Source organism: Streptosporangium brasiliense (assembly GCF_030811595.1).
In the GTDB taxonomy this organism is placed as follows: domain Bacteria; phylum Actinomycetota; class Actinomycetes; order Streptosporangiales; family Streptosporangiaceae; genus Streptosporangium; species Streptosporangium brasiliense.
In genome coordinates this window covers 7,059,485-7,114,298 of record NZ_JAUSRB010000002.1, presented here as the reverse complement: position 1 = coordinate 7,114,298, position 54,814 = coordinate 7,059,485, and the positions used below count along the sequence as shown (strand labels likewise).

Annotated in this window: 60 protein-coding genes and 6 pseudogenes (1 of these 66 only partly in view); 35 read left to right on the top strand and 31 right to left on the bottom strand. The window is 68.3% G+C overall.

What is annotated here, in order from left to right; translation table 11 throughout:
- Positions 1-499 precede the first annotated feature (499 nt).
- The 3 genes from J2S55_RS41370 to J2S55_RS41360 all read right to left on the bottom strand — a co-directional run bounded on the left by J2S55_RS41370 (position 500) and on the right by J2S55_RS41360 (position 4,065).
- Positions 500-1,696: a TolB-like translocation protein gene (locus J2S55_RS41370; RefSeq protein ID WP_306872571.1), complete on the bottom strand. Its 1,197-nt coding sequence runs from the start codon at positions 1,694-1,696 to the stop codon at positions 500-502.
- A complete protein-coding gene (locus J2S55_RS41365; protein ID WP_306872570.1) occupies positions 1,693-2,214 on the bottom strand; it encodes a SigE family RNA polymerase sigma factor in 522 nt (173 codons plus the stop codon). Before J2S55_RS41365 ends, J2S55_RS41370 begins: the two co-directional genes overlap by 4 nt.
- A gap of 696 nt (positions 2,215-2,910) precedes the next feature.
- Positions 2,911-4,065, bottom strand: coding sequence for an MFS transporter (locus J2S55_RS41360; protein ID WP_306872567.1), 1,155 nt, complete (start codon positions 4,063-4,065; stop codon positions 2,911-2,913).
- Between the two features lie 638 nt (positions 4,066-4,703).
- On the opposite strand from J2S55_RS41360, the gene J2S55_RS41355 reads away from it, so the two are divergent.
- The 5 genes from J2S55_RS41355 to J2S55_RS41335 all read left to right on the top strand — a co-directional run bounded on the left by J2S55_RS41355 (position 4,704) and on the right by J2S55_RS41335 (position 8,898).
- Entirely contained in the window at positions 4,704-5,804 is a 1,101-nt protein-coding gene (locus tag J2S55_RS41355) for an acyl-CoA dehydrogenase family protein (RefSeq protein ID WP_306872566.1), read from the top strand.
- A gap of 745 nt (positions 5,805-6,549) precedes the next feature.
- Positions 6,550-6,861, top strand: a complete 312-nt coding sequence (locus J2S55_RS41350; protein WP_306872564.1) for a hypothetical protein — start codon at positions 6,550-6,552, stop codon at positions 6,859-6,861.
- A gap of 721 nt (positions 6,862-7,582) precedes the next feature.
- Entirely contained in the window at positions 7,583-8,179 is a 597-nt protein-coding gene (locus J2S55_RS41345; protein WP_306872562.1) for an HD domain-containing protein, read from the top strand.
- A 295-nt stretch (positions 8,180-8,474) separates the two neighbouring features.
- Positions 8,475-8,744 carry a hypothetical protein gene (locus tag J2S55_RS41340; protein WP_306872558.1) on the top strand — a complete coding sequence of 90 codons (270 nt, stop codon included), beginning with the start codon at positions 8,475-8,477 and terminating at the stop codon, positions 8,742-8,744.
- Positions 8,725-8,898 (top strand): hypothetical protein, encoded by a 174-nt coding sequence (locus J2S55_RS41335; RefSeq protein WP_306872555.1) that lies wholly within the window; start codon positions 8,725-8,727, stop codon positions 8,896-8,898. Before J2S55_RS41340 ends, J2S55_RS41335 begins: the two co-directional genes overlap by 20 nt.
- 17 nt (positions 8,899-8,915) lie before the next feature.
- Here the strand turns inward: J2S55_RS41335 and J2S55_RS41330 are convergent, their stop codons facing one another.
- Positions 8,916-9,539, bottom strand: coding sequence for a response regulator transcription factor (locus J2S55_RS41330; protein ID WP_306872552.1), 624 nt, complete (start codon positions 9,537-9,539; stop codon positions 8,916-8,918).
- Positions 9,536-10,639 carry a sensor histidine kinase gene (locus tag J2S55_RS41325; RefSeq protein WP_306872551.1) on the bottom strand — a complete coding sequence of 368 codons (1,104 nt, stop codon included), beginning with the start codon at positions 10,637-10,639 and terminating at the stop codon, positions 9,536-9,538. The genes J2S55_RS41330 and J2S55_RS41325 overlap by 4 nt, the downstream gene beginning before the upstream one ends.
- A gap of 88 nt (positions 10,640-10,727) precedes the next feature.
- Between J2S55_RS41325 and J2S55_RS41320 the strand changes: the two genes are divergently transcribed.
- The gene (locus J2S55_RS41320) at positions 10,728-11,432 is read left to right on the top strand and encodes an ABC transporter ATP-binding protein (RefSeq protein WP_370879756.1); all 705 of its coding nucleotides are present in this window, start codon (positions 10,728-10,730) and stop codon (positions 11,430-11,432) included.
- On the top strand, positions 11,429-12,172 hold the full coding sequence (locus J2S55_RS41315; protein ID WP_306872548.1) for an ABC transporter permease: 744 nt from the start codon (positions 11,429-11,431) through the stop codon (positions 12,170-12,172). The genes J2S55_RS41320 and J2S55_RS41315 overlap by 4 nt, the downstream gene beginning before the upstream one ends.
- Before the next feature lie 118 nt (positions 12,173-12,290).
- On the opposite strand, the gene J2S55_RS41310 is transcribed toward J2S55_RS41315, so the two are convergent.
- Complete coding sequence (locus J2S55_RS41310) at positions 12,291-12,728, bottom strand: site-specific integrase (RefSeq protein ID WP_306872545.1); 438 nt, start codon at positions 12,726-12,728, stop codon at positions 12,291-12,293.
- Between the two features lie 383 nt (positions 12,729-13,111).
- Between J2S55_RS41310 and J2S55_RS41305 the strand changes: the two genes are divergently transcribed.
- The 12 genes and pseudogenes from J2S55_RS41305 to J2S55_RS41250 all read left to right on the top strand — a co-directional run bounded on the left by J2S55_RS41305 (position 13,112) and on the right by J2S55_RS41250 (position 22,202).
- Positions 13,112-13,918 (top strand): class I SAM-dependent methyltransferase, encoded by an 807-nt coding sequence (locus J2S55_RS41305; RefSeq protein WP_306872543.1) that lies wholly within the window; start codon positions 13,112-13,114, stop codon positions 13,916-13,918.
- A gap of 631 nt (positions 13,919-14,549) precedes the next feature.
- On the top strand, positions 14,550-15,446 hold the full coding sequence (locus J2S55_RS41300; protein ID WP_306872541.1) for an SDR family NAD(P)-dependent oxidoreductase: 897 nt from the start codon (positions 14,550-14,552) through the stop codon (positions 15,444-15,446).
- A 320-nt stretch (positions 15,447-15,766) separates the two neighbouring features.
- Positions 15,767-16,348, top strand: a complete 582-nt coding sequence (locus J2S55_RS41295) for a TetR/AcrR family transcriptional regulator (protein WP_306872538.1) — start codon at positions 15,767-15,769, stop codon at positions 16,346-16,348.
- 60 nt (positions 16,349-16,408) lie between these two features.
- The gene (locus tag J2S55_RS41290; protein ID WP_306872536.1) at positions 16,409-16,780 is read left to right on the top strand and encodes a hypothetical protein; all 372 of its coding nucleotides are present in this window, start codon (positions 16,409-16,411) and stop codon (positions 16,778-16,780) included.
- Positions 16,781-16,854: 74 nt separating this feature from the next.
- Positions 16,855-16,995, top strand: a complete 141-nt coding sequence (locus J2S55_RS41285) for a hypothetical protein (protein ID WP_306872535.1) — start codon at positions 16,855-16,857, stop codon at positions 16,993-16,995.
- Positions 16,980-17,588 (top strand): transposase family protein, encoded by a 609-nt coding sequence (locus J2S55_RS41280; protein ID WP_370879755.1) that lies wholly within the window; start codon positions 16,980-16,982, stop codon positions 17,586-17,588. Before J2S55_RS41285 ends, J2S55_RS41280 begins: the two co-directional genes overlap by 16 nt.
- Before the next feature lie 720 nt (positions 17,589-18,308).
- Positions 18,309-18,794, top strand: a complete 486-nt coding sequence (locus tag J2S55_RS41275) for a hypothetical protein (RefSeq protein WP_306872532.1) — start codon at positions 18,309-18,311, stop codon at positions 18,792-18,794.
- An 8-nt stretch (positions 18,795-18,802) separates the two neighbouring features.
- Positions 18,803-18,942 (top strand): annotated as a pseudogene (locus tag J2S55_RS41270) (IS5/IS1182 family transposase); the annotation flags it as partial.
- Between the two features lie 317 nt (positions 18,943-19,259).
- Positions 19,260-19,565, top strand: a complete 306-nt coding sequence (locus tag J2S55_RS41265; RefSeq protein WP_306872530.1) for a transposase — start codon at positions 19,260-19,262, stop codon at positions 19,563-19,565.
- Between the two features lie 101 nt (positions 19,566-19,666).
- The gene (locus J2S55_RS41260) at positions 19,667-20,230 is read left to right on the top strand and encodes a hypothetical protein (RefSeq protein WP_306872528.1); all 564 of its coding nucleotides are present in this window, start codon (positions 19,667-19,669) and stop codon (positions 20,228-20,230) included.
- Between the two features lie 70 nt (positions 20,231-20,300).
- Positions 20,301-21,848 (top strand): ISKra4 family transposase, encoded by a 1,548-nt coding sequence (locus J2S55_RS41255; protein WP_306872525.1) that lies wholly within the window; start codon positions 20,301-20,303, stop codon positions 21,846-21,848.
- Positions 21,849-22,079: 231 nt separating this feature from the next.
- A complete protein-coding gene (locus J2S55_RS41250) occupies positions 22,080-22,202 on the top strand; it encodes a hypothetical protein (RefSeq protein WP_306872522.1) in 123 nt (40 codons plus the stop codon).
- Positions 22,203-22,258: 56 nt separating this feature from the next.
- Here the strand turns inward: J2S55_RS41250 and J2S55_RS41245 are convergent, their stop codons facing one another.
- From J2S55_RS41245 to J2S55_RS41235, 3 genes and pseudogenes are all read right to left on the bottom strand, one after another.
- Positions 22,259-22,657 (bottom strand): hypothetical protein, encoded by a 399-nt coding sequence (locus J2S55_RS41245; protein ID WP_306872520.1) that lies wholly within the window; start codon positions 22,655-22,657, stop codon positions 22,259-22,261.
- 58 nt (positions 22,658-22,715) lie between these two features.
- Positions 22,716-23,617 (bottom strand): annotated as a pseudogene (locus tag J2S55_RS41240) (IS701 family transposase); the annotation flags it as partial.
- Positions 23,618-23,714: 97 nt separating this feature from the next.
- On the bottom strand, positions 23,715-24,284 hold the full coding sequence (locus J2S55_RS41235) for a DUF4240 domain-containing protein (RefSeq protein ID WP_306875827.1): 570 nt from the start codon (positions 24,282-24,284) through the stop codon (positions 23,715-23,717).
- A 653-nt stretch (positions 24,285-24,937) separates the two neighbouring features.
- Here J2S55_RS41235 and J2S55_RS41230 point away from each other — a divergent pair.
- The gene (locus tag J2S55_RS41230; RefSeq protein ID WP_306872518.1) at positions 24,938-25,192 is read left to right on the top strand and encodes a hypothetical protein; all 255 of its coding nucleotides are present in this window, start codon (positions 24,938-24,940) and stop codon (positions 25,190-25,192) included.
- Between the two features lie 377 nt (positions 25,193-25,569).
- Here J2S55_RS41230 and J2S55_RS41225 read toward each other — a convergent pair whose 3' ends face one another.
- The gene (locus tag J2S55_RS41225) at positions 25,570-26,088 is read right to left on the bottom strand and encodes a hypothetical protein (RefSeq protein WP_306872516.1); all 519 of its coding nucleotides are present in this window, start codon (positions 26,086-26,088) and stop codon (positions 25,570-25,572) included.
- Between the two features lie 328 nt (positions 26,089-26,416).
- On the opposite strand from J2S55_RS41225, the gene J2S55_RS41220 reads away from it, so the two are divergent.
- Positions 26,417-26,971 (top strand): DoxX family membrane protein, encoded by a 555-nt coding sequence (locus J2S55_RS41220; RefSeq protein ID WP_306872513.1) that lies wholly within the window; start codon positions 26,417-26,419, stop codon positions 26,969-26,971.
- Between the two features lie 150 nt (positions 26,972-27,121).
- Positions 27,122-27,277 carry a hypothetical protein gene (locus J2S55_RS41215; RefSeq protein ID WP_306872510.1) on the top strand — a complete coding sequence of 52 codons (156 nt, stop codon included), beginning with the start codon at positions 27,122-27,124 and terminating at the stop codon, positions 27,275-27,277.
- Positions 27,278-27,595: 318 nt separating this feature from the next.
- On the opposite strand, the gene J2S55_RS41210 is transcribed toward J2S55_RS41215, so the two are convergent.
- The 5 genes and pseudogenes from J2S55_RS41210 to J2S55_RS41190 all read right to left on the bottom strand — a co-directional run bounded on the left by J2S55_RS41210 (position 27,596) and on the right by J2S55_RS41190 (position 29,598).
- Positions 27,596-27,871, bottom strand: coding sequence for a hypothetical protein (locus J2S55_RS41210; RefSeq protein WP_306872508.1), 276 nt, complete (start codon positions 27,869-27,871; stop codon positions 27,596-27,598).
- A 27-nt stretch (positions 27,872-27,898) separates the two neighbouring features.
- Entirely contained in the window at positions 27,899-28,249 is a 351-nt protein-coding gene (locus tag J2S55_RS41205; protein ID WP_306875825.1) for an RNaseH domain-containing protein, read from the bottom strand.
- 20 nt (positions 28,250-28,269) lie between these two features.
- Positions 28,270-28,479, bottom strand: a pseudogene (locus J2S55_RS48740) (NAD(P)-dependent oxidoreductase); the annotation flags it as partial.
- Between the two features lie 13 nt (positions 28,480-28,492).
- Positions 28,493-28,723 (bottom strand): hypothetical protein, encoded by a 231-nt coding sequence (locus tag J2S55_RS41195; protein ID WP_306872505.1) that lies wholly within the window; start codon positions 28,721-28,723, stop codon positions 28,493-28,495.
- Between the two features lie 401 nt (positions 28,724-29,124).
- Positions 29,125-29,598, bottom strand: a complete 474-nt coding sequence (locus J2S55_RS41190; protein ID WP_306872502.1) for a GNAT family N-acetyltransferase — start codon at positions 29,596-29,598, stop codon at positions 29,125-29,127.
- Between the two features lie 167 nt (positions 29,599-29,765).
- Here J2S55_RS41190 and J2S55_RS41185 point away from each other — a divergent pair.
- Positions 29,766-30,680: pseudogene (locus J2S55_RS41185) on the top strand (IS982 family transposase).
- A gap of 131 nt (positions 30,681-30,811) precedes the next feature.
- Here the strand turns inward: J2S55_RS41185 and J2S55_RS41180 are convergent.
- A complete protein-coding gene (locus J2S55_RS41180; RefSeq protein WP_306872499.1) occupies positions 30,812-31,297 on the bottom strand; it encodes a hypothetical protein in 486 nt (161 codons plus the stop codon).
- Between the two features lie 58 nt (positions 31,298-31,355).
- Here J2S55_RS41180 and J2S55_RS41175 point away from each other — a divergent pair, with 58 nt between their 5' ends.
- Positions 31,356-32,537, top strand: a complete 1,182-nt coding sequence (locus J2S55_RS41175; RefSeq protein ID WP_306872497.1) for a saccharopine dehydrogenase family protein — start codon at positions 31,356-31,358, stop codon at positions 32,535-32,537.
- Between the two features lie 154 nt (positions 32,538-32,691).
- Here J2S55_RS41175 and J2S55_RS41170 read toward each other — a convergent pair whose 3' ends face one another.
- Positions 32,692-33,585: a PaaX family transcriptional regulator C-terminal domain-containing protein gene (locus J2S55_RS41170; RefSeq protein WP_306872495.1), complete on the bottom strand. Its 894-nt coding sequence runs from the start codon at positions 33,583-33,585 to the stop codon at positions 32,692-32,694.
- Between the two features lie 183 nt (positions 33,586-33,768).
- Between J2S55_RS41170 and J2S55_RS41165 the strand changes: the two genes are divergently transcribed.
- On the top strand, positions 33,769-34,818 hold the full coding sequence (locus J2S55_RS41165; RefSeq protein ID WP_306872494.1) for an alpha/beta hydrolase family protein: 1,050 nt from the start codon (positions 33,769-33,771) through the stop codon (positions 34,816-34,818).
- Between the two features lie 165 nt (positions 34,819-34,983).
- On the opposite strand, the gene J2S55_RS41160 is transcribed toward J2S55_RS41165, so the two are convergent.
- A complete protein-coding gene (locus J2S55_RS41160) occupies positions 34,984-35,931 on the bottom strand; it encodes an alpha/beta fold hydrolase (protein WP_306872492.1) in 948 nt (315 codons plus the stop codon).
- Positions 35,928-37,175, bottom strand: coding sequence for a saccharopine dehydrogenase family protein (locus J2S55_RS41155; RefSeq protein ID WP_306872491.1), 1,248 nt, complete (start codon positions 37,173-37,175; stop codon positions 35,928-35,930). The genes J2S55_RS41160 and J2S55_RS41155 overlap by 4 nt, the downstream gene beginning before the upstream one ends.
- A gap of 287 nt (positions 37,176-37,462) precedes the next feature.
- Between J2S55_RS41155 and J2S55_RS48680 the strand changes: the two are divergent.
- Positions 37,463-38,880, top strand: a pseudogene (locus J2S55_RS48680) (IS1182 family transposase).
- On the top strand, positions 38,780-38,983 hold the full coding sequence (locus J2S55_RS41145) for a hypothetical protein (protein ID WP_306875933.1): 204 nt from the start codon (positions 38,780-38,782) through the stop codon (positions 38,981-38,983). Before J2S55_RS48680 ends, J2S55_RS41145 begins: the two are co-directional and overlap by 101 nt.
- A gap of 121 nt (positions 38,984-39,104) precedes the next feature.
- On the opposite strand, the gene J2S55_RS41140 is transcribed toward J2S55_RS41145, so the two are convergent.
- Positions 39,105-40,160, bottom strand: coding sequence for an alpha/beta hydrolase (locus tag J2S55_RS41140; protein ID WP_306872489.1), 1,056 nt, complete (start codon positions 40,158-40,160; stop codon positions 39,105-39,107).
- A 125-nt stretch (positions 40,161-40,285) separates the two neighbouring features.
- Here J2S55_RS41140 and J2S55_RS41135 point away from each other — a divergent pair, with 125 nt between their 5' ends.
- Positions 40,286-40,897 carry a TetR/AcrR family transcriptional regulator gene (locus J2S55_RS41135; RefSeq protein WP_306872487.1) on the top strand — a complete coding sequence of 204 codons (612 nt, stop codon included), beginning with the start codon at positions 40,286-40,288 and terminating at the stop codon, positions 40,895-40,897.
- A gap of 261 nt (positions 40,898-41,158) precedes the next feature.
- Here J2S55_RS41135 and J2S55_RS41130 read toward each other — a convergent pair whose 3' ends face one another.
- The 4 genes and pseudogenes from J2S55_RS41130 to J2S55_RS41115 form a co-directional block, all read right to left on the bottom strand.
- Positions 41,159-41,329, bottom strand: a complete 171-nt coding sequence (locus J2S55_RS41130) for a hypothetical protein (protein WP_306872485.1) — start codon at positions 41,327-41,329, stop codon at positions 41,159-41,161.
- Positions 41,330-41,699: 370 nt separating this feature from the next.
- Complete coding sequence (locus J2S55_RS41125; RefSeq protein WP_306872482.1) at positions 41,700-43,133, bottom strand: flavin-containing monooxygenase; 1,434 nt, start codon at positions 43,131-43,133, stop codon at positions 41,700-41,702.
- A 53-nt stretch (positions 43,134-43,186) separates the two neighbouring features.
- A complete protein-coding gene (locus J2S55_RS41120; RefSeq protein ID WP_306875823.1) occupies positions 43,187-43,729 on the bottom strand; it encodes a transposase in 543 nt (180 codons plus the stop codon).
- 225 nt (positions 43,730-43,954) lie between these two features.
- Positions 43,955-44,638: pseudogene (locus J2S55_RS41115) on the bottom strand (helix-turn-helix domain-containing protein); the annotation flags it as partial.
- Positions 44,639-44,890: 252 nt separating this feature from the next.
- Here J2S55_RS41115 and J2S55_RS41110 point away from each other — a divergent pair.
- The 5 genes from J2S55_RS41110 to J2S55_RS41095 all read left to right on the top strand — a co-directional run bounded on the left by J2S55_RS41110 (position 44,891) and on the right by J2S55_RS41095 (position 48,764).
- Positions 44,891-45,094: a hypothetical protein gene (locus tag J2S55_RS41110; protein ID WP_306872480.1), complete on the top strand. Its 204-nt coding sequence runs from the start codon at positions 44,891-44,893 to the stop codon at positions 45,092-45,094.
- A gap of 713 nt (positions 45,095-45,807) precedes the next feature.
- Positions 45,808-46,356 carry a hypothetical protein gene (locus tag J2S55_RS41105; RefSeq protein WP_306872478.1) on the top strand — a complete coding sequence of 183 codons (549 nt, stop codon included), beginning with the start codon at positions 45,808-45,810 and terminating at the stop codon, positions 46,354-46,356.
- A gap of 352 nt (positions 46,357-46,708) precedes the next feature.
- Positions 46,709-47,362: a hypothetical protein gene (locus tag J2S55_RS41100; RefSeq protein WP_306872475.1), complete on the top strand. Its 654-nt coding sequence runs from the start codon at positions 46,709-46,711 to the stop codon at positions 47,360-47,362.
- 495 nt (positions 47,363-47,857) lie between these two features.
- Positions 47,858-48,442, top strand: coding sequence for a helix-turn-helix domain-containing protein (locus J2S55_RS48515; RefSeq protein WP_442480494.1), 585 nt, complete (start codon positions 47,858-47,860; stop codon positions 48,440-48,442).
- Complete coding sequence (locus J2S55_RS41095) at positions 48,378-48,764, top strand: hypothetical protein (RefSeq protein WP_306872473.1); 387 nt, start codon at positions 48,378-48,380, stop codon at positions 48,762-48,764. The genes J2S55_RS48515 and J2S55_RS41095 overlap by 65 nt, the downstream gene beginning before the upstream one ends.
- Here J2S55_RS41095 and J2S55_RS41090 read toward each other — a convergent pair.
- Both J2S55_RS41090 and J2S55_RS41085 read right to left on the bottom strand, forming a co-directional pair.
- Entirely contained in the window at positions 48,761-49,267 is a 507-nt protein-coding gene (locus tag J2S55_RS41090) for a tetratricopeptide repeat protein (protein ID WP_306875821.1), read from the bottom strand. The genes J2S55_RS41095 and J2S55_RS41090 overlap by 4 nt on opposite strands.
- Positions 49,268-49,377: 110 nt before the next feature.
- The gene (locus J2S55_RS41085) at positions 49,378-49,992 is read right to left on the bottom strand and encodes a TetR/AcrR family transcriptional regulator C-terminal domain-containing protein (RefSeq protein ID WP_306872471.1); all 615 of its coding nucleotides are present in this window, start codon (positions 49,990-49,992) and stop codon (positions 49,378-49,380) included.
- A gap of 57 nt (positions 49,993-50,049) precedes the next feature.
- On the opposite strand from J2S55_RS41085, the gene J2S55_RS41080 reads away from it, so the two are divergent.
- On the top strand, positions 50,050-50,820 hold the full coding sequence (locus tag J2S55_RS41080; RefSeq protein WP_306872468.1) for an alpha/beta fold hydrolase: 771 nt from the start codon (positions 50,050-50,052) through the stop codon (positions 50,818-50,820).
- Positions 50,821-50,998: 178 nt separating this feature from the next.
- On the opposite strand, the gene J2S55_RS41075 is transcribed toward J2S55_RS41080, so the two are convergent.
- The 4 genes from J2S55_RS41075 to J2S55_RS41060 form a co-directional block, all read right to left on the bottom strand.
- The gene (locus J2S55_RS41075; RefSeq protein WP_306872465.1) at positions 50,999-51,166 is read right to left on the bottom strand and encodes a hypothetical protein; all 168 of its coding nucleotides are present in this window, start codon (positions 51,164-51,166) and stop codon (positions 50,999-51,001) included.
- Positions 51,167-51,448: 282 nt separating this feature from the next.
- Entirely contained in the window at positions 51,449-51,583 is a 135-nt protein-coding gene (locus tag J2S55_RS41070; RefSeq protein ID WP_306872462.1) for a hypothetical protein, read from the bottom strand.
- 9 nt (positions 51,584-51,592) lie between these two features.
- Entirely contained in the window at positions 51,593-51,943 is a 351-nt protein-coding gene (locus J2S55_RS41065) for a phosphotransferase (protein ID WP_306872460.1), read from the bottom strand.
- A gap of 70 nt (positions 51,944-52,013) precedes the next feature.
- A complete protein-coding gene (locus tag J2S55_RS41060) occupies positions 52,014-53,198 on the bottom strand; it encodes an alpha/beta hydrolase family protein (protein WP_306872458.1) in 1,185 nt (394 codons plus the stop codon).
- Between the two features lie 165 nt (positions 53,199-53,363).
- Between J2S55_RS41060 and J2S55_RS41055 the strand changes: the two genes are divergently transcribed.
- Positions 53,364-53,549 carry a transcriptional regulator gene (locus tag J2S55_RS41055; protein ID WP_370879753.1) on the top strand — a complete coding sequence of 62 codons (186 nt, stop codon included), beginning with the start codon at positions 53,364-53,366 and terminating at the stop codon, positions 53,547-53,549.
- A 258-nt stretch (positions 53,550-53,807) separates the two neighbouring features.
- Here J2S55_RS41055 and J2S55_RS41050 read toward each other — a convergent pair whose 3' ends face one another.
- Positions 53,808-54,814: the 3' portion of an NAD(P)/FAD-dependent oxidoreductase gene (locus J2S55_RS41050; protein WP_306872455.1), read on the bottom strand. It continues 160 nt past the right edge of the window; 1,007 of the gene's 1,167 nt are visible here — the last part of the coding sequence; its start codon lies off the right edge, out of view; the stop codon is at positions 53,808-53,810.

Genomic DNA, 54,814 nt, shown 5'->3' with positions numbered 1-54,814 from the left:
GCATCTGGGCTGGGTCGTTGTCTGCCTCCTCTCGGATCAGGCGGTCCGTCCCCTCCGGCATCACCTTCACGCGCCACCCGTCCGGCCATGAATGAGGCTTCGCGGGGTTGGCCACCATAGCCCCGCCGGACCCGGCGCCCCCGGTGAAGGTCAGCCTTGCTGGAGACGGCCTCGGTGACATGGCCGCCGGTCCCGAAAAGGCGTGACCGGCCGCCGCGATGTACCGATGCATCTTGATGAACTGGCGAGCCCAGCCCCTCTAGACCTAGAAGGGCTGGGCTCTGGACCTAGAGGGCACCCTAGAGGTCCATCGGCCTTCTGAGCTGGGATCTAGTGCCTAGAGGGCAGTTGACCAACGTTGTCCAGTCCCATGAGATGCCTGGCGGTTCTGTCACACGCCCTAAGCGACAGGCGATCTCAGCGGTGACGTGGGCGTTCGGGGCCGGCTAGCGTTCGGGGCCGGCTAGGGCGAATGCTTGCCGCAGGCTGAGACCTGAGGTCACAGCGCCCCGGGGGGCCCAGGCAGAACGATCTGGAAGAAGTCCTGCGCTCTGTACGTAGCGATCTTCCTGGCCTTACCGGTCCTGACGTTCACCGCGTAGGCGGTCATGGTCCGATACGGTGGGTCGATCACCGCGGGCTCGTCGTCCGGCACCTTGGACGCCGGCCTGCACTGCACGGACATGGTAAGAGCCGTGACCTCCTCGGCGCTGAGCCAGGTGCGCAGCGAGATCTGGGAGACCTCCGGGGACAGGCCGCTGAAAGCCGTCGCCTTCCGCCGCTTGCCGGTGAGCGTGTCCATGAGGGCGAGGTCGCCATAACGGCATGGCTTCTCGGCGGTGCTGAGGTCCTCGATCACCGCGACGGTCTTCCCGTCGGGAGCGAGCGGGCTGAAGCGGTAGTGCTTCGGCAGGATGACCGATGTGGAGTTGCCCGCCGAGGAGGACGGCCACAGGTTCGAAATCGTTCGCAGCTGCGAATTGGGCGAGTATTCCGCGAGCGTGATGGTGGCGCCGTCCTGGGACAGGCCGATCGGGACCCAGCGGTTCGGCAACTGGCGGACGACCCTGTCGCGCATGTCGATGAGCAGCGCGGGGTCCTTGAGGTCCGGGACCTTGCTGAAGGCCACGAACCGGCCGTCGTCCGACAGCATCAGGCGCGAGATGCTGCCCAGCCAGCCCTGCGGCACCTTGTCGGCTGCCGTTGTCTTCTGACCCGAGGCCAGGTCGCGGACCTGGAAGGTCCCTTCCTTGGCGCTGTAGTAGGCGATCTTCCGGCCGTCCCGACTGATCGCCAGTGGGCTGTCCCGCAGTCCGCTACGCCCGGGACTGAGGCTGGGCAGCGCCTCGGTGACGTAGTAGGCCTTCCCGCTCCGCGTGACCACCCGCCAGCCTCCGTCCCGGCAGTCCTTCGGCGCCTTCCCCTTGTCCGGCTTGCAAAAGGTCTTGTACGCGTGGCTCAGCGGCCCCACCCCGCGTGCCGGCAGGTCGCCTCGGGAAGCGGCCTCCTGCGGCCCGTCCGGCAGCAGCCGGACGGTGGCCGTCAAGCCGAAAGCGATGACCACGACCATGCCCGCCGCGAGGAGCGAGAGCACGGTACGCCGCCTGCGGTCATGCGTCGCAATTGTGCGTTCGGCCAGGTCCACCTGTGGAGATTCGTCGGCCAGGTCGACGAGCACGTTCCTCAGCCAGGTCATCGGTAGGCCTCCTCGGTTTCCATGCCGGCGAGCTTGGGCGCCAGCTCGGGTGCCAGTTCGCGTAAACGGGCCAGCGCGTAGTGGGCCTGGCTCTTCACCGTGCCGATCGAGCAGTTCAGCAGCTCAGCTGTCTCACGTTCGGTCCGGTCCTCGTAGTAGCGCAGCACGATCACCGCCCGCTGCCGGGGTGGCAGCCGCATGAGAGCCCGGCGCATGACGAGTCGCACGATGGTGGAGTCCTCGCTCGAGTACGGCCGGTCGGGCGGGTCCGCGGTCGGGAGCTCGGTCCTGACCCGGCGCCGCCGCCACGAGATGTACTGATTCAGCAGCGCCTTGCGCGCGTACGCCTCGGGGCGTTCGACGCGCGACAGCCTCGACCAGCGTCCGAGCACCTTGAGTAGGACGCTCTGCAGCAGGTCCTCGGCCTGGTGGGCGTCTCCCGTGAGCAAGTACGCGGTGCGCATCAGCGCCTGCTGATGGCCGGCGACGAACTCGCGGAAGCTGTCATTGCGGTCCAAGACGACTCCTCTCGACCGTTACCGACTCCGGTGACCTGTCGAAAGGTTCGGTCCGCCCGAGCTGAAACTTCCGGTTACGTCCTTGCACCCCGTCGGCAGCACCGCCGGCACAGCCCGATACCGCTGCTCGACAACGGACATGTCAACCAGGGCCGATCCCGGCCTCCGGACGCGGACGCCCGCGAAAGACGCACGGAAGATCGGCCTACAACGGCACCCGTCAAACATGTCCCTGGGACAGAGGTGTCAAGCATCTCCCGGGACAGCGCGGAGCATCAGCCGAAGTAGGACACAGTTGGCCAACGTGGCGGATGAGACCTTTCTCTACGTCTTCAGGCGGTCCGCCCCTGACGGGCCGTCGGCGTTCACGGGCCGGGCTGCGGCTCTCCGGCTGGTCCCGGCGTCCTCCTTCCAAACGTGGCCCCAGCCCCGAAGTGAGCTGATCAGTGCGGGTCACCGAAGTTCCAAGAAGACCGTGTTCCCGGAAGCGGAGACGCTACCGACTTCCGGGAACACCGGTGATTCCGACGTGAAATCCCAGCTCAGCGCTTCCGAGAACAGGACCTCACCGCTACATGGCGGCTGAGATCACGTCCGGGAGAAGAACGCCGGGGAGATCCGCCCAGCCGCAGATCATCTTGTCCGTTCACAGCCTCCACGATCATGCCGATTCTCCTGTGGAGATCGCAGCGCGCGTCAGGAGACCGGCTTGATCACCCGGTCCAGACTCCGGCCCGAGACCGCCACCGCCAGTGTCGTCAGCGCAAGGACACCCGCGCCACCCGCCAGCGAGAGCCCGGCCGTCGAGTGCTGGATGACCAGGCCCGCCAGCATGGCGCCGAAGGAGACACCGAGGTTGGCGGCCGTGGTCACCCAGGCGTTGGCCTCCAGGCGGGCTGTCTCCGGTGCCAGCTCGTCTGCGGCCAGCCAGGCCACGACCAGCGCGGGAGCGCTGGCCAGGCCCAAGGCAGCCAGCACCACACCGAGCGCGGGCAGGGAGGGCACGAAGGAGGCGACCGCGACGCTGGTGGTCAGCGCGGTCAAGAGCAGGGCCAAGATGACCGAGGTGCGGCGGCCGTGCTTGACCCGTCCCCACACCAGCCCGCCGATCGCGCTGCCCACCGCCATCGCCGCCAGCAGGTAACCCACGGCGGCGGGCTGGCCCGCGACCTCGGCCTTGGCGGCCACGGCCACCTCGACCGGCCCGCAGCCCAGACCGACGGCGAACTCAACCGCGACCAGGACACGGAAGCCACGCCCACGCAGTGGTCCGGCCCAGTGCGAATCTCGCTTGACGGTAACGGGCTTGGGGACCGCCGACGAGGTGACCAGGGTCCCGGTGCCCACGACCATCAACCCTGCGCAGAGGACCAGAGCGGTGTCGGGCGTGGCCCACAGCACGATCGCGCCTACCAGCAGCGGCCCGGCGGCGAAGAGGACCTCTTCGACCACCGCGTCGAGGCTGTAGGCGCGCTGCCGGTCGGCCGGGTCCGGCAGCAGCTGCGCCCAGATCGCGCGCATGGTGGAACCGAGTGGCGGAGCCGTGAGTCCCGCAACGGCCGCGGCGGGCACGTGCAGCCCGTCGAAATAGCAGGCCAGCAGGAGCGCCGCAGCGTAGCCCGCGGCGAGCAGCGGCAGCATGCGCCTGACTCCCAGGCGGTCGACGAGACGGGCCTTGACCGGCGCGGCGACGCTCGCCACGCCGAACACCCCGAGGGCCAGGCCCGCTACGGCGAAGGAGCCAGTGGCCTGCTCGGTGGCGAGCAGCAGGGCAAGGCCGATGGTGGAAAAGGACAGGCGGCCGACACTGGCCGCGACGAAAGCGTGCAGAACGGCACGATTGTTGAACATGGAAGCTCCACAGAAAGCCCGACCGGCGGCCGGTCGGGAGATGAGTCAGGACACCGAGAGCGGTGGCACCGACTAATCCGGGAGCTTGCACATAGGAGAAACATAACTGTCCGCACGACGTGGCAGGGAGTGCCGTCACCGGATCGGAACAAAGATCAACTCTCTGACGTCCATGGTGACGTGGTCCTCAGGGTGGCGCATCCTCGCCGGGGTGAACGCGCCGGCGGGTGGGGCGGTGGCCTCACTGGAGAACGGGCACCCGGTCGCCCGATGCTGAACACGCCGCCCAGCGCTGCCGCGCCGCCGGGCTGCGACTCTTCGGCCGGTCCTGACCCACGACGCTCTGGCCCTCCCGGGCGATTGCCGAAGAACAGATCCGGTCCGTCGAGGAGGAGCAGGAGCAGGCCGAGGGGCGGCCCGACGCCGTTGCCGAAAGCATCCGGCGTGAGTTCCGTCGCGAGGGTGACGCCGAATTGTTCTTATAGGGGTCAAGTGGGCGCCGCACGCGGTGCTGCCCGAGTAGCCTGCCTTCCAGGGGCGGCCCGGCCCCGGGGCGGTGTGGCTGCGCGCCACCCGGGCGCTGTGAGTCGGCCTGGGCCACCGGCCGGGTGGTCGTCCCAGGGGAAGTGGGAGAGGACATGCGTTTTCTGGAGCGGGAACGCGCCACTGTGGCGAAGCTGCTGCCGGGGCTGGACGAGAGCCTGCGGGCGATACCCCTCATGGAGCTGGAGGGCCCGAGCGACCTCGGCATCAGGCTCTTCCGCGACAGCGGCGGCCCCGGGCTGCTGGCGCCGACCGCCTACCAGGGGCGGGGAGCCACCGCCCTGGACGCCCTGCGGGTGCAGCGCGCACTGGGCAGCAGGGCACCGTCGCTGGCCGTGGCCACCACCCTGCACCACTTCTCGATAGCCACCCTGGCCGGTCTGATCACCGATGAGGGCCTGAAGTCGATGCTTGTCGAGGGGGTGGCCTCCACCAACCGCCTCGTGGCGTCCGGCTTCGCCGAGGACCGCCCCGGCGCGGGAGTCCTCTCCCCTTCGATGACCGCCACGGAGGGGCCCGACGGAGTGCGGATCAGCGGAGCGACGCGCCCGCGCGGTCTGGCCCGGTCGATGGACCTGCTCCTCGCCGGTGTCATGGTCCCCCGCTCGGACGGCCCGGGCGAGGAGGCGGCGGTGGCGCTGGTGACCGTGGAAAGCGAGGGTGTGAGCGTCGGCGGGGCGGAGAGCGAGCAGGTCACCCTCGACGACGTACTGTTGCCACCGGAGCTGCTGGTGCGCGCCTCGGCCCTCGACGGGCAACTGGACGTACTGCTGAGCGCGGGCTTCGCCTGGTACCAGCTGCTGATGACCGGCAGCCACCTCGGGGCCGCCAGTGCGCTCGTCGAGCGGGTGCTGCTCGACGAGCGGCTGCCCGAGTCCGAGCGGGTCCCGCTGCTGGTGGAGACCGAGGGCGCGATGTCGGCCGCGGAGGGCCTCGCCCGCCGGATCGACGACGGCGGCCCGGACGGGTCGACGCTCGCCGACTCGCTCTACGTCCGGTACTACGTGCAGGACACCCTCTCCCGGGTGGTCCCGCGCGCGGTCGAACTGCTCGGCAACCTCGACTCCACGGCCCCCGACGAGGTCGGCCATCTCGCCACCTGCGCCAACGGGCTGGCCCTGCAGCCGCCGGCACGGTTCCGGATGACCGGTCCGTTGGCGGCGCACCTGGTCGACGGGCCGCTCACCGTCACCTGATCCCGGGCGTCCTCGCCCCGGACCACGACCCGCCGTCCTGTTCCCGGAGCAGGGGCTGGTAGGCCCCGGCACGCTCCGATCGCCCGGGCCGGGCGGAGACGCGTACGCCCGGCCCACCGGACGCAGCGGCCGCAGGGCCGGCCCCTGGTTGCATGCGAGCGGTCCGGGCTGGGCGTCTCGACGGCGACCCGGGCGTCCCGGCGGTCCCAGTTCGACGAGCTGGTCGATGTAGCGGTCGATGGACTGGGGCCGGCTGAAGCCGAGGATCTCGGCCAGGGCTTCCCGCGAGGGCCACACGGTGAAGTCGCCGCGCTGCTGGTTGAGGTGATACTGCCTGGACCACGGGGGGACTGGTCGAGCCCGAGCTGCGGACCCAGCACTCGGCATCCTTGGCGCGCTTCTAGTCGGTGGTGGGCCGGCCGGCTGAGCCGGGGCTGCCGGCACAGCAGGTCCGTTGGATTTTCGGCCAAGACTACGGGCACCCCCACTTCGGCGGACCATGCCCTCATCGCAATCATGCACGAGGCCGTAAGAGCGTCCAATCGAATGAAGCGCTCTTTCTTCGGCACCCGCTGGGCGGATGAGGTTGTCGGTACGCGCAGGGTTGACGTGCTCCGGTTGGCACGTATCTTTCATTCAGGAAAGTTTCCTAAGAATTCCCTCTGTTGCACATCCCCGAAGTGAGGCGCGGATCGGGGCGTACGGAACGTGAAACGACCATCCGTCACCAGTACTAGGAGAGGGTATGAGAAGAACCCTGCGCGTCCTCGCCGCAACCGTGCTCGCGGCGGGAGTCGTTACCGTCGGGTCGAGTGTGCTGAGCTCGGCGTCGGCGGGAGTCAATGACTGTGACTACACCTTCGGTCAGAACTCGTTCTCCGCCCGATGCGCGACGAACGGTCCCGCCTACGAGTTTCGCGCGTGGGTCCAGTGCATCAACGGCCGCAGGGACGGCGGCTGGGTGACGACCAACAGCGGCCAGTGGAGCATAGCGAGCTGCGGACCATGGTGGATCGACCGCCTGAGCTACGGCGTGGACGTGCGCCCGCTCTCCTGACGCGGGTACGGCGGTACCGCCGCGAGGGGCGGTACCGCTGGGGCGTGGCCGGCTGCGGCGCTTCCGGCGAGGAGCTCCTGTCAAAGAGGAGCTCCTGTCAAATGAGGTGTGATCGCGTCTGCACCGTCCATGGGCGCTGCTTAGCTGGGGGGCCGCCCATGGGCGCCGCCCACCTGGGGAAGGTTCTCACCGCACCGGCGCTGAAAAGAGAGCCGCCTCATTCTGTTGGACGCTCCAACGACCTCGTGCATGATCACGATGAGGGCATGGTCCGCTGAGGTGACACTTCATCGATCACGCTTTCTGTTCCCCGGACCGGGCGGAAGCGGCCGGATGATCAGCCTTCTGCCGGCCGGACAGAAGTGCGGCCACGGCCCGGACTGTGCCGGGCAGCTGATCGCGACGGCCGTGGTGGTGTGCCAGAGCCCTCCAGCTCAGCAGCCGCCCTCGGAGGTCGGTGAGGACCAGCGCTAACGGCTGTCCCCAGGTTCCTCAAACCCGGGCTGTCCCGGTGCGGCCCGTGTCCGCCGCATTCCGGTGGCACCCCTTGCTACGCAGTCCCGTCAGGCTTTTCCCTTGGCCTGCCACGGCGCCGAAACGCGCGAGCGCAGGATCCGACTCGGGGAGCCGAAGGCGGCCCCGCCGGGTTGCGGAACTCCAGCGTAAACAGAGTTCATTTTTGAGATAGAATATTATGTTCACAAGTTGCTAGACTCCCGGCATGCAGATTCCGACAGACAAAGAGATTCGCAGGTTGCACGCGAAACATGCGCCCACGCGGGAAGCGTTCGACCTTGTTTACACCCACTGTGAAATCGTATGTGGAATCGCAGAACAACTTCTCGACCGCGCTGACCTTGACCTCGATGCAGACCTGATACGAGCCGGCAGCCTGCTTCATGACATTGGGGTCTATCGACTGTATGACCATGACGGAAAACTCGATCACGCACGCTACCTGCGCCACGGGATACTCGGCTATGAACTCCTTCTCGAAGAAGGTTTTCCGGAAATTATCTGCCGCTTCTGCTCGTGCCATACGGGCATGGGCCTTAGCCGTAACGACGTGCAGGAACAGGGTCTCCCGCTACCGCCAGCCGACTATGTGGCAGAATCAGGCGAGGAGAAACTCGTAATGTATGCGGACAAGTTTCACAGCAAAACCAGCCCCCCAACTCTTGTTTCCGCCGCGTCCTACGCTACTCAGATCCGCCGTTTCGGCGAAGACAAGGCCCTGGTCTTCAAGTCAATGTGCGAAAGCTTTGGGGCTCCCGATCTCGCACCGTTCATCACTGCACACGGGTACGCCGTTGTATAACAGGAATTTCCTCGGTCTCGATATGTATGAACCCTGGCCTGGCTGATGAAAGAGACCGATGACCTACAGCGGGAGCGCCGCGCACATGGCGATTTTATTGTCGAGATGAAGCCATCGCGAGCCCGATACGGCTCAACTGTCGCGGCCGAGCCGTAACCGACCCAAAGAACGCCGGCGCTGAAGTGCTTTCAGCGGCTGGGCCGGTCCGCCAAGGCCCGTGAGGTGCCGCTCGCGGTGGTGGCGCACGTCCGGCGCTGCCTGGAGCCGGCGCTGCCTGGAACTGGGCGAGGATGTCATGCCGGTGTATGCCTCGCCGCGTACGGCTGAGTCGCATCCGGTGTTGGTGCGGCGCGAGGTGGTGGGCTACGCGCCGGCCAAGGCGCGCAGGATCGCGGCCAAGGCGATGACCCGGGCGGTGTGGGTGAAGAACCATCCGCCGGACCTGATCAACGTCGCGTTGGGGCGGCTGGCCCAAGCCTGGTTGGAGCCGCCGGCGTTCTCCACGCTGGACAGTATCGAGGCTGGCCCCGAGGCCGACAGAGGAGGTGACGGTCTATCAGCATGACAACCACGGACTGCTCATCCAGCAGCTCTTCAAGGCCGACCGGTCCACCGCCTCGGCCAACTGGCTGCGCGCCATCCGTGACCGCAAGCAGCCGGGCACATCGAGGGCATCGGGGCTGGGGACCGCTTCGGAGTCGATCAACGGCGTGTCGTAGATCGACTCCGAAAGGCTCTAGACGAGATTCGCTTCGTAGGCGGCGATGACCAGATGGACCCTGGTACGGGCGTCGAGCTTCAGCAGCAGGCTGCTGACGTGCGTCTTGACCGTGCTCAGTGTGACGTACAGGGTCTGCGCGATCTCCGCGTTGGACAGGCCGCGCGCCACCAGGACCAGCACCTCCCGCTCGCGTTCGGTGATGTCCAGGCGACGGACCGGTGGGCTCACGTAACGCTCGATCAGCCGCCGCGTGGCGCTAGGGCCGAGTAGGGAGTCGCCGGACGCGATGACCTGCACGCTCCTGATCAGCTCGGTCGGCGGGGTGTCCTTGAGCAGGAAGCCCGCGGCACCGGCCTGGAGCGCTCCGTAGACGTACTCGTCCAGGTCGAAGGTGGTCACGATGAGCACGCGGGCCTGCGGGTTCGCGGCGCGGATGCGGCGCGTGGCCTCGATGCCATCCATCTCGGGCATCCGCACGTCCATCAGCACCAGGTCGGGCGGTTCGCTCGCGGCGACGGCCACTGCCTGCGCGCCCGTCGCGGCCTCGCCGTACACCTGGAATCCCGGCACGCTGTCGATCAGCCGGCGGAAGCTCGCCCTGATGAGTGGCTGGTCGTCGGCCACCAGCACCTTGATCACAGCGGCAACCTCGCCATCACCCGGAAACCACGCACCGGGCGGACGCCCGCCTCGAACTCGCCGCCGAAGACGCGCACGCGCTCGTGCAGCCCCTTCAGCCCGTGGCCGTAGGGCCGCTCCCGCGCGTTCCTGCCGTCGTCGGTGATCTCCACGACCAGCTCCTCTTCCTGCCGTTCGATCATCACCGTGGCCCGCTGGGCCCCGGCGTGCTTGAGCACGTTGGTCAGCGCTTCCTGCACGATCCGGTAGACCGTGAGCTCCATCTCCCCCCGGACCTCGCCGTCGAGCCGCAGCTCCACCTCCAGGCCCGCGGCCCTGGTCCTGGCCAGGAGATCGTCGAGGTCGTCGAGCCCGGGAGCGGGGACCAGGTCTGCCGGGGTGTCCTCGCGCAGCACGCCGAGCAGGCGCCTGGTCTCGCGCAGCGCCGACCTGCTGGTCTCTTCGATCGAGCCCAGCGCGCGGCTCATCTCCTCGGCGCCGCCGATGTGCCGTTCGATGCCGGCTTGCACGGCGATCGTGCTGAGGCTGTGACCGATGACGTCATGCAGCTCGCGGGCGATGCGCAGACGTTCCCTCGCCGCCTCGGCACGGGCCCGCTCTTCTGCCTTGGCGGCCAGTTGCTCGGTGTAGAGCCTGCGCTGCCGTACCGCGGTGCCGGTGGACCAGGCCGCCACCACGATCGCCAGCACCAGCCCGAGCTGGTCGATGATCTGGCCCCGCAGCGGGAACTCCACCACCCCCTGCATCGTGACCGCCACCGCCGCGAGCAGCGCGGGCACCGCCCTGCTCCGGGTGGCCAGCGTGTAGAGCACGAGCGGCAGGCCGAACGGGTCCGCCTGCGGGATGAGGAACTCCCGCATCCCCAGCCCGCCGGCCAGCACGACCACGAACACCGCCCGCGGCCACAGGCGCCTGACCGCGAGGGGCAGGCTGGTGGTCAGGGCCACCGTGTGGTCGAGCACGTCGGGCGGCGCGGGATTACGCGAAGTGATGAGCCCGAGGAAGCCGGCTGCCAGCAACAGGGCCACCACGGTGTCGAGGAACACCCAGGCCCAGTCCGGTATCCGGCTCAGCAGGGGGAGTCGGGGCTGATCAGGCACATCCTCGACCCTAGCCACCGGGCTCGGCGGCGCGTATCGGTCTCAGGACCGATGCGCGGGCCGGCCGCCGAGGCGGATCGTGACGGACATGATCGAAGTCATCGGATTGACCAGACGCTTCGGGCAGAGCGCCGCTGTCGACGACCTGTCCTTCACCGTCACCCCCGGAAAGATCACCGGATTCCTCGGGCCGAACGGCGCGGGCAAGACCACGACCATGCGGATCATCCTCGGACTCGACCGGCCGACCTCCGGACGGGCCACCGTGAACGGCGTGCCGTACCGGACATTGGACAGACCCCTCACCCATGTCGGCGCGTTGCTCGACGCGAGCGCCGTGCAGGGCGGACGCCGTGCCGAGCAGCACCTGCAGTGGCTGGCCAGAGCCAACGGGATCTCCCGCACGCGCATCGGCGGGCTGCTGGAGCTGGTCGGGCTCGGCGAAGCGGGGCGCAAGCGGGTGGGCGGCTTCTCCCTCGGCATGAAGCAGCGGCTGGGGCTGGCCGCCGCGCTGCTCGGCGATCCCGAGGTACTGCTGCTCGACGAGCCGCTCAACGGGCTCGACCCCGAAGGCATCCGGTGGCTGCGCGGGCTGCTGAAGTCGCTGGCAGCCGAGGGGCGGACCGTGCTGGTCTCCAGCCATCTCATGCACGAGATGGCGGTCACCGCCGACCACCTGATCGTTGTCGGGCGGGGCCGGCTGCTGGCCGACACGGAGATCACGCAGTTCGTGCGGCCCGGGATGTCGCTGGAGGACACGTTCATGAATGTCATCGAAGGGAGCGCGTCGTGAACGCCGTCGCCGCCGAGTGGATCAAGTTGCGCACGTTGCGTTCGACCTGGTGGGCCCTGGGCGTGGGGGTGCTGACGGCGCTCGCGCTCACCGCGCTCGGCGCATCCACCGTGATCTCGCGCTGGGACCCGGGCCAGAGGGGCGAGCAGGCCGCGATGGGGATCGTCGTGGCCGTCTATGTCGGAGTCGTGCTGGCTCAGCTGCCGCTCGGCATGCTCGGCACCATGTCGATCAGCGGTGAGTACACCTCCGGCATGATCCACACGACCTTCGTCGCCACGCCGTCGCGCTCACGGGTGTTGCTCGCCAAGGCGTCCGTGCTGGGTGGGATCGCCATCGCCGCCTCGCTGCTCATCGCGGTCCCCGGATACCTGTACGGGCACACGGTAGCCTCCGGGTTCGACCCCACGCTGCCACCCGCCGGAGCATGGGCAGTGATCGGCGGCGGCACGCTCATGATCGTGGTGACCACGATGCTCGGCCTTGCACTCGGTGCGATCTTCCGCAACGGCGTCGTGGCCATCTCCGTGCTCGTGGTGCTCATGGTGCTGGTCCCCTTCGCCGGGCGGATGTTGCCGGTTGGTGAGGTGGTCAACCGGATCCTGCCGGGCTATCCGGCGCTCCAGCTCATCGAGCAGATGCCGGACATCATGCCGGACGCGGCCGCCTTCGCCGTCCTGGGCGCCTGGGCTGTGGTACCGCTGCTGATCGCGGTCCTCGCCAACAAGCGGGTGTCCTAGCGCTGTGTTCCTCAAACGCTGTGGGATGCCCCTGGTCAGCCCGTCTGGTTCTGGCCCCACCCACATGTGAGCGATGACCGCTGACCCAACCTTTGAGTGGAGGTGTCCCACCCATCACTCAGCGCCCGGTGTCGCCGGGCGCGAGCAAGCTGGTGAGCTCGGCGATGGCTTCTGGGGAGGGCTTGAAGTAGCGGCGCAGGTTCTCCGGCTTCTTATGCCGCGACTTGGCCATCAGCATCAGCAGGCTCGCTCCGGCCTGCCCGAGGCGCCTCAGGGCCGAGTGGCGGAACTCGTGCAGATCCCAGCCTGTGCCCGGCCCGCCGATGGCGGTGTGCTCATCCAGCAGGGCACGGGCCTGCCCATACGACAGCCGGACCAAGCCGGTGTCGGGGCACACGTCTCGCGCGTCGACCGCCTTCCCGGGGCCGGGGCGGCGGTGGGGGAGGAACACCGGGCCGCGGATGCGGCCCTTGAACAGGCGGGGCAGCAGGCGGGGCGGCAGCCGGGCGGTGCCGGCGTCCCAGTAGAGGTTTTCCAGCACGGAGTCTTCACGCACCTGGCCGCGCCGGCGGGCCTTGGTCCGCGCACCTTTGGCCTTGACCTGACATTGGCCTTGACCTGACATCGGCGTCCGGCGAAGTCCAGGTCCTCGATGTTCACGCCCAAGATCTCTTCCGACCGGCCGGCGCTCTCACACAGCATCCGCGGCCCGCACCGGCACCACGGGCCCAAAGTCCCGCCGATCACCAGCACCGCCTCCGGACAGCTGCCGACCCGCCAGGGAGACGTCAAGATCGGTTAGCGTAGAGACACCCGATTCTCCTTTTGCGGCACCGCTGATGGCAGCGATCGACCTCCCGGACGTGCGCCGACGATCGCTCGCCGGACCCGGCCGCCGCGACCGACCATCCAGCGACCGTCCCCTAGCGAAAGAGATCCATGACCCACCGGTCTGATGGCGCCCGTCCCGCCTACGCCTTCGACAACGCCAACGCCCACGCCGGAGGCCAGCACGACAGTCTCGCCCGGCTACTGGATCCCGGCACCTTCCAGCGCCTCGAACAGACCGCGATCACCGATGGCTGGGAATGCCTGGAGATAGGCGCCGGCGGCGGCAGCGTCGCCGTCTGGCTCGCCGAACGCGTCGCCCCCACCGGCCGCGTGCTCGCCACCGACATCCAGCCGCAACTCATCCCCGACGTTCCCGGTCTCACCGTGGCCAGGCATGATGTGACCACCGATCCGCTGCTGGACGATGCCTTCGATCTGATCCACGCCCGTCTGGTCCTCAGCCACCTCCCCGAGCGCCACCAGGTTCTCCGCAAGCTCCTCGCCGCGCTCAAGCCAGGTGGAGTCATCCAGATCGATGAGATCGACACCACACACTGGCCGATCCTCACCGCGGCGACACCGCAGGACGCCAAGGCCTACCACGCCTATCTCCTCGGGCTCGTCGGCGTCCTGCGCGCGGCCGGCGCCGACCCGTCCTGGGGCCCGCAGGTCGCCGCCGCCCTCACCGATGCCGGGTTCACCGATGTCGACCCACAGTGTCACAGCGAGGTATGGGGACCGGATTCAGCCGGGGCGGCGCTGCTGCTCAGCAACAGCCGGCATCTGGAGCCGGCCCTGCTGGCACACGGTCTGACGGAATCGGACCTCGAGGCGGCCCGTGCGGCGATCGTCCATCCCGTTTTCCGGGCGGTGTCCTTCACCGTGCACACCGTTCAAGCGCGCAGGCCCGCTTGATCGCAGAAGATCCGGCCATTCATCAGCGGCCCGCCCGCCGCGAAGCGAACGGCACCACCCGCACCTGCCGACTCCCTCGATCGTCGGGAACGCCCGCCTTCTTGGTAGGCAGATGCTTGGGTAGGCAGATGAAAGGCCCGATGCGGGGGAAACTCCTGCCTGACAACGGAGCCGATCACGCACAGCTACGTCACCCTGAGTGACGCCGACCCGAGTGGAGGGCCACAGACCGGCCCTCCGCTCCCGAGCGTGTCCCCAGCCGCCGGGTAGCTGTTCCACACGTCCTCGCCCTTGATCCGGGATCGGCATCGCCCCGGTGTCATGGGGTCCCGGTAGTGCTCGCCGAAAATCCAACGAATATCGCCGACCAGCGTCGATCTGGAGCATCTGGGCAAGGTCGGCGGCATCCTCGGTCCAGTCCACCGCACCCACCGACCGGCGCACCAGTCCTGCGGCGCCCTCACATCAGGGCAGGTCAGGGGTATATCCACTGGATTTTCCGCGATTACTGCCGGGCCCCTTCGTGGCCGACTGTCATCACCGGTCGAAGCATTAAACGGATAGTTCATCCGATTGTGGTACTGTCCCACCTAGGCGGATGAACTATCCGGTTATCTGGGTGGAGGGGCTCATGATGAAGACAGCTGTGGTCACGGCCGGCACGGGGGGCATCGGCCTGGAGACCGCGCTGGGGCTGGCCGCCGCAGGATTCGCGGTCACTGTGGTCGGGCGCGACGCCGACCGGGGAGCCAGGGCGGTTGAGCGGATCAACGCGACGCAACCGGCGCACCCCGGCCGGTTCCTGTCCGCCGACCTCGCCTCGCTCGACCAGGTCCGCGCGCTGGCCGACAGCATCGCCGCCGACCACGCCGCGTCGGGGAAACCGTTGACGGTGCTGGTCAACAACGTTGGGGCGATGTTCGCCGAGCGCGCGGACCTGGGGGGCGTCGAGGCGTCGTTCGTCGTCAACCACCTCTCGCCGTATCTGCTGACCGAACTACTGCTGCCCACGCTCACCGCCGGGGCGCCGAGCAGGATCGTGAACGTGACCTCGGGCGCGGTCGGCGTCGCCAAGCGGGTGTTCGACGCGGTCGAGCCGCCAGGCGGCTACTACGGCTTCCACTGGTACGGCCGCGCCAAGCTCGCCAACCTCGCCTACACGCTCGACCTGGCGAGGCGGCTGGACGGCACAGGCGTGTCGGTCTTCGCCGCCGATCCCGGAGGCGCCGCGACCGACATGACCAACGGCACCCTGACCGACCCGAAGATCGTCTCTCCTGCCCTGCGGCTGCTGTGGCCGCTGGTACGCCGCAAGTTCGAACGCTCCACCTCCGGTCCGGCGTCCGCGGCGGCCAGGCCCTCGATCACCGCCGCCACCGACCACGCGCTGACCGGCCGGACCGGCCTCGTCATCGGGCCCCAGGCACACCCCGTCGCCCCGTTCCGTGCGGCGACCGACCGCCGCATCGCCGAGGCCGTACACCTGCTCAGCGAGACCCACGCGCCTGCGGCCAGAGCGGATGCATGACCATCGGCAGGTGCGCCCCCGGCCGCCCGCCGGTCACACGACCAGCGCCGGCGCGCTCCCGTCGCTCTCTCGGGAAACACGCCGAACTCCCACCGCTCCCCGTTCGCCCGTTCCGCATGAGGACACAACCATGACCGTCGAACCAGTAGCTGGAGATCATCATCGGCTTCCTCGGCCAGGAGCACGACGCGCGCTGACAGCCTGCGGTGGGCGGGCCAGGCAGCCCGCCCACCGCCCGACAGCCAGGTCTCCCGGGAACGCCCGCATATGATCAGACGACGAGCCTGTGAACCAAGACGAGCAACCTGGATTCTTCCCACATGACGACCACACAGCTGCGCAAAGACGCCGCCCGCAACTGGGAGCGGATCGTCGCCACCGCCCGCGACCTGGTCGACCAGGGCACCGCGTTGCAGCTCAACGACGTCGCGCGCCGGGCAGGCCTCGGGGTCGCCACGGTCTACCGGCACTTCGCCACCCCCGAGGCACTACTGGAGACCGTCGCCGCTCCCTGCCTGGAAGCCCTGGCCGCGCATGGCGAGCAGGCTTTGGCCGACGCCGACCCCTGGCGGGCGCTGGAGGGCTTCCTGTCCCGCATCGTCGAAGCACAGGTCACCGACGCCGCCCTGCCCCCGGTCGCCGCCGCGACCACGGACACCCTGCCGCGCACCACGGAACTCAAGAAGTCGCTCGCGTCGGCCGGCACCACACTCCTCGAGCGGGCCCGCGACGCCGGAGCCGTCCGCCCCGACCTCGCCGCGGCCGACCTCGTCCCGCTCATGTGCGGCATCGCCCACGCCGTGACCGTCCACGGCGGCACCCCCACCGACCGGATCGACACCGCCCACCGTTACCTGGCCACCCTGCTCGAAGGCATGCGCCCCACACCGCCGAACACGTGAGCTCCAGGATCACGTTTTCTCACAGACGACGGCCACCACCTATGGATGATCATGCGGGCCATGGAGGTACGTGAGCGGGACTACGGGTTTTCCTCTGCTCAGCAAGACGAGATCTGGCGGCGCCGGCGCGACGGGGAGTCGTTCAACGCGATGGGCCGTGCGCTGGGCGCGCCGATGCACCACGTCCGCCGGCTGCCCGCCCACCGGAGTGCGGAGGGCCCTGCCCTGGCCGTCTTCAATAACAGGCTGTACTGCGTGCACCGCGGCTCCGGCGGCCAGAGCCTGTGGTGGACCAGCTTCAACTCGGCCCACTGGAGCCCCGACACCCGGCTGCCCGGCCACCTGAGCGCTCAAGGCCCCGCCATCGTCTCCTACCGCGGACCCTACGGCACCGAAGACCAGCTCTTCTGCGTCCACCGCGGTCACGGGTAGAAGCCGCCGCTGCCGCCCGCGAAAAGGCATGCTGCGCGTTCTTCGCCTTCCACGTCACCAGCGACGGCGAGCAGGTGATCTGGGACTGCGCCGTCAGCGACAACGACGACGCACGCGCCCTGCTGGAGGAGTACTACCTCCTGCCCGACACCGCAGACCGGGGTCCCCGTGGCTTCGGCCGGAAGTCCAACGGATATGGGTGCGGCTCCTTCTGAGGGAGTGGCTGAGCTGGGGGTTCGTGGTTGGGGCCTGGTTGGGTGAGCGATCACCGTCCTACCGTCTGAGGCAAGGCGGTGATGGCGATGGGCTCGTTGCTGGAGGAGCTGGCGCGGCGGGAGGCTGCGGCTCGGCGTCGGATCGAGGGGCTGCGACAGCCGATCGGCCCTACTTCTCCGGTAAGCACCGCGTGCACGGGATGAACGTCCCGATCATCGCCACACCGGACGGGACGATCCTGTGGACCTCGGGCGCGCTGCCCGGCAGAACCCATGACCTCACCGCCGCCCGGATCTGGGGCATCCTGCGCGCGTTGGAGAAGGCCGGCATCATCACCCTGGCCGACAAGGCGTATCAGGGGGCCGAGGGCCCGGTCGTCACTCCGTACAAGGGCAAGAACAAACCCCAGTCCCAAAAGCAGGCCAACCGCTCACACGCCCGCCTACGCGGACCCGGCGAGCGTGCGAACGCCCAGCTCAAGAGCTGGCGCATCCTGCGAAAGCTACGCAGCAGCCCCAGCAAGGCCGGCCACCTGTGCAAGGCCATCGCCGTCCTCCAAAATCACCGCGCCGCACAGGCCGCACGAGGATGAAAAAGGTCAGTGTTGCAACTTGGCGAAGGGGCCTGCGTCGTATACGCGTCGCCGCGGGTGCTCGGGCAGTCACCTCCATAGCATTTCAGATGGTGACGCGTGTAATCGCTCGATAGCCAGGGCTCTGTAAAGCCGTCGCCTCAGCCTGCCCAGGCCCGAACCCCGAACCCGTCATCCAGGCCGAATCTCCCAGGTAGGCCGTGCCTCAGCGCTGATCGTGGGCCAGTCGTGGGCCAAGTACATCTCTCGGGGGAGGGTAATCGACGTATGCCCAGGTTGGGAGGCTTATCCTATGAAAGGTGCAACCCTCTCCGGAGCCAGGAGCGCAAGTTCGAATCTTGCAGGGGGCACACGATCTTGACCAGCAGTTTTGACTGCTGACCAGGGTGAACATTGTAGATACGGACGGGCCTCCAGTCTCACGGAGTCCCGCCCGTTCTCGTTGACGCTCGCAGGTTGTGGGCCAGTTGTGGACCATGATCGAGCCGGTCCCCAGCCAGTGGTGCTTCCTCAGCTGCGTCGATCCTGGCGCGCGTCAGTAGATCCCCATCGCCCTGGTGGTGAACGCTCGTAGGCGGCCACGATCAGCACGAGAGCGCGTGTGATGCGCTGGATGGTGATGGACTCGTGACATACGGCATAGATCCCGGCGATCTAGACTTGCTTTGCTCCAAGAAGCGACACCTCGTTCGGACCTCGCTATCCACGTAGGAGTCTCGCATGCAAATCCGCCGCACTCGCCTCGCCCGCAGCGTCGCCTCGCTGGCCGCCGCGCTGACCCTCGCTGGCGCGCTCGCCGCCCCCGCCTCAGCGTCCGCCAACCGCTCCGCTCTGACGTACTTCACGGTCAGTAGCGGCAACGGGTGCGTGCAGGCGTCGTTCGATTACACCTATACCTATATCAACACCTACAACGGCCGGAAGGCCTACAAGGTGTATCTGAGTGGGCAGCTGACCGGTTATAACAGCGACTGCTACTACGGCGACTACGGCGGCGCGCTCCAGTTCAAGGGGTACAGGTACTCCGGAGGTACGTGGACCAACCACTCCGCGACCACCTTCGTAAGCTATGAGCCCGGCGACGCCACGATCGGGGTCACCACGGACGATCTTCCGGTCGGCCTGTACTCCGACCTGCACTTCCGAGCCTGCAACAAGGGTCCGACGGGTTACGTCGGCACCTGTGGGGCCTGGACGGGCTCGTGACCCCGGACGACCGCCCCCAGGCCAAGCTCCGCGGCCCTGGCGAACGCGCGAACGCCCAGCTCAAAGCTGGCGCATCCTGCGCAAACTCCGCTGCTGCCCCAACAAGGCCGGTCGCCTGGGCAAGGCCATCGCCGTCCTTCAGAACCACCACATAGCTCAGGCCGCGAGGATGTATAGGAACGGGCAGGCCTCCAGTCTCGAGGGAGTCATGCCCGTTCTTGTTGGCGCTTAGATCCAGCTCGCGTCGTCACCGTTTTGTCCGCCGTAAGGGCGCAGGGCCTTCCTGAATGGGGAAGCAATCGACAGCATGCCCCGATCAACTTTTTTCTGCTCTGCCGGACATGTGAAGGGTGATCAGCTCGCCTCGTGAAGGTTCCCTCTGTGCCAAGCTCAAGTGAGACAAACAGGGACTAAGTTCCTTAACTGATATGAGCAGGGCGAGAACGGGTATCGAGCACAGTGACCATGACCAGCCACGACCTTCAACGCGGTGACGGCCCTCGGGGTGACCGGCCCAGACGGCGGTACTTCTCGGCCGAGTACAAGCTGCGGATCGTCGCGGAGTACGAGGCCGCGCCGGACGGTGAGAAGGGCAGGGTCCTGCAGCGCGAAGGTCTCTACAGCACGAGCATCGACCTGTGGCGTCGCCAGCGCGACAACGGCGAGTTGACCGCCGCCGGTCCGGCGAGCTCCGCGCGGGCGCGTAAGACGCCCGAGCAACTGGAGCTGGAGCGGCTGCGTAAGGAGAGGGGTGCGACTCTCCCTCAGTGAGTGCCTGAGCTGGGCTTTTGTAGACATGACTGTTTGATCCGGGAACTAACTGCCTTTTACTGTGAGTGCAGACCCGTGAGGCGGTAGTGACGATGAGCTCGTTGCTCGAGGAACTGGTACGGCGCGAAGCCGCGGCCCGCCGGCGGATCGAGGAGATCCGCGAGCAGATCGCCGCGCTCACCTCACAGATGCGGGACGAGCAGGACCGCTTGTCACGGCTGACGATCACACGGGAGACCGTCGAGGAAATCGTGGGCGAAGCGGCCCAGCTGCTCGATGAGCCCAATGGACAGGCAAAGGCCGCCGACGCGGCCGGCACCGGCCCGCCAGCACAGCCGCCGGTGCTGGGTGTGGTGACGGTGCCGCACTGGCGACCCGGCATGAAGGCGGCGGTGCTGCCGCGCGCGTACCGGGACGCGGTGGAGATCATGGCCGATGCCGGGCGGGCGATACGGGCCGGGCAGATCGCGGTGGCGATGGGAATGCCGGATGAGGCCGCCAAGAGGGAAGGGCTGCGCTCCAAGCTGAAGCGGCTGGTGGAACGCGGCTGGGCGAAGGAACAAGGGCCGGGACTGTTCACGGTGACCGATCCGGTGGCCCGCGAGATGGCCGGGCAGGATGGCGCGGCGTCACGGGACGCAATCGCGTCGTCACCAGTCGGGTGATTGTGGCGGGGCTCTCCCGCCGTCAGGTTCGAAGGTGCCACCCAACCGACCCCGACGAAGGAAGAGCCCTGTGCAGGCACCGTACGACACCGAGGCCACCGCTGACGTCTTTGCGAAGGCGAAGAACACATTCAACTGGCTCATCGGACACCTCACCGACGCGCAGACCGGGACGCTGCCCCATAACCGGCTGGAGGAGACCATCACCGAGCAGGGCCGGGAGCTGCAGCGCCTGCTGCTGCAGGCCCACCTTGACCTGCGCGCGCTGCGCGAGCGGGAGCAGGTACGCCACGCCCGCCACCCAGACGGTGGCGCCGCGGGGGTGATCGGCGCGGACGGGGTGCCGCGGCGGCGGGTGGAGCTCGGGCACCACCGCCTGCTCGCCACGGTGACCGGGACGGTGACGGTCACCCGGTGCGCGTGGCGGGCCCCGGGGGTGCGCAACGTGTATCCGGCGGACGCGGTGTTGTCGCTGCCGGCGGTGCGGCACTCGGCCGGGCTGGCCAAACTCGCGGTCATCGAGACGGTGCGCGGCTCGTTCGATACCGCCCTGGCGGCGATCAGCGCGCGCTGCGGTCAGGTGATCGGCAAACGGCAGATCGAGCAGTTGGTCGCCCAGGCCGCGGCCGATGTCGACGCCTTCTACGCCGCGCGAGCCGTGCTGCCGTGCACGGCGTCCACGGTGCTGGCGATCAGCGTGGACGGCAAGGGCATCGCGATGCGCCCCGAAGCGCTGCGGCCCGCGACCGCCAAGGCCGCAGCCCGCGCCCGGGCCACGTTCCGGACGTGGCTGGCGGCCGGGGAGAAACCGGCGCGCAAACGGATGGCGACGCTGGGGGTGGTCTACGACGCCGAACCGGCGCCGCGGCGGCCGCACGATGTGATCGCCGTCCCCGGCGGCGGGCGATCCGGCCGGCGCCTGCCACGGGCCCGGCCGAACGCGACGCGCAAGTGGCTGTGCGGCTCGGTCATCACCGGCCCCGGCCCTGTGATCGCCAAGGTGTTCGACCATGCCGAGGCCCGTGATCCCGCGCATGCCCGTCCCTGGGTCGTGCTCGTCGACGGGGCCCGCCACCAGCTCGACCTGGTCACCGCCGAAGCCGCCCGGCGTCGCATCCGCGTCCGCATCGTGATCGATTTCGTGCACGTACTGGAGAAGTTATGGGCTGCTGCGTGGAGTTTGCACCCGCCCGCGGCGCCGGCTGCGGAGGACTGGGTCGCCGGGCACGCCCTGGCCCTGCTGTCCGGGCACACCGGCCAGGTCATCACCACGCTGACCGCGCAGGCCGCCACAGCCGGCGCGCAGCACCGTGACGGCATCGACGCGTGCATCCGCTATCTGTCCAACAACGCCGGGCATCTGCGGTATGACCAGGCACTGGAGGCGGGATGGCCGATCGCGACCGGGGTGATCGAGGGCGCGTGCCGTCATCTGATCGCCGACAGGTTCGACCTGGCCGGGGCGCGGTGGGGCCTGGCCGGGGCCGAAGCGGTGTTGAAGCTCCGCGCGCTGGTCGCCAACGGTCATCTGGAGGAGTACTGGACCTTCCATCTCGCCCGGAAACACGAGCGCATCCATCAGACCGGCTACCAGGACGGATACGCCCTTACGGCTTGATCGCTTCAGTCACTCAGGAGGAGCCGCACCCAACGGATATGCCTCTGGCCTGCATGGACAACAGGGCTCAGGTCTGGCCTGTCAGCCTGAGACCTCCGCATAAGCGCAGGTGAAAGGGGGGCCCGTAGCAAACGGCGGAAATCCAACGGATTCAGGTCTGACCTGCGACTACTTGGGTTCCGGTGAGACGGGGCGCTCCGGGCCTCTGCGCCGACCTGCGTTGCCCGCTGTATGTATGCGGCAAGAAGCCTGACCGACCTGGGCGTGCAGTTCGAGACGCTGACGCTGGAGGAACGCGTCGACCGCATGACGACCAACCTCGGACTGTTCCTCGACCGGGTCTTCAACGGTTAGGGAAACTGCGGGGGTGTGTGCGGCCCCGCCGGGAGGATGGGGCCGCACCGCATTCGTCAGACGCGGGTCGAGGGGCTGTAGCCGTGGTAGCGGACGGTGTTGTTGAGGAACGCCCACACATGGGACCTGACCAGCGTGCCCACGGGGATGCTCGCGTAGCAGGTCGTCGAGTAGGTGTCCTTCGCCGTGCACGCGACGACCTGGACCCACTCGCCGCGGTAGTACTTCTCGATGCTGCCCCTGATGCGCCAGTTGCCGAGCTCGGTGAAGTCCTGGACCTTCAGGTACGTCTGCCCGCCGCTCGGGCCGAGGTGGGCCTCGCCGTACACGCTTCCGCCGCCCACGGTGACGGCGACCACGTAGCCCATCGCGGCCGACGCCTGCGCCGGGGCGCTGGTCAGAGACAGGGCAAGGACAGACGCCGCGAGGGCGGGAAGCAGTTTCATGATCTTCATGGGGGAATCATCCAGGGATAACTGCCCGTATGTCCATAGGTGGGCGGTTAGTACTCCAGCGGTAGTAGGCGAGTTCGCCGGTGGTGCGGTTACGGCGGATCAGGAGACAGCGGCGGCCGGGGGTCGGATCGGGCAGGTCGATGTGGGCCCAGTCGTAGAAGCGCTGCCCCTTCGCGCCGGCCCCGGCGGACAGCTGTGCCAGGCCCGCTTGGGGAGTTTCTTGGCCAGGTTGTCCGCGCGGAACTTGCCTGCCTGAGTGGTGACTTCGTGGTTGCAGGCCACCGCGAGGACGTAGCCGGTGCTGCGTTCCTCCAGGACGGCACGCGGTTTCGGGTTGCCGCCGTAGACCTCGTCGCCGGTCACCCAGCGGGCGTGGTGGCCGGCGTCAAGGAACCGAGCGGTCATGCGGGCGGCCAGTTCGGGCTCCGTCACGAACGCGTTGTCCGGGTCGAGTCCGGCCGCCTGGCAGCGGTCGGGCTGGTCAGTCCACGAGCGCGGGATGTACAGCTCCCGGTCCACCGCGGCGTGACCTCGCTGACCTGCGTAAACCAGGTAGACGGCGACTTGGGAGTTCTCGATTCTGCCCGCGGTGCCGGTGTACTGGCGTTGGACACCGACGGTGTCGGTGCCCTTCTTCACGTCGCCGGTCTCGTCGACAACGAGCACCGCATGGTCGTCATGGAGGTGTTCGACCACGTAGTCGCGTAGGTCGTCGCGGACGATGTCGACGTCCCATTTGGCGCGGTTCAGCAGGTGCTGCATGCCATCTGGGGTCGCCTCTCCGGCCCATTCGGCGATGGTCCAGCAGTTCTTGCGGGGCAGGTCCGAGAGCAGTCCGAGCACCAGCCGCCGTATCCTGCGGCGGGGTTCGACCCGGGCGAACCAGCCCGCGATCCGGTCCATCAGGCACTCGAATGCGTCCTGCCAGCGGGCAGGGTCTACGCTGTGGCCTGCGGCCACCGCGTGATCGTTTGCCATCAAACACCGATGATCAACGGTGGCCGCACCCGCGTCCGCACCGGCCCTGCCAGCGTGATCAGGGTCCACCGCTGGAGTATCAGTCCAGAAAGATTCCGGCGAGGCGTGGCAGGCGGCGACGCATCTCATCGCCGTCGGCGACGTCCCACCGAACTCCGGCCGGCTCGGTCATGGCGCTGAGCGGGCCGGCTTCCGGGGAAGCCTCCAGCGCCTCGTTGAGCCCGTCCGGTTCACCGGTGAGACGTTGGTAGGCCCGGTGGGCCACCTGGTTGAAGTCCTCGTTCCCGATGAGCACGTCCCCGCCGTCCTGCACCCCCGGATGGTCAGCGAGAGAGTCCGGATCGGCGAGCGCGCGCTCGTACCAGTGCCGGCCGAGCGAGATGAGGCCCTCGCGGAAGTCCATAAACCCGTCGTCGGACCACCAGCCTTCGATGAGGAACGCCGCCGCCCACAGTTCGTACCGGTAAGCATGGTCGCGCAGCTGCCACTGGCGCAGGGAAAACTGGACGATCTCGGCAGGCGTGCGGCTCACAAGCCGCTCCTCGCACGCGCGCTCGATCGCGTCGCGCCGATCGTCGAAGTCCAGTTCCAGCGCGTCAACCTCGGCGCACGCCTCGTCTATCAGGGCCCAGAACTCCTCGACATCCATCACGGCCTGAGTATGCCAGGCGCTTCGAAACCCCACGCCTGCGCCACAACCGGCGCCAGACCAGCACACCGCCGGACAACGGCCATGCACCCATGGTGGCGCCCCCGGCGCCACCCAAGGGCCGCGCTCAGGGGGAGCTGATCCGCCGTTACACCGTTGACCGCAAATTCCCGCAGCGCCAGCGTGATCACGATCCACCGCTGGAGTACTAACCATCGAACCTGACGGTGCGGGCCACTCCCAGCGGGTGGCCCGCACCCGCGGAGTCTTGAACTTCGCCGCGCTCATCGCCTCCGACGCCGGCCTGCCCGAGCTGGCCGCCGATCTGTGCTGGAGGCAGCACAAGGTCTTCGCCGAGGCCGGCAGACTTGGCCAGGACATCGCCGTCATGGCGTTGATGCCGGTGGTGAACATCGCCCGGCTGCTGATCCGCGAAGGCGACGGCGAAGGCGCCTACGACCTACTCCAGCGGCTGTACCGCGCCGCTCAGCGACGCGGCACCACCGTGATCCGCAGTCATGACGTCGACCTGTCGGGGTTGATCGGTACGGACGCGGACCACCGGAAGGTGTGCGAGGAGCTGTGGGGCACGCTGCTGATCGACGGGGCACGGGCCCTCGCCCGAAGGCCGCTGGAGCGAGGCCACCGACGCCATGGCCGCGCACCGCGGTATCGGCAACCGGCTCCTCGACGGCCGCCAAATCAAGATCATGTCCTTGATGGAGGCGGGCCTCACCGACGAGGCCACCGCCATGATCGACTCCAGTGTCCCAGCGGAGCCGTGGGAGCACACCGTCGCGGCGCTCCTGCGCATCTCCTGCCGGCCGGCCACGTCGCCGGCATCACAGCAGGAACTGGATCGTGCGGTGCGGGAAACGCTCGCGCTGGTCATGCAGCCCGACCGATGACCGCGGCGTTCCGGGCCCGGCTCGGTTTGACCGCGGTCGACCTGACCGCCGACCAGCCCACCCCGCACGACTGCGACCTCCGTGCCGCGGTCATCGACGTCGCGTCCGGCGACGCCTACGCCGCCCGCGACGTCCTCGGCCACCACTGGCTGCGCTCCCAGACGACCCATGAGCAGCACCAGGAAGTCGCGGCCGTGCTCACCGCCGCAGGACTCGGCGCCGGGAGCCTGCCCGCAGTCCACCTGGACGCCCTCACCGCCGCGGTCAGTCAAGGAGAAGAACGGCTGTGCACTCTGCTCACGCTCGCTGCTCACGCTCGGCCGGGAGACCGCATCCGATGTGGCCCCCGGGCCGGCTGTGTGACCTGCTCGGGCACGTTACTGCGCAGCCTCCCATGTAGGTTCCTCCGCGGCCACGTCGTCGTACAGGCGCTGGTACGTCGCGTAGTGCTGCCGTCCGGCCGGGGTGATGCGCAGCAGCAGCGGCGGCAGCGGCTGGCCGACGTTGGTCCGGTGCGAGTCCGCCAGGTGCCGGATATCGGTGTGCTCGGCCAGTGGGCCGGCGCGGAAGCCGGTCAGCGCGGCCACCCCGGTGCCGCTGCGGGTGATGTGCTTGTCGATCTGCCACTTCAGCAGTCCCACGGCGAGTTGCTTCGTCATCTCGGCCGGGCGCGGGTTCGCGTAGGCGCGCTGTTCCTGCTCGATGATGGCCTGCACCTGGTCAGGGGCCTGTATGTCCCGGTATGCCAGCTCGGCCAAGTCCTTCCACGTGGGGCGGGCCAGCAGGCCGCGCGGCTTGGCCACCCGGTGGTCGGCCAGCCCCGTGTGGGCGCCCTCGAAGGGCTCGGTCGGGTCGTCGGCGACCACGTCGGGGTGCAGCTCCCGGTAGTACGCCAATGCTTCGGACAGTGGGCGCGGCCCAGCTCCGTGATCCGCACCCGGTTGCTGTTGAACTGGTTCTCCCGCGTCAGGGGCGGCCTGAACTCCTCCATGTACTCGCCATCCGGGCGATCACGCAGCAGCAGGCCATTCCATGACAGCGCAAGGTCGAGCCGGGCGCACGGCTTCCAGGTACACCGACGTGAACACGGGATCGCCGGACGGCGTGCCGGCGCAGTGCAGTTGAGGGCCGAAGGTCCCGACGAACTGAAGTCGTACGGCACTGCACACCGGCGGCCGCAACCGGTGTGATGGGAAGTAACAACCCCCCTTGAAAGGAACGGCCATGGCCACCACCGCAGGACGCCGCATCTCCCCCCTCCCCGCTCAGGACACCGCTCTGCTCTCGGACGGAACGCATCGGGCCCGCTACGCTTGGGCCGCCGCGCGCATCGCCCTGGGCTGGGTCTTCCTGTGGGCCTTCTTGGACAAGACCTTCGGCTGGGGCTTCGCCACCCCGGCGCAGAAGGCCTGGGTCTCCGGCGGCAGCCCCACCACGGGCTTCCTCAAGGGCACCAGCGAGAACGCCCTGGGCGGCTTCTTCTCCGGCCTGACCGGTCAGGCTTGGGTCGACTGGCTGTTCATGCTCGGCCTGCTCGGTGTCGGCGCCGCCCTGATCCTGGGCGCCGGCATGCGCCTGGCCGCCACCGCGGGCACCCTGATGCTGGTCCTCATGTGGGCCGCTGAACTGCCCCTGACCACCAACCCGTTCCTGGACGAGCACCTGATCTACTCGATCGTCCTGATCGGCTTGGCTCGGGCGAACGCCGGCGACACCTGGGGGATCGGCGCCTGGTGGAGCCGCACCCCGCTGGTCCGTGCCTACCCGGTGCTCAAGTAGATGCCCGTTCGCACCCCTGCCCCGCATCCACAGCGCCCACCCTCCCAGAGGGTGGGCGCTGTCGTATGTTGATGCCACACTTCGGGATATGGCGATCAATGAGCCGCGTTCGGTGATCCCGCCCGCACGCAGAAGGCTGAGGAGATCGCCATGGCCGCGCTCACCGACTCGGCTCGTCTGAGCCGGGTCACCGACGCCTGTCTCTGCCACGGCTGGGCGGGCCTGCTGACCCTCACCTCAGCGGTCCAGCAGACCGAAGAACGCCTACGCACTCTGCTCACGCAGCTGGAGGACGCCCGGCAGTAGGGCGCGGCCAGCTCCGACGACCTCGCTCACGTACAGGTCCGGCATGAGGCCGCCCAGGACCACATCATCGACCTGCGCGGCGGCAGCCCATCCGTGACGGAGCGAGCCAGACCCACCCCGAGCTGGCCCGCGGTGACCTTCGAGCGCGAATCACTCGTGCAGCTCACGCATCGTGCGGTCGTGGTCGGCCTGCGGGCCAAGCCGACGCTGGCGTGCCGATCATCGAGATGATCGGCGTCCTCGATTGGCCGCGACTCGAAGAGTCCATCGTAAATCCAGTACTAGATACCGTACGGCGGAGGGTGATCGTCGGCTCGATCATCGTCCGGCGTTGTGTCCGTGACGTTGCCGATGGGTGTGGAAGTACTGTTCCGACTGCGGCGAATGCGCCGCGCAGCGTAGGCCTTCCAGCGCTTCGACGGCGGCGGGAAGATCGGTTGAGGGTCCGGCTGGGATGGGGCGGGCATGGATCACCCCGTGTTCGTCCACATACACCTCGCTCTGCTCGAAGAGCGCGTCGCAGGCGAGCATCACGATTGCCGGGTCGCGTCGCTCGGCGTCGCCGGCCTCTTCCCGCCGCTTGATGTGGGCCACGTGAAGATAGGAGACCGGAAGCGTCGATCACAGGATGTATTCCTCCATCAGCTCGGCAAGGTGGACGATGGCGGGCCACGTGGTGGCGATCGTTGTGTGGGCATGGAAACGCCGCTGTGCATGGACGTACATGGCCCAGTCGGCTGGGTTGTCGCCGTCTTGGAGGAAGGCGGCGACGATCTCCAAGGAGGCTGGATTGGAGCAGGTCCAGGTTCGGCTGGCTGTTGCGGCCGGGTCGAACTTGGTGAGGGCGAGAGGAGTCTGGTTCTGGTCGGAGCGTGGGTTGATGCCCCAGAACGCGCGGTGCCCGACCTCGACAAGGCCAGAAAACCGTCCGTAGCGTGGTCGAGTATCGCCTGGGTGGTTCCTGTCGAACAGTGGTGCACACCCTGCGGGACGAGCACGGTGAGAACGCCGTCACAGCCGCCGACAGCGCGCCGGATGACCTCGCGGTCGTCGGTGAGGCCGGGAAGGATCGTGATCCGCCCGGCGAACTCATCGAGCTTGTGGATGCTGCTCTCCCGGCACACGCCGACCACCTGGTAGCCGCAGTCCAGCGTGTGCCGTACCAGGTAGCGCCCGAGATTGTCCGAGGCCCCGCCACGCATACCTTTCGAGGGTTCAGCCGGTGCTGAAGGTCTCGAGATCGGCCAACGCCGCTACCTGGCGTTGCGGCTCGGTCAGGCCCGTTCCCCGCTCGGTGCCGGTCAGCAGCAGGAACGCATCGAACAGGTTGAACATGGCGGCGTCGAGCATGGCCGCGTAGAGGAGGCTGAAGGCCGCCGCCAGCAGTGAGGGCACGGGGCTGACCGATCGCACCTCACCGAGATGATCGTGGACCACGCGCTCCAACCCGGGTACGCCTACGCGGACGGGTTCGAGTACGGACTCGATCTGGTTCTGGATGGGCTGGAACGCGCCTTGGCGGCATCCTGACGTCCGGCCGAGGTGGTTGTAGCGGATCGGTTATCGATCTGGGCTCCATCGAAACCGCATCGACGTCCACGGCATGCGCGTTCTGATCGCGGGCGCGACCATGCCGACTGGGGATAGGACCTTTCCCGGCCTCTTAACGCCGTACTCGGCGGTGCCTGACGGTCGGTGCCCGGCGCTCCCGGCCGCTCCAGTGGAAAAGCGGCCAGCATCTGGAGAAGAGCGGCGGATGCCGGCTTCGCCGACATCGGTGGCTGTGACATCAGAGGAGGAGCGCGGCGACACTGGGCTCCCTTCTGATGTCGCACGCGTTGTGGGCGTCAGTGGCCATTGGCGCGGATGGATGTCACCTCAGTGCTCTCGGGCCACAGTTGCCGAGGGGCGCGGCAGATCTCCATGAACTGGTGGTCGGGCACCGGCGAGAACCCCCAGCGACTGTAAAGCCCGTGAGCATCGGTCGTGGCGAGCAGGACGCGGCGCACCCCGGCGACCCGGGGGTGCTCGATCGCGGCTCGGACCAGCCTGTCGCCCAGCCCGCAGCCCCGATGTTCGGGCAGGACGAACACGTCGCAGATCCAGGCGAAGGTGGCGTTGTCCGTCACCACGCGGACGAAGCCGACCTGTGCGCCGCCGGTCGTGTAGGCGCCCAAGCACAGCGAAGTGCGCAGTGAGCGAACGACGGTTTCGCGGGGGATGTTTGCCGCCCACGGCGCTTGCTTGCTGAGGAAAGAATGAACAATGTCGACGTCGATCCGGTCGGCGTCGTCGTCGACGACGTAGTTCTCGCATCTCATGCTCTCTCCTGACTGAACGCGCTGCTGCTCGGCATAACCCTGGCGCACCGCAGCGCAGGGCCGGCGGCGGTGACCTGTCCCTGTGGTCGCCTGGATGAATGAGTTCAAGGGGTAGCTGCATAGGGACATGGCTGCGGAGATAGGACGAGGGCGCCCACCCTCGGTTTGTGACGACCAAGTTGGACACCCTCGCAACCGCACTCTACGTGAAGATCGACGGCCTGCTGAAGGCTCCTCCGCAACTGGCCCCATGACGCCCGAAAGCCGGTATCGCGCCTACGCTCAGTGATGCCGAGCTGGTGACACTGGCGGTGCTGTTGGCCTTGCTGGGGTTTGTCTCCGAGCGGCGCCGGCTGCGCTATGCCCACGCGGATCTGCGGGGGATGTTCCCTTGTCTGCCGCAGCAGTCCGGGTACGGCAAGCGGCTGCGCAAGGCCCTCCGGGCTGGTCTTGACCTGATCCAGAGGCTGGCCGCCAGCACCTCGCTGTGGAGCGACGATGTGTGGATGGTCGATTCCACCCCGGTGGAGTGCGGCCGCTCGCGCGAGACGGCCCGGCGCAGCGAGCCGGCCGGGTGGGCGACCTACGGCTACTGCGCCAGTCACTCCCGGTATTTCTGGGGGCTGCGGCTGCATCTGGTGTGCACCCTGGGCGGGCTGCCGGTGGCCTTCGCGCTCACCGGCGCCAAGGCCGACGAACGCGAGGTTTTGCTCCAGACGGTCGATGCCGACCCCGCCCTGGTGACCACCCATCCGAGCCAGACGATCATCGCGGACAAGAACTACTACGGCCGCGCGTTCGAGTCCGCCCTCACCGATCGGGACTTGAGGTTACTGCGCCCGGCTCGTCGAGGAGAACCCGAACGGGCCGGTGCGCGGTTGTTCAGGCCGTTACGGCAGACCATCGAATCAATCGATCAGACCTTCAAGGGGCAGCTCGACCTGGAACGACATGGCGGCCGCAGCCCTGCTGGAGTCATCATCCGGGTCCTGGCGCGGATCTTGGCGCTGACCGCCGCGATCTGGCACAACGACACGACCAGCCAGCCGATCAAGCGATCCCTGATCGCCTACGACCACTAAGCGTGACCACACCCCTTGGACTCATTCATCGGTCCGCGCGATTGACGGCATGGAGCCGGGTTGAGGGGGCAGGTCGCCGGTCGGCCGGCCACGCGGTGCACGGCCATGAGTGATGACAGCCTTAGTCGCGGTCACCGCCCCTCGGTCGCTGTCTGTGTGGGGGTATCCGTGTGATCGGCGGCTGTCGCTCGAATCGACCGGCCGTTGAGCAGGACCACCATCCGGACCAGCGAGGTCGCGCCGCCGACCGCGGTGGCCAGCGTGAGCCCGAACCAGAACAGGGTCCAGGTGGACGGGATCGGCAGGAGCATCGCCACCAGGGGCGGGTAGCTCAGCACCAGCATTCGGAGCCGCCGATCGTCGCGGATCTGCTGCCGGGTCGTCGGGGCCGGGTGCAGGCCGCCGACCATGACCAGGCGCCAGGTGGACAGCACGGTGCCGTACAGCACGAAGAGCATCATCAGGCCGAGGGACTGCACCCAGTCGGGCACGGTGTGGTGATCCGGTGTCGAGGCGGGCAGGGTCAGCGTGGCGATAGGCAGGGCGCACAGAGCCTCGGCGGCGAGGAGCCGGCTCGCGGGCCGCTCGCGGAAGAGCGTCACCAATGGTACTTTCATAATGTATCCGATCGTAAATTAAACGATCGATTTAGTCACGATATGCAAGGAGTGGCTGATGAGAGTCCTTGCCCTCGGCGGCCCGGGCGCGATGGGCCGGGTCGCGGTGCGCGTGGCCGCTGGGCTGCCGGGCGTCCAGGAGATCGTGGTCGCCGACCGCGACGTGGACGCGGCGCGGCGACTCGTCCGCGACCTGGCCGGTTCACGGGTGCGGATGTGCGCCCGAAAGGTCGACGTCGCCGACGAGGCCGAACTGGACGCGGCGCTCAAGGAGGCCGACATCGTCTTCAACAGCGTCGGTCCGTACTATCGGTTCGGCCCGGGGGTGCTGCGGGCGGCGATCCGCACTCGTACGCACTACATCGACATCTGCGACGACTGGGAACCCACCCTGCAGATGCTCGATCTCGACGCCGACGCCCGAGTGGCAGGGGTATGCGCCGTGATCGGCATGGGCGCGAGCCCCGGCATCAGCAACCTGCTCGCGGCCAGGGCGGTGGCCCGGTTCGACATCGTGACCGACCTCTACACCGCCTGGCCCGTCGATGTGCCGGGCTCCGGCGCCGAAGAGACCGACCTACGCGGCTCGGACGGCCGGCCGGTCGCGGCCGCCGTGCACTGGATGCAGCAGATCAGCGGTACGGTCGCCGTGGTGAGCAACGGTGAGGTCGTGCAGCGGCCGCCGCTGCGGCCGGTCACGCTCGCCCTACCTGGTGGCCGCAAGGGCACCGCATACACCGTCGGCCATCCTGAGCCGGTGACTTTGCAACGCAGCTATCGACCGGTCGGAGACTCGGCCAATCTCATGGTCGTCACGCCTGGGACCGTGGCCTATCTGGACGTACTGCGCAGTGACATCGACGGTGGCAGGCTCACCAACGAGACGGCAGCCGCCGACCTGGCCAAGCCCACGATGCGACGCGCCATGAGGGCCGCCGCGCGCGCCGTAAAGTTCAAGACCCCCGGCTCGCTGCCGCCGTTCTTCGCCGTCGCCAGAGGAATCAAGGATGGTCGGCCGACCACGGTCCTGGCCCACCTGACCGGCACGGCCGCGCTGATGAAGGGCATGGCCGAGGCCACCGGGATCCCGGCGGCCCTGGGGCTCGCCCAGTTGCTCGATGGCACCGTCGGCCGGCCCGGAGTCCACCCGCCGGAAACCGCCATTGATCCCGACCGTTTCTTCGCCGACTTGGCGGAACGGGCCAAGCCCATCGCGGTCGTAGTTGAGGAAGGGCCGTGACCGGAACGTCGGCGTCCACGCGACCCGCGCATGCCGGCGGATCGGCCCACAGGGGGCGTCGCGGATGACCTTCGGCTTCGACCGGGTCCGGCCGGTCTCGTAGCGGTCCGGCCTGACGTTTCTGGGTCCTTGGAGTCACGAGACGGCGTGCCGGTCACCTGCGAGCGGCCGCTCTGCGGGCCATGTCGCCGTAGAGGCGGAAGAGGCGGGTGCTCTCGCTGTCCGGGCCGGCGTTCTCGTTCAAGAGTGACCAGCACTCTGCGATCAGTGCGCGCGCTTGACCGCCCGGCCAGGGCTGCGGGAGCAGTTGGGGGGGCAGGAGGGGGTCGGGCTCCATGGCGCGGGTGAATTCGGCGGCCAGTTCTACCGCGATGGTCAGTCGCTCCGGTTCGGAGAGGTCGGCGTGGTCGCGAAGACGCTTCAGGCGCGGTAGGGCGACGGCGGTGAGCCGGTCATAGCGCTCGGCGATCTCGGTCAGTGGCCACAGGGCGCGGGCGAGTGCGGCGGGGTCGTCCCGGTCGCCTTGGCGCAGGTCCCGGGTGGTCGCGAAGGTGAGGTGGTCGAGGACGTCCAGGTGGCGTGCGTGGTCCTTGACGTAGGGTTCCCACGGGTTGGCACTGAGGTACAGGCCGCCCTGGATGGGAGCTCCGCCCAGGCGGGTGAGCGCGGCGCGCAGGGTGTCGCGTGCGGTGCGGGCGGTCTCGGGGACGGCGAAGGCGACCAGGTGCCACGTACCGTCCCAAGGGGCGAGTCCCGCGTCTTGGCGGAAGGCGTGGGCGACGAATTCGACATCGAGGCCCAGGGTCTGCTCGGTGGTACTGGTGGCTCGTAGTAGTGCTTTGCGTCCTCTGCCTTCGTGGTTGAAGCGTCCTTCGGCGACCAGTCGCTTAATGCACAGGCGCACCTGCTGGTCGGTCATGCCCAGCAGGTTGCCGGTGGTGTAGAGCTCGCCGGTGTCGACCGTGAGGTCGGCGCGGACGAGCGCTTCGACGAGCATCCGGGTGGGGACCTGGATGTCCGGTTCCGGCATCTGGGGTGCGGCGATCATGGTGCGGGCCTTCCAGGTGCGGCCGGGGCGGCAGGCCGTGATGGCGACGCCGATCCCTGGCGGGTGCGGGCGGACAGCGGGGTGCCCGGTGTGTCGAGCCTATCGACCTCGCCGGACACCCCCTTGTCTATTATATCTTAAACTATCGAGTAAAAATCGATAGTTTAAAGTTCGAGGAGTGTCATGGTACGCAAGAGACAGCTCGGCCGTGGCGGGTGGCGGGCCGGTCTCGTCGCCGTCGCCGTGCTGGGGCTGGTCGTGGCCGGTCTGAGTGGAGTGGTGGTGTGGCAGAACTCCTACGCCATGAACGAGCAGCGGATGACGATCCGCCAGGACGGACACGATCTGCGCGCGGTGCTGACCACACCGCGGGACGGCGCGCGGCGCCATCCCCTGGTGGTGATGGTCCACGGTGACGGGCCGATCGACGCGACCCATGAGGACGGCTACCGGCCGATCTGGGAGGCGTTCGCTCGCGCCGGGTACGCGAGCCTGTCCTGGGACAAGCCGGGAGTGGCGGGCGCGCCCGGTAACTGGCTGCACCAGTCCATGGACGACCGCGCGCACGAGGTCGCCGCTGCCATAGTTTGGGCTCGGTCCCGGCCGGACATCGACGCCGAGCACATCGGACTGTGGGGCGCCAGCCAGGCCGGGTGGGTCATGCCCAAGGTTGCCAAGCGCACCCCCGTGGCCTTCGTGATGGCCACCAGCACCGCCGTGAACTGGCTCCAGCAGGGCCGATACAACCTGTTGGCCGAGCTGCGGCAGGAGCATGCCTCGGCGGCCGAGATCGAGGGGAGGATCGCCAGGAGTGATCGGACGCGGGAGCTGCTGCGCCGCGGGGCGAGCTTCGAGGGATACGTGCGCACCATGGGGGGCGGCGACGGCATGACCGCCGACCGCTGGGGGTTCGTCGGCCGCAACTACACCGCCGACGCAACCGATGATCTGCTCGCGCTGCGCGGAGTGCCGGTCGTGCTCTTCTTGGGAGGGCACGACATCAACGTGGACTCGGCCGACACTGAGACCGTGTACCGCAAGCAGTTGGAGGCCGGCGGCGCGCTCACGGTCCGCCGGTATCCGGACGCCGACCACTCCATGGTCGACGACGAGCTCGCCCGCTCCGGCTTCAGGCTCACGCTGACCGCAATCTTCGCGCCCCGGTCGGTGTTCGTCTCCCACTACCTGGACGATCAGGAGGACTTTCTGCGCGATCTCCGGTCCTGGAGCTGACCACGGCGTGCGGGCCCGCCGAAACGGAGGGGCGTCGCGGTAGACCATCGAGGGCTTTCGGGCCGGTGCTGCGGTTTCATCCCGACACCGGCCTGAAAGCTCTCATATTTGCCGCCGGTCACCTTCCGGCGGTCCCGTCCGTCACAAGGTCGGTGGTCGGTACGGCTAGGGAGCTGGGGAGGCGGGGGCGGTGTCGGGAGGCTGCCCGATCTCCAGGTCGTCCCAGAAGCGGGCGAGCAGGGCGGCGAACTCCTCGGCCCGCTCGATCTGCGGCATGTGACCGGTTCGGGAGAACAGGTGGATACGGGCCCAGGGCAAAGCGGTCGCCGCGTTGACGAGGTGGGTGGCGGGCAGGATCCGGTCGTGGGTTCCCCAGGTGATGAGCGTGGGGATGCCGAGCCGTGCCACCGCCGCGATCAGGTCCCGGCGCCACCCGAGGTGGACGCCCCGAAGTGAGCCCAGGCCGGCGGCCACGCTCCGCAGGGTTCGGGCCGCCTCTGGTCGCTGGGAGAGTTCGTGCGCAAGGGCGACCCGTTCGGGCGTGGCGAAGGCCGGGTCGTAGAACAGCGAAAGCTCGGTCGACCGTGCGGTGCGCTCGTCGGGGCGTAGCAGCAGCCGCCACAGCAACGGCAGGTCGAGGACGCGCAGTGCCCACGTGACCCGGCGGCCGAATCCGGCGCTGTCGGCCAGGGCCAGCGAGGCAACCCGGCCGGGGTCGTCGGCGGCGAGCCGCATCCCGACGGCACCGCCCAGCGAGTTGCCCACCACGTGCACGGCGGAGGTGACGCCCAAGGCGTCTAGCGTTCTCATCACATGCCGGGCCAGGGAGTCGAGCCGAGGGTTGGGCAGGGGATGGGAGTGCCCGAACCCGGCGAGGTCGATCGCCAGCAGGCGATACCCGGGCAGGGCCGCGCGTAGTGGCTCCCAGTCCTCCAGGCTGCGGCCCAAGCCGTGCAGCAGGATCACCGGCGGACCGGTTCCCGCGACGCGGTAACGGACACGGCATCCGTCGACCTCGGCGAACATGGCGAACGTGGCGGGAGGAGTGGTGACGTCGTGCCGTTCGAGAGGCCCCTGCGCCTCCACCGGCTCGCGACGATGAGATCCCGTCATGTTCGGACGACCTCGACGTCGGTCGGGGTCACGTCCACCACCACGCCGTCGGGGGCGCCGTCAGCGCGCAGCCGGGGCACCTGGCGTACCAGGTCGTGGAAGAACCGCTCGGCGTCGATGACCGACTCAGGTGGGTGAACGCCGGGCCGGACAGGGGGGCCATCAAGAAGCTGCGCCAGCCCCAGGGCCAGCGGGACCCCGGTCGCCTCGGCCATGTCGCCGGTCAACGCGGCGACGCCGGGGGTGTCCGCGAGACGGGCGGTGACGGTAAGCGGGGCGCCGTGCCGCGTTCCCGTAGCGGTGGCGAAGAACGGAGGCAGCGTTCCGGGGCCCTTACGACCCAGCGCCGCCACAGTGGCGCGTAGGCCGCGCCCGACCGATGGCCTGGCCAGATCGGCAGCGGCGGTCTCGTTGCTGAGCTTGCCGGAGTCGATGCCCTGGCGCAGCAGGTCCAGGTAGGCGAGGACCGCCGGGGTGATGACCATGAGGTTGGCGGACCTGCCGGCAGGGCGGAAACTGCGGTGGAAGGTGACCGGCTCAGGATGCCCCACGATGTAAGCCGTACCGGAACGGCCGGGGGCGACGGTCAGGGTGACCGGCTGCAACGGTCGCCGGTGCACGAGCCGTCCGCCGTCGACCACGGCGACCTTGCCGCTGATCTGCTCCATCCAATGCACGGCGGCGGCGGTGGGACGCCCATCGGGGCCGAGCAACTGCTCGTCGTCCCGCCCGACCGTCTCGGAACTGGAGACGTCCACGGGCCAGGCGGTGTACAGGTCCTGGACCGGCCCGTCCAGCGTGGTGACCGCGCGCAGGGCCAGCAGGTTGCTGACCCCCGGGCTGGCGCCCATGCCTACCACCGCGCAGACTCCGGCGGTCCGGGCCTGCTCGTCCAGGCCGAGCATCTGCTGGGTCGGCTCCCAGTCGTCGCAGATGTCCAGGTAGTGGGTGCCGGCCGCGATGGCGGCGCGCAGCACGGTCATGCCGAACCGGTAGTACGGGCCGACCGTGTTGAGCACGACGTCCGCCTGCTCGAGAGCGGCCCGTAGCTCGCCGGCATCGGTCACGTCCACCCGCAGCGGCCGCATCGACGCGCCGGTGCCGGCGAGGCGGCGCACCAGGCTCTGCGCCGCCTCAAGGCACCGGTCCGCCACCACGATCTCGGTCACCCCGGGAAGTCCGGCGGCCACCCGCACCGCGGCCGCTCCCATCGCTCCGGGCCCGCCGAGCGCCAGGATTCTCACCCTCCACCTCCCATGTATCGTTTTTCTTCCGTTCGCATTCTATACGATAGGTTTAGCGATGACGGAAGAGTCGCGACCGACCAGAACCCAAGGAAGGGGTGCCGGACACAAGGACGCCAGGGCGAGACGAGCCCGGCCCGGGCGGCACGTCGCCGTCGTCGGCGCGGGGTGCGCGGGCCAGGGCACGACCATCCGCCTGCTCCGGGAAGGCCACCGGGACCTAGAAGTCCGCTGAAGATCCTGCGTTCTGGCCTTGCGTCAGACGATGCAGGGCCAGACTCATCGGCGTGCAGGGTGAATGGGCCGGAGAGCTGATCGGACCGGATGTGTGGCAGACCTGCCGGGAGTTGATCCCGACAGGGAGCGTGTTCGCGTTCATGGCCGAGCACCGCCAGGCGTTGTTCCCGGCGGAGATGTTCACCGACATGTATCCCTCGGCCAACGGGCGACCGAGTATGCCGCCCCAGGTGCTGGCCGCGGCCCTGGTGTTGCAGGCCCTGTCGGGGATATCGGACTTCGAGGCGGTCCGGCAGTTGCGATGTGACCTGCGGTGGAAGGCCGCCTGCGGGCTGGGGGTGTATGACAGCGCGTTCGATCCGTCGTTGCTGACCTACTCTCGCCGTCGTCTGGCCCGCTCAACCGACCCGGACCGGATCTTCACCCGGGTCAAGGAGGTCATCGCCGCCACCGGGGTGCTTAAGGACAGGCAGCGGCGGGCGCTGGATTCCACCGTGCTCGATGACGCGGTGGCCACCCAAGACACCATCACCCAGCTGATCTCCGCCGTTCGCCGGGTGATCCGTCAGGTGCCCGGCGCTGATCAGATCGCCGCCGCCCAGTGCACCGGCCACGACTACGCGGGCGATCCAGGCAAGCCGCGCATCGCCTGGAACGACGAGCAGGCGCGGGAGGTGTTGGTGGATGCGCTGGTCGGCGACGCGATCCGCCCACTGGCCCATCTGCCCCAACAGCCGCTGGGCGAGCAGGCCGCCACCGCGGTCGGCCTGCTCGCGCTGGTCGCCTACCAAGACGTTGAGCCTGCCGAGGGCTCCGATGGCACCGACGGCCGCTGGCGCATCGCCCGGCGCACCGCTCATGACCGGATCGTCTCATGCGTCGATCCCGAAGCCCGGCACATGCACAAAAACCGCACCCAGCGCCAGGACGGCTACAAGGCGCACCTGGCCGTGGAACCGGAAAGCGGGATCTACACCGCCGTCGCCCTGCGCCCCGGCACCGGAGCCGACCACCATGAAGCGGCCGTAGCCGAACAGCTGTTGAACGGCGAAGACGGGCCGGTCACCGTGCTGGCCGATGCCGCTTACGGCACCGGCCAAGCCCGCCAGAGGCCGCCGGCCACACGCTGATCGTCAAACCGCCCCCGCTACGCCAAGCCGTTCCCGGTGGCTTCACCATCAACGACTTCACCGCCGACGCCGTCGCGAGCACTGTCACCTGCCCGGCCGGGCACGTCGTTGTCCTGGGCCGGCCGCAGGTCAGCGGCGCCCGCATCGCCCAGTTCAAGAAACGGTGCACTACCTGCCCATTACGGGCCCGCTGCACCACTTCCACAACCGGGCGCAACGTCAACGTCCATCCCCACCATGACCTGCTGGCCGCTGCCCGTCGCCAAGCCGCGACCGACTCGGCATGGCAGGCCGACCACCGATGCCGTCCGAGCGGCCGTCACCTTGCCGTTCCGTAACGGCGGCACCGAAGGCGTGAACATCAAGACCAAGCGGATCATCTGCCAGATGCACGGCCGGGCCGGCTTCGCACTGCTCCGTCACCGCATCCTCTTGGCCTAACTCTCAGTTACCACTGTAAGAGAGACAGAGCCGTTGATTGGACAGAGCCGATGTATAGCCGTCATGGCCGGCGATTATTACCGGGAACCCGCCCGGCCGGCCCGTCGGTGTCGGGGAGGTGTCAGATGTCGAGGGTCTGCCTGAGCCAGTCGACGACGATCGGCATGACCTCGGGCAGCTTGGTGACGGCGCAGTGGCCGGTGCCAGGGATGAGCTCGACGCGAGTGTCGCGGCGGCCCTGGAAGACCAGGGTGTCGTGCTGGGGCACGTGGACGTCGTCGGCCCCGTTGATCACGAGCATGGGGCCGTTGGTGTCCTGGTCGAGCAGGTGGCGCAGGTTGAACTTCGAGAATCCCGCCGACAGCTCTTCGGGGCTGGGGAGTTCGTCGAAGCCGAGGGCATTGCCGACGATGCCTTCCATGCCGAAGGCGAGGGAGCGTCCGGAGGCGAAGGCGGCTTCGACGGGGCCGCCGAGGTTGATGGCGGCGTCCACGACGCCGGTGAGGCCGGTGCGGGCGGAGTAGTAGCCGCCCATGGACAGGCCGAAGTGCGCCACCTGCCCATTGCCCGTCTTGCGGGCCTCGGCGATGAGGCCTTCGATGATTTCGGTGCCGCCGTCGTGGGTCATCGGGACGTGGCTGGTCTCTCCGGTGCCGGGCAGGTCGAAGGCGATGATGCGGGTGCGGGTCTGCAGGGCGATGCCGACCAGCATGGAGTGCAGGTCCATCTTCCAGCCGTCCACGCCGCCGCTTGCGAGGGTGACGGGAGCGTCGGCGGGCAGGCCGGGCGCGGCCAGGACGTGCACCGGGACCTGGGTCCGGCTGCCCTGGTGGCGGAGGGTGAGGACGTGCCGTTCGAAGTCGACGGGAAAGTCGGCGGCGGCGAGCTGGTATTCCTCGACCTGACGGGCCAGGGCCGTGCGCTTGGGCTCGTTGGCCAGGGTGGGGAACTTGGCGTAGCCGTAGGCCAGCGCCGCCAAGTCGTGCTGTCCGGCGGCGGCGTAGCGGCCGGCGAGCCGCGACCATTCGTATACCCAGCCGCCCGGGGCGTCGGGCCACATGGCGGTGATTGCGGCGCGGACGGCGTCGACATCGTGGGTGGGAAGGCCGAAGGCGACCATCTGCGGGTAGCGCTCGACAAACAGGTCGCGCGGGTCCTGAGGCCATACGAAGGACATGTCGCTCTCCTCTCGCGTCACTACCGACGACGCTAAAGCAAGAAAATTTGCTTCAACCACAGTGGTGCACACTCGGTGAAAAAGCAAGAAAACTTGCGTTACCGTGGGTGTGAGAGGTGATGCATGTGAGTGACGGCGAGATCCAGCGCAGGCCCGGCGGACGGGCCGTGCGAGTACGCCAGGCGGTGCTCGACGCCGCCCTCGAAGCATTGATCGAAGGCGGAACGATCAAATTCAGCTTCGCCGACGTCGCCAAACGGGCCGGAGTGAACGAGACCTCCATCTACCGGCGCTGGCGGACCCGCGAGAATCTCCTCACCGACACCCTGCTCGCCGCAAGCGACCGTCGCATCCCGGTACCGGACACCGGCTCCGTACGAGAAGACCTTCGGATCTTCGCCACTCTGGTGACGGACTACCTCAACAGCCCCCTCGGCGCTGTGTTCGCCCGCGTCGCAGTGATCCCCGTTGAAGACCCGGAGATGGCCGAGGCACGCGAAATGTTCTGGCGATCAAGGATCGAGCTGGCCGCAGTGATGATCGAACGCGGCGTCACCCGAGGTGAGTTGCGCGCCGGGATCGATCCGCGCGTGGCGCTCGAAGCACTGATCGCCCCCCTGCACAGCAGAGTGCTGCTCCTGCAGGAGCCCCTGGGCGAAGAACTTCCGCGCGTACTGGCCGACCTGGTCCTGGACGGCCTGGGGGCACGCGACAACGACACCGCGCCAAAGACATGACCACATGCGACGAGGCCTTCTGGCGCGCTGCCGCCCTTCCCCACGCGACCGACTCTCCCCGGGCCACGGAGTAGGCCATCCCTGCACCCTGCCGCGAGTAGTTCATGGGCCGATGACGGTGGTCACCGCGTCCAGCAGGATGCGGTGGCGAGCGTCGCTCAGGGCGTCGGCGGGTACGGTGCATGGCAGGAAGTCCAGGGCAGGCCGACGGCGAGGGTCACCGAGGCCGGGGTGGCCGAAGGCCGTGGGAGAGCCGAGCCGCTAGGCACGGCTGGGCAGGGCGAATCCGCGCCCGAACGCCGTCGGGAGACCGAGTACCCGGTCCCGTCCGACGGTGCGCGGCCGTACGGCGGCACTCAGTGTGCGGTCGCTGATGAGCGGGTCCTCGGTCCCGGGCAGGAGCATGGCGTAGAGCCGGGCCAGGGACCGCACGATGGCGACGGCATCGGCGGCGAGGAGCTGTCAGGCGGAGGTATCCGGGCGGCGTACCCAGAGGTCGGGAGAGTCGGTGATGGCTCCCTTCGCGCAATTCAACTCCGGCAACATCATCGAGGCCACCCCGGGCGTGGCCAGGAACACAGCCCGCCGTCCACGACCGCGCTCCAGCCGGAGTGACCTCGCAGGCACACCCGTACCCGCTGGTCGGTCAATCCGCGCAGCTCGGCCATCTCATACAAGGCCGGGCCGTCGAGTCGTCCGTCCCGGTCCATCATGGCCGGCATGACCGTCCGGGTGGTATTGGAGGAGCCGGAGGTCCTCATCGGCGGAAATCCGCCAGCCCCTTCGGTGCCAGACTGATCGGTCACGATGCGGGATTCCGGCCGTCGAAGACCATTCCCTTGCGGAGGTCGGTGAACACGAAGGCCAGCCTGTCGAGCAGGTAGTTCTGTGAGACCACCCACGGATCGCGCTCGCCCTGCTGCGGAAACAGGTGAGCGGAGCGTTGCACGTAGTTGGAGGTCAGACCGAGCAGCGGACGCCGTGCCCGTCCGGGCGGGAGCGTGGGCATCGCGGTCGCGTAACCGTGGCGCCTCATGTAATCGAGCAGCCGGACGACGTAGCGCGTGGACATGTCCGCCCGTAACGTCCACGACGCGTTGGTGTAGCCGACGCAGAAGGCCAGGTTGGGCACGCCACTGAGCATCAGCCCGCGGTAGGCGGTGGCATTCGCCATGTTGACCGCATGTCCGTCAACTGACAGGTTGATCCCGCCGAACGGCATCAGCGACAACCCCGTCGCAGAGACGATCACATCAGCCTCCAGAAGTTCCCCGGAGTCCAGCACGATCCCGTTCTCCACGAAGCGCGTGATCCGATCCGTGACCACCGATGCCTTCCCGGTGGCCACGGCCCGGAAGAAGTCACCGTTGGGTACGACGCACAGCCGCTGGTCCCACGGCTCATACCGGGGAGTGAAGTGCCTGTCCAGGTATGCCGGATCCGCCAGGAACCGGAGCGCGGACCTGCGTAGCTGCCGCTTGGTCTGTTCGGGAAAGCGCCTGCTCAGCCAGTAGGTCAGCTGGCTGCTCAGCACGTTCTTCTCGCGGATAAGCGTGTGCGCGATTCGTGCGGGAAGATGTCGGCGCAGCACGTCGGCCATCCGGTCGACATCGGGCAGCGCGGCCAGATAGGTCGGCGACCGCTGCAGCATCGTGACGTGCGCCGCCGTCGTGGCCAGCGAGGGGATGAGGGTGACCGCAGTGGCTCCGCTGCCGATCACCACCACCCGCTTGCCCGTGGTGTCGAGATCCTCGGGCCAGAACTGCGGGTGCACAAACCGGCCGCCAAACTGCTCCACTCCCGCGAACTCGGGCTGATGGCCGCGCTCGTAGTCGTAGTAGCCGGCACAGATATAGAGGAACGAACAGGTCCACACCCGGGAGTCGCGACCTTCCCGGGTCTCCACCACCCATCGGGACCGCTTCCAGGACCATGAGGCCGCGACGACCTTGGTTCCGTAGTGGATGTGCCGGTCGACGCCATGCTCGCGTGCGGTGTCTTCGATGTAGCGGCGGATGCTGTCGCCGTCGGCCAGCGACTTCTTCCCCCGCCATGGGTGGAACGCGTAGCTGAGGGTGAACATGTCCGAGTCCGAACGGACACCTGGATAGCGAAACAGATCCCATGTGCCACCGATATGATCCCGGGCTTCCAGAACCGCGTAGGTCCAGTCGCACCGCTGCTGCAGGCGCCACGCGGCGCCTATGCCGGACAGACCCGCCCCGATGATCAGCACATCGACGTGTCGGGGGGAACCTCCCCCAGAATCTATCTCACTACATACGGTCGTCATGAAAACGACCGTATCATGAACGATAGATTTGATGGGAGGGCGGTCAGCTCGATGGCGATGTCGTCGGCCAGGTCGGGACAGTCCAGATCGTCGTCCCAGAGCTGGAGCGTCACGGCGGCGGTGGCCAAGAGTTCTTCGGCCTTGGCTTCGCTCCAGGCGCCGCAGGAGTGGCGGTGTAAGAAGCGGGCCAGCCGGGCCCTGCCCAGTCGCCGGACCGTGCGCGGGCAGGCGTAGCCGGCGGCCAGGAACTTCAGCGGGTCTTGTTGGCCAGGTCGGCCCAGGGCGGCGTGCCATCCCGGCCCAAGGATCTCCAGCAGCGCGTCCAGGCGGGCGAGTGTGGCGGTGCGGCGCCGCACCAAGGTGGAACGCAGCTTGATCGCCCGGCGCAGCGAGTCCCCGAGGCCGAGCCCTTGCCCGGTGTGCAGCCCTTCAGGGCGCAGCAGCGGCAGGCGCGCCAAGATCCGGGAGTCCAGTCGGTCGGACTTGGCGTGTTTGCTGTAATAGGCGCGCAGGTCGGCGGACCGTTCGGGCGGCACCATCACCACCGCTGCGACTGCGCTGAAACCACGCCGCCAACGGCACCCAGGCGTTGCGGGTGGGCTCCATGATCACCGTCACCATCGACGGGTCGGTCCCGGCCGGAAGCATCACCCACAGCCGTTCCAGATCTTCGGCCGTGGTGCGAAACCGGCGACCTGACCAGGCGAACTCCACCTCGCCGGCCGAACAAAGTGAGCATCTTGGGGACACCACCAAGTTTGAATGTCGGTGAGGACTCGGGCGATGGTGATGCCGTGGCTGGTGAAGAAGCTCTGGGCTCGGCGCCAGAACGCGGTGGTGGTTTCCTTGGTCTCATCGGCGTGGATCTCGGTGTAGGCCAGGCGGGAGTGGTCGTCGACGGCGGCGTGGACGTAGTCGTAGCCGATGCCCCGGCCGCGTACCTGCTCGCTGCGGCCGTGGGCGCGCCAGCCGCCGCCGTCGGGGATGCGGCCGATCTTTTTGACGTCGAGGTGGATCAGGTCGCCGGGCAGTTCATGTTCATAGCGCAGCGAGCTGGTGCGGCCGGTGCGGATCGGGGTGCCGGTCAGCGGGTCGCAGTCGGCCAGGTGCGGCATGTGGTGGCGGCGCAGGATGCGCGAGACGGTGCGTTCGGGCACGCCGGTGTGGGCGGCGATGGGGGCCGGTCCGCAGCGCAGGGCGCGGCGGCAGGTCACGACGTGTTCTTCGACGGCTGCGCAGGTGCGGTTGGCCACGCGGTGCGGGCGCGAGGAGCGTTCTCGCAGTCCGGGCCAGCCGTCCTCGTCGTAGCGGCGTACCCAGCGGTGGGCGCATTGGCGGGAGATGCCCAGTTCCTTGGCCACGTGCGCGACGGGCCGGCCGTCGAGGCGGACGCGCCGTACCAGCAGGGTACGGCCGTGCAGGGTCAGGCGGGCGTTAGCGTGGGCCACGAAGACCTCCGGTTGAGTGGTGAGGACGGCAATCTCCACCACATCCGGAGGTCTTCTTATTGATCAAGCATCAGCCACGGCGTGTCACCAACCTGCTGGCCAAGTACAACTAGACCCGCCTGGTCGCGCTGCCCGGGGGCACCCAGGCCGAGCAGGTCCGTCCTTATCTGACCGGCAGCGTCCTGGCCGTTCCGCAACGGCTGCGGCGCTCGCTGACCTGGGACCGCGGCCGGGGTGCCCTGAGCCGATCACATGCATCGACCGAACGATTTTTCGACATCCGACGCGGACATCGAGCCCACCGGCATCGGAACGGTGGTTGACGGCAACTCCGCCCATGTCGGCTCGCTGACGCCACCGACCGTTCCGTTGTCGGTCAAGCCCCAATCCGGCGCGGACGGGCTTGTCGAGCATCTTGAAAATCTGCTGCATGATGTGCCGGAAACATTTTCCTGATTGTGGATGGGAATCCGGCGCATCGATACGCTCAGACCAAAGCGTTCGTCAAGTCGACGAAAGGCCGGTTGGAGTTGTTCTCTTCCGCCGCACCCGGCCCCATACCCCTGGGTTTAGCTGCCTTCTCAGTAATACATGAACGTTGCCAGAAGGCCGTTGCTCATGATCTGGGTGAGAAGCTCCCCTGGCCCGGCCCCCCATGCATTGGCGGCGTTGGCCAAGGCGTAGACGTCCCCGTAGTTGCCCATCCAATGCCATCCCGGGACCGCAGCCGCGTTCGCCGCGGAGCACGCCTTGAAGAGCTCGATGCCCTGTTGAGTGGTTAGGACCTGATCACGAGCCGGCTCGTAACAGGTAGGGGCCGCGCTGGTCGACGCCTTCGGGGCGGGTGCGTCTGCCGACGCCGAAGCCGACACGCCGATCACTAGCGCGGCGGAAACGGACACCAGGGCGAGTACGCGTAACCGGTTCAAGGTTTGACCCTCCTATGAGGTCCCGAGTGTTCGAGAGCGAACACCGGAATAATCTAACGACGGACTGCCCGCGTCGATATCGAAACTCGAAAAAGAAACCAGAGAGACAAAACAATTTGGTGGTGCAGTTGGGGTGGGCACCAACTGCACACCGATAAAGCGGCGCCCACCAAAAAATCACTGATACTCCTCATCCAGTCTCATCCAGTCGCATGGACCGAGCGGAGGGCCCGGTGCCCGATGCCGGTGGCCGACGATCGCGAGCAGTTCGAGTCCCGGCACCTGGCCGGCCATTTCTGGTCCACGATCGAAAAGCCCGCGCCCGACCAGGCGGACCTGCGCACCGACGGTGAGTTCTACCGGCGGTGGCGCGAGCAGGTCGCGGCCCGGGCCGACGGGAAGGGACGCCGCGAGTTCGAGCCGATCCTGCGTGCCATCCGAGCCTTCTACGCCGACCTGCGAGCCTGGGCCGCCGCCGAGGCCGAGCAATGGGCGATCTGGGTCGTGCCCTGTCCCGCCGGCGACGCGGAAGTCCGCGGCTTCGGGGTCCGCAAGCGGCGCGTCAAGGAACGGATGGACGACAGAACCCGCCAGCGCCAACCACTGCTGAGCACACTCGTGGGATATATGGAGGCCCGGTACGGGCACCGACGCGCCCTGCTTGAGCACGCCGCCGCAGCGGGCGACGGGGAAACGGTCATCCTCGATGGCCGTAGCTACCAGCGTTTGTGGAGCCGGGTCGACGAACGGCGGATCAGGCTCGGCGGCAAGGCGAACGTACGTGAATAAGGGACTTGCGATGAAAGCGTGAGGTGCCCCTCTCGGCTCGGGGCCTGATGGGTGCCCCGCAGCCGCATGCCGAGTCGTACGCCGTGACCCATCCCGGCTCCGGACGGCCAGTGGCCACCGCTCCCTGGGCCGTCACGCCCGTGACGGGCCGCGCGACCTTCGACGGGGCAGGACCCCCGCCCCGTCGCGGCCTGCCCTCCGGGTACCTGTCCAGAGATACGGACTGGACTGCATAGTTCCGATGCTGCCCGTGACGGCGTGTGCAAGACTCGCTGAATGGCCTTTGCTGTGCTGCGGGCCGCATGCGGCCCGCAGCACAGCAACCGGGATCGGACAGAACGCGAGGAGTCAGGTGTCCTTCGAGCAGTGGAGCACACGTTGGGAATCAGTACCGCTGTCCGAGGCAGCAGAGCGCTACGACATCTGCAAAGCCAGCGACAACCACGTGGAGGACCTGGAAGAACTCTTCGAGGACGGACCGGAGTGCTTCTTCGTTCACCAGGGTGACCTCACCGTCGACGGGCCTTTGTCGATAGGGAACGACCCTGGTCTGGCGCAGGACACCGTTTACGTCATCGATGGCGACCTGACGGTCAACGGGCCGATGCGCTTTTTGAACGCAGACGTCTGCACGCCGCTTTACATCACCGGCTCGGTCACCGCGCAGCACCTGATGTGCCTCCTGGACAGCAATCTTTTCATCGGCGGCTCGCTCACTGTCGGGGGCCTGCTGATGACGGAACTCTCCGACATGGGAATGCTCGTCGTACACGGTGCTGCATCTGCGGGCGCGTGGCTCGAAACATGGGACAGGGGTGACGTCACCTTTGTCGGTGATCTGAAGGCCCGTCGGCTGCGCGTGTCCGAGGGCGATTACCTCGAAGACTCCGACGCGGATGACGCGGCTGACATCCTGTTGCCCGAGTTCCTGGACGGCGACACTGGAGATGCCTCGGAAAAGCTCTGGGAAGCCGCGCGTGAAGGACGTCCCCTGCTGCGCCCCTGATTTCCTGCCGGTTTGATCGGCAGCCGCGGATGAGGACAACTGGGTGAAGCCTGTCCGCGCGGGCGGGAGATGGTGTGCCTGGACGATGTCGGCGATCAGTTGTGGGACCCCCCTCCCGGCGGCGGTAGCCGCGCCCTGCGCGGGCGTCCTCCAGCTGCGTGCGCAGGGCGCGCAGCTGCTCGTCGCCGGCGCGGCGCAGTTCCTCCAGCTCGGTGCGCGTCGCGTCGGTCTGGGCGCGGGCCCGGCGGCTGTCGTCCTGGGCGGAGGTGAGCTGGGTGGCCAGGGTGTCGGTACGGCTGCGCTGCTCGGTGAGCTGGTCGCCCAGCGCTGCCGCGCGGGCGCGGGTGGCGTCCTCGCGCTCCTCGGCCTGCCGCTGCGCCTGGAGCGCCGGGACAGTTCGCCGCGGCGATCGGCCGGCACGGCGGCCATCTGCCCCTGCCGCATTCCAGCTAGTGGCTCGTCTCGGAATCTCGAACGGGTAATTGGTCTCGGGCGGTGAGGCCGTCAGGCTGGCTGCTTCCGCAACATGGAGGTGATCATGGCTCACCGACCGGAGGTGTCCGTCCGGCCGTTGACGATGGAGGAAGGCCGCAAGCTGCAGCGGATCCGGTGAAACTGCGGCGGGCGATCGTGGTGATGATGTCCGGCCAAGGTCGAAGCGTTCCGGACAGCACCTCGTTAATGCGGGTCGGTGACGACTACGTCCGTGACGTCATCCACGCCTTCAATGAGCGGGGGTTTGCGGCGCTGGACCCAAAATGGGGCGGGGGCCGTCCACGAACGATCAGTGAGCAGGTACGTGAGCACATCTGCTTGATCACCAAGACGGTCCCGGCCGAGTGGGGCATCGCCGGGATGTCGACCTGGAGCCTGCCACCCTGGCCGAGCACCTCGTCACTCGAGGCGTGGTGGCCGCGAACAGCCGCGAACACCTGCGGCGGATCCTGCGCGCGGGCAGGGTGGCCTGGCGGACCACCGCCTGGAAGCCTCCAACGACCCGTACTTCATCGCCAAGATGCAGCGCGTGCTGGAGTTATACGATCAACGGCCCGCCGAGGGGCAGGCGGTCTGCGTCGATGAGTTCGGGCCGCTGAACCCGATGCCCCGCAAGGGCAAGCGCCGGCGGCCGGCCGGAAGTCCGGCGCGGCTGCGGGCCACCTACAACCGCTATTACGGCGTGATGCACATGATTGCCGCCCTCGACCTGGCCACCGGCCAGCTGTACTACCGCATCCGCAAACGCAAGCGGTGGCGGGAGTTCTTGTCCTTCCTCAAGACACGGCGATCGGCGCTTACGTCCGCTGGCGCAACACCCGCGCCCAGCCCAAGACCAACTCCGCGGCCGGCTCACCCATCAGGAGTTGGACCGGTTATCCAGCCAAGGCCGCATGAAGATCGCTAGTTGTCGAGGAGTCGCAGGGCCGCTTGGCTTCTGGCGATCAGTTCGGGGTCGCCTTCGGTCATGCGCAAAGTCAGGGCCTCGTGCAGCACCTCGCGCGCCTCATGTCTGCGACCCAGGTCAGCGAGGGTCTTGCCGAGATGCTGGAGCGGGAAGTACAACATCTCGGGTACCTCTTTTCTCGCCAGGGCGAGCATCTCGCGGCAGAGAGTTTCCGAGGCAGCCGCGTCGCCTGAGTAGCGATAGGCGTCGGCCAGATTGATTGACGCCGCGATCCGCCTGCCGCTCGTGTCCGCCAGATCGAGCGCACGGTCGAGGTGATCGATCGCGTCGCCGTACTCGCCCAGAACCAGCAGCCCGACCCCCAGCGCGCGCAGCGTGGTGTAGTCGGTGGGGTCTTGAGCACGGGCCGAGTCGACGAGCGCGGTGAGCCTGTCGCGATCGCTGGGGACCATCCGTTGCCGCTCGTCGTAGGTGATGAGCTGGTTGATTTCTTGGAAGAGCACAGCCAAGCATTAAAGCGCATTTTTGGCGAGCAGCGGCAGGGCAAAGAGGCAGGGCGCCCAGGACGACAAGAATGGCCTCACCAATCCCGCCGAGGTTCGGTGACGGGCCATTAGCCGGGTGACAGCGCAGCGGAGGTGCCGTCGATGAAAACCCGCAGGCCGTGTTCGAAGGCCTCCTCGCCGATCGGCCCGCCGCCCTCACGCAGGGCAGCCACCAGCACGGCCGGTGCGCGGTCCAGGGATTCCGGCGACGGCGCTGCCGCCTGCTCCTGCAGGACGAATCCGTTTACGTAGTAGGTCAGGGAAGCGATCGTGTGCAGCGCCAGCGCCGGTGTGAAGCCCCGTTCGGCCATGGCTGTCAGCTCCTGCTCGAACAGGGCTACGGTCTCGGGGCTCAGTGAACGGGCGTGGGCGACCACGCGTGCGCCGTCGCGCCGGGCCAGAAGCGTGGTGCGGTAGGCCCGGGCGCGGCGCAGGAGCCAGTCCTGCCAGGACTCGTCGTCACGGGGCGGGCCCATCCCCGGAGCCCGGCAGATCGCGTCGGCCATCCCGTCGAGCAGTTCCTGCTTGGTGCGGATGTGCCAGTACAACGCGGGGGACTGAACGCCGAGTTCCGCGGCGAGTCGGCGCACCGTGAGTCCCTCCAGCCCCACCTCGTCGAGCAGCCGAAGCGCGGTGTCGATCAGCACCTGCTTGGTCAGACCGGGCCTCTTGTCGATGGGCATGTGAGTAGCTTAGCGTCGCTAAGTGGAGCCCTTAGCGATGCTAAGTGAGGAGGCGTGGTGCGTGCTTACGACGAGGGGCAGGGGCCGCCGATCGTGATGGTCCATCCGGGGCTGTCCGACGGGAGGCGATGCGGGAAAGTGGCCGCGATCCTGTCCGGCCGTTACCGGGTGCTGCGACTGGACCGCCGGCAGTACCGGCTGGATCGCGGCGCGCCCGTCCAGGTCGAGCAGGAGGTCGAAGACGTGCTGGCGCTCATACGCTCCGTCGGGAAGCCGGTGGTTCTCTACGGTCACTCCTCCGGAGGGGTGGTCGCACTGGAGGCCCTGGCGGCCTCGCCGTCCTCGTTCGCCGGCGCCGTGATCTTCGAGCCGTCCGCGGTGATCGGGCCGCCGCTGTCGGGGGAGGGCGGCGAGGTGCTTCAGCGGGCTCGCGCGGCGATGGCGTCGGGCAAGCCGGGCAAGGCGTTGACGATCTTCATGCGGGACACCGTCGGACTGCCGGACTGGCAGGCCTGGCTCGGCGGCGCGATCGCCGCCCTCATCCCGTACTACCGCCGCCTCGTCCCCAGGCAACTCGACGACCTCGAGGCGATGGACCGGCTCGGTGTACGCCTCGGCGCCTACGCCGCGATCGAGGTCCCCACGGTCCTGCTCGGCGGCGAGCGCAGCCCGGCGAACCTGGCCGAGCGGCTGGACGCTGTCCAGCGCGTGATGCCGCGCGCCGAGCGGGTGGTGCTCTCCGGATGTGACCACGGGGCCGACCTGAAGAAGCCGGCCGCGGTTGCCCGCGTCATCCGGGAGCTGGCCGAGAAGGTGATTGTCGACTGAGACGATCCGCCCCCGAGTGGAGACAGCGCTGCCGCGGAAGCTGCTCACGCGCCGGGCGGCCTCCAGATAGGCCCTCGGCTCCCGAGCGTGTCCTCAGCCGCCAGGCCAGTGCGGCAGAGGAGCACGAGATCAAGTATCTCTCAGCGCGGTTCCCATGGAGGACATCGGATATAATTGATCATGCGTCGGCCTCCTTCGAGCCCGACGCTTTTTTATGTCCATCGAACTCACTCGGCAGCGCGCTCGCGGGCGCCTCTTCCACGCCATGATCACGGATCCGCATGGTGACCAGCTCCTGCCGCTGGCAATGCTTCGGGAGCGCTACCCAGACCTCCACGCGCGTCACGTCGCCAAGTACACCGGCCGAGAGCACTGTCTACGTGAACGAGTGATACCGCTCGAGTGCACCTGGGCCGACGTGGTCTTCCTTTCACCGCTCAACCCCACAGTGTTGTTCGACGCGGTGCGAAGTGCTGGGCTGCGCATGGGCAACGTCCCGGTCTGGACACTCGACGCCTCGCAACTCGACCCAGCACGATGCTGCATCCGGCTCATGCGCGTCACACCGGGAGCCCGAACTGCCGACCCCGGCACCGAGGACGACTATCTCCCGCTGACAACCGCCACGCTACGGGCAGTCTCCGAAGTGACCGACCGCGCTCTTGAGCGGCTCCGGAACCTCGGCCCAGACGAGCCGCTGCTGCCGTGGGGCGACGTGCCACACGTTCTCCACCGTGGGCCGGTAGCGCTCAACCTCTTCCAAGAACTGCCGTCACCTTCGACGCATCCCTGACATCCATGGCGGCCGGCTTCGATCAGCACCCAGCCACGCCTGGCCGCCGGGCATGAGGTGACCATCCGAGAGACCGGGCAGGTCGTGCCACGCGGGCACACCGACGAGTGTTTTCTCCGCATCGAGCGGCGCGTGCCCGGCCATGATCATGTGCGGGATCAGGTCCACGACGTCCTGCCATGCGGCGCCGATCGACGGCTGCGCCCAGTCAACGACCATCAGCGCGTCATCGCTGTCGCGGATGAGCAGGTCGTCCGGCCGAATGTCGCCGTGGACCAGCGAGGGCCCGGCCGTGCAGGCAACCCACACGCGTTCGAGGTCGGCCGGCATGCCCAGCCGATCCCGTTCCCACGGGCCCAGGCCGATGGATGATCATCGGCCTGGAGTGCGGGTGTTCACATCAGCAGTTCTTGGCCGACGGCGCGCAGAATTGGACCTCGGGGTAGCGCGGGGAGGGCTTGTCCAGCAGGGGCTGCGGCTTGCCGCGCAGGTGCAGGTCGAAGAAGGCGGCGACGTACTTACGGGTGATGTCCACCGAGCGGGTTCCCTTCAGGCCGCTGCCGAGGTCCACGCCGAGCTGCTGGAGCAGCATGTCGTAGTCGGTGAAGGACGGGTGCAGCGCCCCCTTCACCACCAGCCAGCGTTTCCACCCGGTCAGGTGCTCCCAGTCCCGTTTCCAGGTGCTGTCGGCTGAGGGGGCGCCCATCAACAGGAACGGTCGCGCCAGCCCGCTCTTGGGGATCGGGAGGAACATGCTGCCGTCCATGTTGATCCCAGCGCGCACCCGGGAATCCTTCAACATGGTCTCCGGGGCGGCGGCCCCTCCGATGGACTGGCCCGCCATCGCGATCCGGGCCGGATTGATCAGGGCGCTGCCCTTCCACCTGGGCCGCGGACCGGTCAACTGGTCGAGCACGAAGGGGATGTCGATCGCCCGGCTCCGGATCACCTTCTGGCCGAAGTCGTCGTCGTTGACGTTCTGGCAGGCGGCGCAGGTGGCGACCCGCCCGTCAGGGAAGGTGGTGGCGAAGTTCTCGTAGGTGTGGTCGATGCCGGCCACCACATACCCTCTGCTCGCCAGGTCCTCGGCCAGCCCCGTGAGCGAACTGCGAGGCCAGGTGAAGCCGGGCGACAGCACCACGAGCGGCAGACTGCGCCGGCGTCCCGACGGCTCGGCGTCGGTGAAGGCGTTCGTCCGCGTCCGGCTCAGCCCTTCCGGCGGTATGTTCTCCAGTTCCTTGATCCCCGAGCCCTTCAAGAGCAGCTCCGATTCCTTGGGGGTGACGTACGGCGCGCGCCGCCCGGCCCGCGCTGCCGTCGGGTACCACAGGGAGACCATGAGCTCCCTCGTCTTGGCCGCGGGGACCCACGGGTCGGGGCGGGAGGTGTCCGTCAGGTGCAGGGACGTCGTGCCGACCCGGTGAGGGCCGGTCGGCTTCGGGAGATACGGCGCGCCGGGTGCCGAGGCAGCGGCAGTGGCGGGGGCCGGCGCCCAGACGATGGAGGCCGTGAGGGTGAGCAGTCCCGCGACGGCGGCCACAAGTACGGGCCTTGTCCGCGCGGGGTAGGGGTTGTCGTGTGCCATGGGGTTGATCTTGCGGTCCCGGATCGGCGCCGGCATCGGCCGCGAGTCCATAACCCCCTCGGCCGAACGGTTGATCTCTGGAGTTGGGGCCGTGACTACTCGGGTCCTCATCACCGACGAGCAGCAACCGTGACTACTCGGCTCCTTATTGCCGACGACCGGCAAATGGACGGAGCCCTGCGCTCCGGCGCCACCGGGTTCCCGCTCAAGGACAGCGGGCCCACGCTGCTCATCGAGGCCGTCCGGGCGGCCGCGGTAAATGACGCGCTGGTGTCGCCGTCGGTGACCGTACGGCTGCTGCAGCACCTGGCCCAGCCCCAGCGGGCGGCGCAACCGGCGAGCGGTGTCTGAGCCAGGGCTCCGGGGCCGTTGATGTGTGTCGCCGATGCCCAGTACAGGGTCTTGGCCTGGGGGTCGATGCCGCTGAACACCACCCGGTCACGGGGCTTGAGCAGCAACCGGACGGGCAGTGGCGTCAGCGGGTCAGGCTCGTGGTTCGGTGCCGCGGATGGGGCCGGTGAACAGCTGGGCGGCGAGTTCGGCCGGCCGTGGCGGGAGTGCGGGGAACGCGGCGGCAGTGGTCCGCCGCGTTCCGGAGGAGGGCGGGGTTCAGGCGGCGGGAGTGGTCTTCTCCTCGTCGCGGGGGAAGAAGGGGAGCTCGATGTGGACGCGGTCGGCGGCGGCGAGGATCTTCTCCGCGTCGTCGACCGGCGGGTGGATTGCCTGGTTGATCCGCGTCTTGATCTCCTTGCCGTCGGTGCCCGAGGCCATCACCCTTCGGTCCCAGCCCCGGGTGAAGATCCCACCGGCACCGCCCAGGTCCAGGCAGGTGACGTACGGGCCGGGGGTGAAGTCACGCAGCGGCACACCGAGCAGGTCGGCCGCTGCGTTGTACCCGGCGACCTTGCCGAGCGGGGTGGCGTGCTGGCACGCCTGCATGACCGTGTGCTCGGCGTCGAACGCCGCCGCAGCGGTGTCCCCGGCGGCGAACACCTCGGGAAGGGCGCGCAGCCGCCGGTCCACCGGTATCCGGCCGAGGTGGTCGAGCTCGTCGCAGATCTGCCGGGTGAGCTCGCTGGCCCGCATCCCCACCGACCAGACCACCGCGTCCGCTTCGACCTTGGTGCCGTCGGACAGGACGGCATGCCCTTCGCCGACCTCGGTCACCGTCGTTCCAAGACGGCGTTCGACGCCCAGCTCGTCCAGTGCCGCCTCGATCTCCTCACGTGGGCCCGGGCCGAGCTGGGCTGCGACCACCTGCGACCGGTCGACCAGCAGCACCCGGCCCCGGGCGGCCAGCGCGGTCGCGGCCTCCAGACCGGTGAACCCGGCACCGACGACCACGGCCGTGTAGTCCTCCCGGTGGCGCAGATAGCCGGTGAGTCGCCGGGCTCCGTCGAGGGTGTCGATGTCGAAGAGCCGTTCAGCGCCGGGCAGGTCGTGGGGCCGGACGAGCCGGCTGCCGGCCGCCAGCACCAGGCGGTCGTAGCCGATCTCCTCACCATCGGCCACCAGCGTGCGGCGGTCGGTGTCGATCGTGCTCACCGAGGCACGCAGGTGCCCGGCGCCGATCGGCCCCAGGATCCTGCGCAGCTCCACCTTGGCCAGGTCCGGCT

Bases quoted from the DNA above. Each gene is read 5' to 3' on its own strand.
- J2S55_RS41370 (WP_306872571.1), bottom strand. From the start codon at position 1,696: ATGACCTGGCTGAGGAACGTGCTCGTCGACCTGGCCGACGAATCTCCA.
- J2S55_RS41360 (WP_306872567.1), bottom strand. From the start codon at position 4,065: ATGTTCAACAATCGTGCCGTTCTGCACGCTTTCGTCGCGGCCAGTGTC.
- J2S55_RS41355 (WP_306872566.1), top strand. From the start codon at position 4,704: ATGCGTTTTCTGGAGCGGGAACGCGCCACTGTGGCGAAGCTGCTGCCG.
- J2S55_RS41350 (WP_306872564.1), top strand. From the start codon at position 6,550: ATGAGAAGAACCCTGCGCGTCCTCGCCGCAACCGTGCTCGCGGCGGGA.
- J2S55_RS41345 (WP_306872562.1), top strand. From the start codon at position 7,583: ATGCAGATTCCGACAGACAAAGAGATTCGCAGGTTGCACGCGAAACAT.
- J2S55_RS41340 (WP_306872558.1), top strand. From the start codon at position 8,475: ATGCCGGTGTATGCCTCGCCGCGTACGGCTGAGTCGCATCCGGTGTTG.
- J2S55_RS41320 (WP_370879756.1), top strand. From the start codon at position 10,728: ATGATCGAAGTCATCGGATTGACCAGACGCTTCGGGCAGAGCGCCGCT.
- J2S55_RS41305 (WP_306872543.1), top strand. From the start codon at position 13,112: ATGACCCACCGGTCTGATGGCGCCCGTCCCGCCTACGCCTTCGACAAC.
- J2S55_RS41300 (WP_306872541.1), top strand. From the start codon at position 14,550: ATGATGAAGACAGCTGTGGTCACGGCCGGCACGGGGGGCATCGGCCTG.
- J2S55_RS41295 (WP_306872538.1), top strand. From the start codon at position 15,767: ATGACGACCACACAGCTGCGCAAAGACGCCGCCCGCAACTGGGAGCGG.
- J2S55_RS41290 (WP_306872536.1), top strand. From the start codon at position 16,409: ATGGAGGTACGTGAGCGGGACTACGGGTTTTCCTCTGCTCAGCAAGAC.
- J2S55_RS41275 (WP_306872532.1), top strand. From the start codon at position 18,309: ATGCAAATCCGCCGCACTCGCCTCGCCCGCAGCGTCGCCTCGCTGGCC.
- J2S55_RS41265 (WP_306872530.1), top strand. From the start codon at position 19,260: ATGACCAGCCACGACCTTCAACGCGGTGACGGCCCTCGGGGTGACCGG.
- J2S55_RS41250 (WP_306872522.1), top strand. From the start codon at position 22,080: ATGTATGCGGCAAGAAGCCTGACCGACCTGGGCGTGCAGTTCGAGACG.
- J2S55_RS41245 (WP_306872520.1), bottom strand. From the start codon at position 22,657: ATGAAGATCATGAAACTGCTTCCCGCCCTCGCGGCGTCTGTCCTTGCC.
- J2S55_RS41235 (WP_306875827.1), bottom strand. From the start codon at position 24,284: ATGGATGTCGAGGAGTTCTGGGCCCTGATAGACGAGGCGTGCGCCGAG.
- J2S55_RS41230 (WP_306872518.1), top strand. From the start codon at position 24,938: ATGGCCGCGCACCGCGGTATCGGCAACCGGCTCCTCGACGGCCGCCAA.
- J2S55_RS41220 (WP_306872513.1), top strand. From the start codon at position 26,417: ATGGCCACCACCGCAGGACGCCGCATCTCCCCCCTCCCCGCTCAGGAC.
- J2S55_RS41215 (WP_306872510.1), top strand. From the start codon at position 27,122: ATGGCCGCGCTCACCGACTCGGCTCGTCTGAGCCGGGTCACCGACGCC.
- J2S55_RS41190 (WP_306872502.1), bottom strand. From the start codon at position 29,598: ATGAGATGCGAGAACTACGTCGTCGACGACGACGCCGACCGGATCGAC.
- J2S55_RS41180 (WP_306872499.1), bottom strand. From the start codon at position 31,297: ATGAAAGTACCATTGGTGACGCTCTTCCGCGAGCGGCCCGCGAGCCGG.
- J2S55_RS41175 (WP_306872497.1), top strand. From the start codon at position 31,356: ATGAGAGTCCTTGCCCTCGGCGGCCCGGGCGCGATGGGCCGGGTCGCG.
- J2S55_RS41170 (WP_306872495.1), bottom strand. From the start codon at position 33,585: ATGATCGCCGCACCCCAGATGCCGGAACCGGACATCCAGGTCCCCACC.
- J2S55_RS41165 (WP_306872494.1), top strand. From the start codon at position 33,769: ATGGTACGCAAGAGACAGCTCGGCCGTGGCGGGTGGCGGGCCGGTCTC.
- J2S55_RS41160 (WP_306872492.1), bottom strand. From the start codon at position 35,931: ATGACGGGATCTCATCGTCGCGAGCCGGTGGAGGCGCAGGGGCCTCTC.
- J2S55_RS41145 (WP_306875933.1), top strand. From the start codon at position 38,780: ATGACCTGCTGGCCGCTGCCCGTCGCCAAGCCGCGACCGACTCGGCAT.
- J2S55_RS41140 (WP_306872489.1), bottom strand. From the start codon at position 40,160: ATGTCCTTCGTATGGCCTCAGGACCCGCGCGACCTGTTTGTCGAGCGC.
- J2S55_RS41120 (WP_306875823.1), bottom strand. From the start codon at position 43,729: ATGGTGCCGCCCGAACGGTCCGCCGACCTGCGCGCCTATTACAGCAAA.
- J2S55_RS41110 (WP_306872480.1), top strand. From the start codon at position 44,891: ATGCATCGACCGAACGATTTTTCGACATCCGACGCGGACATCGAGCCC.
- J2S55_RS41105 (WP_306872478.1), top strand. From the start codon at position 45,808: ATGCCGGTGGCCGACGATCGCGAGCAGTTCGAGTCCCGGCACCTGGCC.
- J2S55_RS41095 (WP_306872473.1), top strand. From the start codon at position 48,378: ATGCAGCGCGTGCTGGAGTTATACGATCAACGGCCCGCCGAGGGGCAG.
- J2S55_RS41085 (WP_306872471.1), bottom strand. From the start codon at position 49,992: ATGCCCATCGACAAGAGGCCCGGTCTGACCAAGCAGGTGCTGATCGAC.
- J2S55_RS41065 (WP_306872460.1), bottom strand. From the start codon at position 51,943: ATGCCGGCCGACCTCGAACGCGTGTGGGTTGCCTGCACGGCCGGGCCC.
- J2S55_RS41060 (WP_306872458.1), bottom strand. From the start codon at position 53,198: ATGGCACACGACAACCCCTACCCCGCGCGGACAAGGCCCGTACTTGTG.
- J2S55_RS41055 (WP_370879753.1), top strand. From the start codon at position 53,364: ATGGACGGAGCCCTGCGCTCCGGCGCCACCGGGTTCCCGCTCAAGGAC.